The organism is Enterococcus sp. 5B3_DIV0040, assembly GCF_002140755.1.
Classification (GTDB): domain Bacteria; phylum Bacillota; class Bacilli; order Lactobacillales; family Enterococcaceae; genus Enterococcus_D; species Enterococcus_D casseliflavus.
In genome coordinates this window covers 2,190,652-2,248,322 of record NZ_NGLC01000001.1, presented here as the reverse complement: position 1 = coordinate 2,248,322, position 57,671 = coordinate 2,190,652, and the positions used below count along the sequence as shown (strand labels likewise).

Genomic DNA, 57,671 nt, shown 5'->3' with positions numbered 1-57,671 from the left:
AATTGCTGAACAGCCGACCGTTTCATTGCCTACTGGTAATCTGCAATTTGAGCAATTGGTGGCCATTTTTCAAACGTTGCCAGTGGACTTGACCTTTGTAGATAGTGAAGAGCGGGTGCGCTTTTATTCAGAAGGCAAGAGGCGCGTCTTTCCACGAACGAATTCGGTTTTAGGTCGTGAAGTCGTCAACTGCCATCCACCGAAAAGCATGCATCTCGTGCAACAGATTTTGGATGATTTTCGAGCGGGTACCAGGGAGACTGCTGAATTTTGGATCGATATGCGGGGCCGTAAAATCTATATTCGCTACTTTGCATTAAAAAATGAAGCAGGCATCTATTTAGGGTGTCTAGAAGTCACGCAAGACATTACGGAGATCCAAAAAATCGAAGGGCAAAGCCGGTTGCTGGATCAGTGAGCAGTTTGGAGAAAGGCTGATTCGTGTCTATTTGAAACGAAGCAAAAAAAGAAAAATCAATAAAACGCTTGCAACGTTTCTAGAAAAATAGTATAGTAAAGGCAATCAAATGGGTAGTTACTGATAATGCAGGCTATACCTTTTTACGTGTGTATGGATCCTACACATGTATTAAGGTATCGCCTTTTTTCATTTTAAGGAGGTGAGAAGCGTCTTGAAGATCAAAAAAATCTTAAACAACAATGCAGTTTTGGTCGGACAAGATGGCAAAGATTTTATCTGGATCGGTACCGGCCTTGGCTTCAAAATGAAACCAGGACAAACCGCCGATGAATCAAAAATTGAAAAAGTGTTTGTGCTTCATAAGAACAAAGTTTCCGAGCGGTTTTTAAGTTTATTGTCATCCATACCGACAAACTATGTGTCTTTAGCGGATGATATTATCTCACTTGCAAAAGCGGAAATAAAACAGGAGTTAAGCGAGACGCTGTATGTATCACTTACCGATCATCTGTATAACCTGTTCAAACTGCATGAACAAGGAATCACAGTTACGAACCGATTATCATGGGAAATAAAAAAGTTTTATCCGCAGGAATTTGAAGTTGGTAAAAAAGCATTGGAAATGATCGGACAAGAAACAGGGGTCGTCTTTGAGGAAGAGGAAGCAGGAAATATAGCAATGCATTTGATCAATGCACAAGTAACAGATGAGGTTGATCAGCCAAAAGATGTCCAATCGATTGCAAAAAAGATTCGCGATATTATTTCACTTATACGATTTTCAAACAAGATACAAATTGATGAAAACTCTTTGGCATTCGATCGATTTATCACCCATTTGCGCTTTTTTTTTCAACGATTGAAGGCTCGACCAGATGTGGTAAAAGCAAATCCACTATTGGGACACGTGAGCGGACAGTATGCAGACGCTTATAAGACGATGCTTTTGATTGAAAAGTATTTAGGTGTTCCCTTGAACGATGATGAAAAGCTGTATTTAACGTTACACATTCAAAAGTTAATAGAGAACGAATAAAGGTTGTTACTGATAATGCAGGCAAGACTGATAATTATTCCATCAAGGAATAGTTATTTGTCTTGCTTTTTATTTTTACATTGAAAGGATGAGAACGATGGCATATCAAGAATTGGTCGATGAAATTTTAAAAGGAGTCGGCGGAAAAGAAAATATCAATGGGGTGACCCACTGCATCACAAGGCTACGTTTTGATTTGAAACATGAGGAGCAAGCAGACACCGAAACACTGAAAAAGACGAAAGGGATCGTGACAGTCGTTCAAAGCGGCGGTCAATACCAAGTCGTGATCGGCAATCATGTGCCAGAGGTGTACCAAGAATTTGTTCAACATGCAGGATTGGCAGGAAATGATGCGGCACCTTCGGGAGAAAAGAAAGGACCGCTGGATGCTTTTATCGATGTGATCTCCAGTATCTTTACACCTGTATTGGGTCTTCTAGCTGCCACAGGGATGATCAAAGGATTAAATGCGCTATTTGTTTCTTTGGGATGGATTGAGAATACGTCAGGAACCTATGCGATTTTGCAAGCAGCAGGCGATTGTTTCTTCTACTTCTTTCCAATCTTTTTAGGATATACCGCAGCGAAAAAATTTGGTTTAAAGCAATTTGTCGGTATGGCGATCGGTGCTGCCCTTGTTTATCCAGCCTTGTCTGGCTTGACGGCAAATGCCGAACCGTTGTATTCCTTGTTTGCAGGAACCGTTTTTGAATCGCCTGTTTATGTCACTTTTTTAGGAATACCAGTCATTTTAATGAGTTATAGTTCCAGCGTTATTCCAATCGTCATTGCTACCTATTTTGGTGCCAAATTAGAAAAAGGCATTACAAAAATCATTCCTAGTATTGTACGGAGTTTCTTAGTTCCTTTTCTAACCGTCTTGATCATGGTTCCGCTGACTTTCATTGTCATTGGTCCGATCGCGACGTGGATCGGCAATTTGTTGGGTGCGGCTGTGTTGGCGATCTATAACTTCAGCCCAATTATTGCAGGGATTGCAGTTGGTGCTGTTTGGCAAGTGTTGGTCATGTTTGGTCTTCACTGGGGAATCATTCCGATCGCAATCAACAATATTGGTGTTCTTGGTTACGACCCAGTGATGGTCTTAGGACAAGCGACTCCTTTTGCGACCGCAGGAGCTGTGCTGGCAGTTATTATTAAGTCTAGAAATAATTCTATTCGGGCAATCGGGATTCCCGCATTTATTTCCAGTCTGTTTGGGGTATCAGAGCCATCCTTGTACGGTATCACTTTGCCTAGAAAAAAACCATTTATTGCGACCTTGATTTCAGCCTCGATCGGCGGATTGATCATGGGTGCAATGGGAACAAAATCCTTTATTATAGGTGGGATGGGTATCTTCAGTTTACCCAACTACATTGATCCGACAGAAGGCATCGGAAGCGGCTTTTATGGGTATGTATTAGCAATCACTGTAGCATTCGTCTTATCATTTATTTTAACGATTACTTTCCTGTATGATCCGCAAGAGGATCGGCAAGAAGCGATAACTAGTGATAATGAAGCCTCACCTTTGATCCCATCAGAAAGAGAAGCGAAAGAAATCACTTTTTCGTTACCATTAACAGGCATCGTTTTGCCTTTGTCGGCAGTAGAAGATCAAGCATTTGCAAATGGACTATTAGGAAAAGGCTTAGCAGTTTCACCAGATGAAGGACTGGTTCGAGCTCCTTTTGACGGAGTAGTTGAAACACTGTTTCCAACGAAGCATGCGATTGGCTTGAAGTCGGACGATGGCGTGGAAGTGTTGATTCACATCGGCATGGATACAGTGAACTTAGATGGTCGTTTTTTCGAAACAAAAGTCAAGCAAGGGGATCAGGTCAAGCAAGGAGAGGTATTGCTTACATTTGATAAAGAAGAAATTGAAGAGGCAGGATACTCGTTAGTGACGCCGATCGTCGTTACGAATACTTCCGCATACTTAGATGTGATCGCTGATGATAATCGAGGGGCGATAACGATCGTCAAGTAGTCGCAATGACCAAGAAAAGGAAAGAAAAGAAAGAAGGAAAGAATGCTATGCGAGCAATTATGCTGATGTTTGATACTCTGGCTAGAGATTTTTTATCAAACTACGGAAACGATTGGATCAACACACCAAACTTTGAACGGCTAAGAGAAAAAACGGTTACGTTTGACAACTTTTATGGTGGCAGCATGCCTTGTATGCCAGCGAGAAGAGAACTTCATACAGGTCGTTACAATTTTATGCATCGTTCGTGGGGTCAATTAGAACCGTTTGATTCGTCAATTTTTGATACGCTGCAGCAAAATGGTGTCTATTGTCATTTGGTAACCGACCATTCCCATTACTTTGAAGATGGCGGTGCCACTTATCATAACCGTTATTCCACATGGGAAGGATTTAGAGGACAAGAAGGTGACCGATGGGTTCCAAGAAAACAGGCAGAGAATCATCCACCGCTGAATCCGTTAAATAAGAGTGGTATTTCTGTGGAACAGCATTTTGCGAATCGAACACGGCAAGCAGTAGAAGAAGACCTGTCCACGGTTCAAACGATCCAAGCCGGCTTGGATTTTTTGGAACAGTACAAAAATGAAGATCAATGGTTTTTGCAAGTCGAATGTTTTGATCCCCATGAACCATTTTATGTGCCAGAAACCTATCGCAAATTGTACCAGGAGACACCAAATGAATCACCTTACTTTTGGCCAAAATATGGTCGTGTAATAGAAGACGTTGGCGAGCAGGATTTGATTGAGCTGCAAAAAGAATACGCAGCGTTGATCAGTATGTGTGACCATCACTTAGGACGAGTGTTGGACTTTATAGAAAAAAATAATATGTGGGAGGATACCTTGATCATTGTGAATACCGACCATGGCTTTTTGTTAGGGGAACATGACTGGTTAGGAAAAAACGTCGCACCGATGTATGAAGAAATCATCCATCTGCCCTTTTTCATCAGTTACCCACAGGCTGAATCGGGAACCCATACCCAAGTATTGAGTCAAACTATCGACATTCCAGCAACTTTATTGGATTATTTTGAAATTGAGAACACCTTAGATATGGATGGCAAATCTTTGCTGCCTGTGTTGAAAAAACAGCATTCCCAACCGCTTCATAAAGAAATTGTTTTTGGTACAAACGGCGGTCATGTCAATATCTACGATGGTCGTTATGTGTATATGCGTGCATCGGTTCACCCTTCGAATGGACCAATCACCATGCAGACGCTTAGTTATGCTTCATTGCGTGGTTTTTTGAATAAAGAGGTCTTAGACAGCATGGTCTTGAAAGAGGGCAATCGATTTACAAATCATTTTCCTTACACAGAAGTCGAAGTTTCCACCTATATCGATTCTTATTCAGTAGGCCACTTGCTCTTTGATTTAAAGAATGATCCAAAGCAGTTAACACCGCTTCATGACCCACTGATTGAACAAGAAATGATTCAGAAATTGATTAAAGTAATGGATCAGATTGAAGCCCCTGAAAGCGAGTATCAGCGCTTAGGTTTAAGCAATAGTCAGAGGCAGACAATTGCACAAAAGAAATAAAAAAGCGAGGAACAACAAATGAAACACATCTCCGTATTGATCAAGCCAGCATCCTCTCTTTGCAATCTGCGCTGCACCTATTGCTTTTATGCTAACGTCAGTTCCTTGCGCGAAGTGCGTTCCTTTGGCAAAATGAAAGAGGATGTAATGGAAAAGATGATTGCAAACATTTATGCAGACTTAGAAGCTGGCGATCATTTGACGTTGGCATTTCAAGGCGGAGAGCCGACGATGGCGGGGCTGAGTTATTTTAGAAAACTAACGGCTTATGTTGCGGCGCAAAAAAAGCAAGTGACAGTACACTATGCGATCCAGACCAACGGCATGGTGATCAATGACAAGTGGTGTCGTTTTTTGAAAGAGCAGCGCTTTTTAGTCGGGCTGTCGATCGATGGGCATCCGCTTGCGCACGATCGGCATCGATTAGACGCCAAAGGGCGGGGGACCTTTGCTAGGGTTTTACAGACCAAGCGGTTATTGGATGCCTATCAGATCGAGTACAATGTCTTGTGCGTGTTGACAAATCCGTTAGCAAAGGAAGCCCAGCGTGTGTTTGACTTTCTCAAAGAAGAGCAGATTGCATTTGTGCAATTCATTCCTTGTTTGGCTGATTTGGATGCCACATCAACCAACGACTATGCTTTGACACCAAGAAGCTTTGCTGGCTTTTATCAGCAGCTGTTGGCGTTTTGGCTGCAGGAATTGAAGCAAGGGCGCTACCTAAGTATCAAGCTGTTCGATGACTTATTGAATCTATTGGTGCGGCAGCAAGTAACTGCCTGCGGAATTCTAGGCAATTGCCAAGTGCAGTATGTGATCGAAGCCGACGGCAGTGTCTATCCTTGTGACTTCTATGTATTAGATGAGTATCGCATGGGCTATATCCAAGAGCAAACGTTGCGGGAATTGTTTTCTCAAGACTGTTCGCAGCAGTTTTTGTGCCAGAAAAAAGACATGCCTTCGAAGTGTACGCAATGTCCTTTCCAAAAAATGTGCCGAGGAGGCTGTAAGCGAATGAAAGATGCAATGTACGTGGATAGTGAGGGTTTTTGCGGCTATCAGGAGCTGTTAAAAGACTTTACACCTAGAATCAATGAGATACTGGGACTTTTGCAAGGGGTGAGACAATGATCGGACTGATTTATTTTCTCGTGATCGTCTTAGCAAATGCCGTAGGGGCAGTTTCGGGCATGGGGGGCGGCGTGCTGATCAAACCGATTTTCGATTTTATCGGCGCCCATTCTGTTGCTGCGATCTCTTTTTACTCGGCGACAGCGGTCTTCACGATGTCCATCGTTTCGACAGCTAGACAATTAGCCAGTGGACGGAAAATCAATTGGTCGATTGCCTTGTGGGTTTCTGGCGGCGCTGTGTTAGGCGGTGTTTTAGGCAATGTTGCCTTTGAACAGCTATTGCTGGTCTTTCGAGACGACAAGATGGTTCAGCTGATCCAAATCCTTGTGACCGTGCTAACACTATTGTTTGCTTTTTTGTATACAAAATATAACTGGCGTGGGTTTGCGCTGGAAAAAGTCGGCTGGTATGCAGCTTGTGGCTTGATTCTCGGCTTTCTAGCCAGTTTGCTGGGGATCGGCGGCGGACCCATCAATGTTTCTTTATTGATGCTGCTGTTTGCCATGCCGATCAAAGAGGCGACGATTTATTCAATTTGTACGATTTTTTTCTCACAGCTGGCAAAAATTTTGACGATCGCTTTTACGACAGGTTTTGGTGCGTATGATCTGCAAATTTTGTGGTTTGTTATTCCAGCCGCGATCGTGGGAGGACTGTTAGGCGCCAAGGCCAGCAACGTCCTGTCACCGCAGCGAGTGACACTGGTATTTCAAACTGTGATCGTGCTGGTGTTACTGATCAATCTGTACAATGGCTATCAATTATTGTAAAAAGGAGGCAAACAGATGCCCACGATTCCAGCAGGAACTTATCGAATCGGCACGAATACGATGGACGGCTTTGCCGAGGATCTTGAGGGACCGCAAATCAGCCTCGACAGCCCAGCATTTGCCATTGATGCCACGACGGTGACGAACCAAGCTTTCCAAGTTTTTGTGGAAGCAACAGGATATGTCACAGAAGCCGAGCGATTTGGCTGGTCGTTCGTTTTTCACTATTTTTTAAGTGAGCAAACGAAACACCGCAGTCAAAAGGTACCAAATATGGCTTGGTGGTACGCGGTTAGCGGCGCAGATTGGCGTCATCCTGAAGGACCTGATTCAACGATTGCCCAGCGGATGGATCACCCAGTGGTTCAGGTGTCTCGCAACGATGCGATCGCCTATTGCCAATGGGCAAAAAAACGCCTCCCGACAGAAGCAGAGTGGGAGATCGCTGCAAAAGGCGGGACAAGTTTTGAAAAATATCCTTGGGGAAGGGAATTTTTGGCAGAAAATACCTATCATTGCAATATTTGGCAAGGAGAGTTTCCAAAAAGCAACACGCGAGCAGACGGCTTTGCCAATACAGCGCCAGCGAAATGGTATGAGCCCAACGGCTTTGGTCTCTATCAAGTGATCGGCAACGTCTGGGAATGGTGCGTCAATCCTGCCCGCATCCCGCTGACACAGTTTCAACAACAGACGGGACAAACCTTTTGGGCAAGGAATCAAACACAAGATGATCAACTGTATGCGACTCGCGGCGGTTCGTTTTTGTGCCACGAATCCTATTGCAAACGATACCGAATTGCCGCTAGAAATGGTAATTCTGGGATGTCGGCAGCCAATAATCTAGGGTTTCGGTGTGTCAAAGACTTGGATCAGTAAACCGATAAAAGCAAAAGCGGCACCTATTCACGTGGATAGGTGCCGCTTGTTTTATTGCCATTCGGATTGATAATTTCCTTTGAGATCATAAACATAATTGATCTCGGTGCGATTACGAATCCCATTTAAACCAACGGTCCAAGTCCATTCGCCTTGGAAGCCGTTTAAAATGACGATGCTGACGCCAGGAACATAGTGATCCAGCTGAGCTGCTCGTGCCTCAGAATCCTTGATGATCTTGGGAATGACGCCCCAATCGATGGCATCAAAGGCAATGGTATCTTCCATCGAAAGCTCGATCGTATCGTCGTCTTTTTTCCATTTAGTCAACAGATTTTCTGGGTAATACCAATACTCGTCTTGCAGGCCTGTGTTTGGATTGATCACTCGCGCAACTGCATAAATGCCGCTTTTCAGCGGGACATTGCGGATGTGAAAACTATAGCTTACCAGTTGCAGCTCTTTGTCCTTGAATGAGGATTGATTCGGCAGCGCAGCCATAATTTCTTTGGCACTGGCTTCTTCTCGAAAGAGTTGGCGGTCTACAGGTAAAAAGGTGGAAACTACGCCAATACAAAAGAGAATCACTGGCAGCAAGAGCAATGAGAATAACCAATAGAATGGCGATTTTTTCCGTTTCTTGATGCCGATGACCAAACCAATCAAAAAGACCAGCAGGATCCCTGCGACCCAAAAGTAGGGGAACAAACGAATGATCTGATGCCTGGTTTCAACGACTTGGTATTCATTCAGACCAAACCAATTTTCCGCGATGGTGAGGTTATTTAAAACAATGATTCCGCCAATAATACTTAGAATAAATAAGAAAATCAATAGCAAAAGTATCCGGCCGAGTATCCGACGTATCAGCGAGGGTCTAGTAGGTGGGGTCATGAGTCACGTCCTTTTTGTTTTTTCGAAAATAGTAGGTTAAATACAAGAGTAGTACAACTGGTGTTTTTTTTCAATGATTGTAGACAAAAAAACTGCATCCACAGATGCGACCTCAAAAAGTTAGACCAAAAATCTAACTTTTTAGGGTCAGGACACCGCAGATGCAGGTTTTATTTTCAATTAGTCGAGTGTTTGTTGGCGGGCGATAGCTGGAAAGAATTTCAGGCTATACAATGCGCTGATCCCAACTAGAATATAAATGACGCGGGCAATGATCGACGTGCTGCCGCCGGTGATCGCTGCGACAAGGTCAAACTCGAAGGCGCCGACCAGCAGCCAATTGATACCGCCGATGATCAATAAGGTCAGTGCGATCCCATCAAATGTTTTTAACATAGGAAACTCCTCTCTAGTTGTCGTCCCATCAACGTTCATCGTCGGTGATGGTGACATCTTTTTCTTTCTCGCCTTGTTGATTGCGCTCATTATAGATATAGACATGGCGAACGATTTTAATCAGCGGGCGAATGGTCAAAAAGACTCCGCCGATCAAATAAGCAATCGTTCCGTAAATCGCAGGCAAGCTAGTTAATGAAACGATACTTCCGAAAATATAAAACAAGCCCGTCAAAATATCATTCGTAAGTGAGATCAACATGTAGCGATTTTGAAAGTAGATGCGAAAGCGGCTTGCCTTGATGATCACATCTTCTTCTTTTCCCGGATCGAATTGATGTTCACTCCGTTTGATTTTTGGCATAGGTGCCATCACTGCTCCTTTATTTGTGCTAAGGTTTCAAGACAACTTTGATATTCTTGTCTTCTTTTTTGTCAAAAATCTCATACGCTTTGGCAGCATCTGCTAGAGGCATCGTGTGGGTGATGATCTGTGACGGATCAAAGAGTCCGTCCGCAATCATGTCATAAATTTTTGGCATCAAATGGATCACAGGTGCTTGCCCGTGTTTGACATCAATGTTGCGCATAAAGAATTCTTGCAATGGATAAGAAGAAGCAGGTGTCATGTAAACGCCAGTGATTTGGACGGTACCAAATTTTTTGACTGCTTTGGCGGCCATCTGGATCGGTGAGATCGTGCCACTTTGCAAGCTGACTAGGTTTTTGGCTTTTTCTTTGACGGGTTCTAAACCATCCATCCCAACACAGTCGATGATTACATCAGCGCCACCTTTGGTCAGCTCATACAGTTCATCAGCACTAGTAGCCAAATCATCCAATTGGAATGTTTCGACTTGATTGTAGCTGCTGGCTTTTTCTAAGCGATGAGCAACAGGGTCCACGGCAATCACCCGCTTAGCGCCTGCCATCACGGCAAATTTTTGGGCAAACAACCCAACTGGGCCTGAGCCTAAGACGATCACGGTATCATCCTTTTTGACGCCCGCATTTTGGACGCTCCAATACGCTGTAGGTAAGATGTCAGATAAAAACAATACTTTTTCATCAGGGATCGTTGATTCAGGTACGATAAACGAGGTGAAATCTGCGAAAGGAACGCGCAAGAATTCGGCTTGACCGCCCCAGTGGTTGCCGTTCATTTTTCCAAAACCGAATAAGCCGCCATACAATGTATCTTCTGAAGAATTGTCGCATTGACTTTCCATTTCATTTTGACAAAAGTGGCAATGGCCACAACCGATATTGAAAGGGATGACGACGCGGTCGCCTTTTTTTAGTTTCTGTACTTGACTGCCAACTTCTTCGACAATACCCATTGGTTCGTGACCAACAACATAGCCTTCTTCCAAGACCGAGCCGCCATGGTGGTAAAGGTGGAGATCAGAGCCGCAGATTGCGGTTGCGGTGATTCGGATGATCGCATCCGTCGGTTCTAAAATCGTTGGATCTTCTACACGGCGAACGTCCATTTTTTGATTTCCTTGCCAGGTTACTGCTTGCATCATTTTTCCTCCTTGTTTGTTCAGATAAGTTCGGACAATCACTAATTTTTTCAACAACACGTTTTTACTTTTTAGTAACAGTTAATTTAATTCTGCAAGGATTTTAAGGATTTGACAACGAAAACGCTCAAAACGGTTGATTTGTTTTTTCTTCATCAATGGTTTAAAAAAAGAAAAACAGATGATTTGCTAAAAAAGTGAAAGCGTGACACTATTAAAGTGAAGCATGCATGCGTTACGAGTATCTAACGAAACCTGCATCAACTAGTGACAAGAAATGAGGAGGGATGATCATGGATCTAACGATTCGAGGAAAAGCTTCCTGCACCAATTGCAATGAAAACTTTGATGGGAAGCTGGTCGTTCATTTACAAGAAGACAGCGAGGGGCAATTAACCATGGTACCACCGTTGGAAACGAATGAATTGGCAGAAGATGAAATCGCTATTCATTATGCTTACGGGGAAGTGAAGGAAGCCATCGAAGGAACCTTCATATGTCCAAACTGTCAGACTGAAAATGAGGTTCGGATTGAAATTCCGACTGAGCTATTAGATGGCTCAATGAATTAAATGAATAATCAAATTGAAAAAGCTCTCTGTTCCTTGAACAGGGAGCTTTCGTTACCTATTGGCCATTGGTTTGTTTTGTGCCATCAATGATTTCGACATTGAAGTCTCGTAAGATGTCGAGTCCTTGCGACTCGTGGTTTTTACCAGCGACTAATGTTTTATTGATAGTGAAATCAGCGTCAGGAAAGGCGCTTTGGATCTCGATCGTATTGGAAAGGACACAGATGTTGGTTTCAACACCGGTGATTTCGATTTTCTTTTCTTCTTCAGGTTCAAATAGATTTTTCTTAATGTCGATCAAGACTTCAGGTGGAATACTGTAATAGTATTTTTTGACGACTTTTTCATTTTCGAGAGGCTTAAGTTCTGGGATCAGCTGCAGGGCATCGGCTTCTTCATCAGGCGTTCCTTTGACTTCGATTGGAATGTCGCGGGTGTGTAAAATGTACTCCCCATTTGCCCTCGCTTGTTCTAGGCGCTTGGCGATTCGTTTGACGAGAGCGGCGCCATCTGGCACATACGCTTCGTTCTCTTCATCGAGAATTTGGTTTTGCATATCGACAATGACTAGCATGTGGTTACTCCCTTTCTATAAACATCGTTTTTTAAATGGTCTGACATGAGGATGAAAAATAGGTGCTATTTCTATGATGCCCCACTTTTTTTATATTTTCAAAGAAAACGCTCTTCTTGTCGATAAACAGTAAAAACGTTATTTTTTTATTCGAATCACGATGCTTTTTATTTGCTGAAAAGAAGAAGTAGTGATAGCTTTTAAATAGTACATTAAAAATAAATGAAAGTAGGTTAGGTTAAATGAGAAAGTTATTTTATATGGGGACTTTGCTTTTTTCAGTTGGTGTACTGGCGGCAGGATGCGGCAACAGTGAAACCGCTGATTCCTCGGGGAATGAGTCAGCAGATGGCAAAACGACGTTGGACTTTTGGTCCTTCTGGGGGTCTGGTGCAAGACAAGAAGTAATTGAAGAAATTATTGATGATTTTAATGCGTCACAAGATAAAATCGAGGTCAAATACAGCTACCAGCCTTGGGGCGATATTTGGACAAAATCACTGTCGTCGATCACTGCTGGCAATCCGCCTGATGTTATTGTACAAGATATCAATTCTGTTGCTCAGCGGGCAGAAGCGCAGCAAGCAACGAATTTAAGCGAGTATATCGAAGAGGGCTTTTCTGATGAATTTTATCCGCAATTATGGGATACGGTGGAGTACGAAGGGGATGCCTATGCCGTTCCATTCAATACAGATACGCAAGTGATTTTCTACAATAAGACACTCTTTAAAGAGGCTGGTATCAGTGAAGAGCAACTGCCACAAACGTGGGAGGAGTTAGAAACAGTTGCTCGTAAATTAGATGTCAAAAACGGTGATGATTTTGAGCGAATCGGCTTTTACCCGGCTTTTACCCATTGTGGAATTTAGGCGCTGACGTGTGGGCGTTGAATGCCGACGATGGCGTCAGCTGGTTTGACAAGGATGAGAACGTCAAAATCGATACAGACAACAAAGTGGAAGCGTTGGAATGGATCTTAGACTGGCAAGAGTATTATGGTCAAGATACCATCAATCGCTTAGAAGCTGAATTTGGTTCAGGGGTTGCCGATCCATTCATTTCTGGATTAGTGGCGATGCGTGCGCAAAACATCAACTACTACTCAAGTTTGGCGGAAAATGCACCAGATGACTTTGAATTTGGGGTCATTCAAATTCCTGAAAAAGAAAGCGGCTCTGGTCACTGGTCATGGGGCGGCGGGTTCGTCCTAGAAGTGCCATACGGTGCCAAAGATCCTGAAGCGTCCTATGAGTTTATCAAATACTTGTCGACACCAGAAGTTCAAGAGAAATTTGGTGAGAAGAGCTTTGATATCATGGCGAATCGGACAGCCAACGAAAACTTGGTCAACAACGACAATCTAGATGAAAACGGCCAAATGATCTACCAAATGGCGGATGAAAACTTTGCCAATACGGTGATCACGCCTGTGCCGTTGACAGCGCCTGACTTCAGCAGTCTTGTCAATGAACAGATCGACCAAATCATGCTCGGCAGCAAAACACCGGCTGAAGGGTTGGCAGATGCGCAAAAAGCGGTGGAAGATCTTGTTGAGCAAAACAAATAAACTTCAAAACGAGCGTTTTTAAAAAAGAAGGAAAGTCCAGTCGGTTAGCGGACTGGGCTTTGCTTTCTGCTTTGCGAAGCGGACATGTTTTCTTGAACAAACAATGAGTAAAAATAGAATGGAGTGGAAGGAATGCCAAAGAAGCGTTCAAAAAGTAAACGGCAAGAAGCTCTTTGGGGCTACTTCTTCGTAGCACCATTTTTGCTTGGGTTCGTGGTGTTTATGTTAGGGCCCATGCTGTTTTCCTTCGTAGGAAGCTTTACCGATTACAATCTGACGTCGAAAATGAATTTTATCGGCTTTAAGAACTTTACCCGCATGTTTACGCAAGATACCCTGTTTTGGAAATCTCTCTATAACACGGCGTATTTTGTACTCTTCAATGTTCCCTTAACCACGTTGTTCAGTGTCTTCCTAGCCACTTTATTGAATCAAAAAATCCGCGGAATCAGTTTTTTCCGAACCACCTTTTACTTACCAGCGATCCTTTCAGGGGTTGCCGTCTACGTCTTATGGATGCAATTATTATCTCCTTCCGCAGGATTGATCAATACCTTCTTGAGCTGGTTCAATATCAAAGGTCCAGCATGGCTGTTTGATCCCGAATGGACGAAACCAGCGTTGATTTTGATGAAGATTTGGAGTTCGGGGGGCGCGATGCTCTTGTATCTAGCTACCTTGCAAAATATTTCACCGACGCTGTATGAATCGGCTGAGATCGATGGGGCGGGAGTTTGGGCGAAATTCAAAAATATTACGATCCCTTTGATCACGCCAATCATCTTCTATGATGTGATTACTTCAACGATCGGTTCTTTTCAAATTTTCCAAGAAGCATACGTGATGACCAAAAATGGTACCGGCGGTCCTGCAAATTCGCTGCTCTTCTATAATTTGCATATGTGGAACAAAGCCTTCGTCGCCTTTGATATGGGCTATGCGATGGCCATGTCGATGATCTTGTTCTTGATCGTCTTAGTCTTGACCTTTATCAATCTCAAGCTGGCACCACGCTGGGTTCACTATACCGGAGGTGGCAGCTAATGGAAATGACGACAAAAACACGAAGCAAATCAAGCCAACAGCGAGTCAAAAAAATCATCAGCTATGTGGTGATGTCGATCATCGGGATCGTGCTGCTGATTCCGTTGCTGTGGATGGTCTTTACGTCATTGAAACCGATGGAGGAGATCGTGCGCTACCCGCCGACCTTTTTCCCAGAAGAAATCAATCTTGGCAATTATTTGGAGACTATCAACGCCTTTCCATTTTGGCAGTATGCAAAAAATACGTTATTCATTACCGTCTTAGTGGTCTTCGGGAATGTCTTATCAAATTCCTTCATTGCTTATGGGTTTGCAAAATTGGCCTTTCCAGGAAAAAATCTGATCTTTGCCCTCGTCTTGTCTACGATGATGATTCCTGGCTTTGTGACGATGATCCCGCAATATGTTTTGTTTTCCAAAATCGGCTGGGTCGGCACCTATCTGCCGCTGATCGTTCCAGCGTTTTTCGGCAACGCCTTTAACATTTTCTTGATGCGGCAGTTTTACTTGTCCGTCAACAATGAATTGATCGAAGCCGCTAAGATCGATGGCGCCAATCATCTTTATATTTGGAGCCATCTAATGATCCCATTGACGAAACCCGCGCTGATCACGATTGCCATCAACTCCTTCAATGGGGCGTGGAATGATTTCTTAGGACCATTACTGTATATTCAAAACCAAGAAAAGTACACGCTGCAGATTGGCCTGCAAGTTTTCCAAAACCAATCAACGACCCAGTGGAACTACTTGATGGCAGGAGCAACGCTTGTGCTATTGCCGACGATCTTGCTGTTCTTCCTCGCTCAACGTTACTTTATTGAGGGAATGGATCTGACGGGAGGTTCCAAAGGATGAGAACAAAAGTTACCCCGCAACGCTTAAACCAAGCGCTATTGACTGGCATCAACTGGCTTCCGCATTTACTGGTTTTACAAGGCATGTTGCTGTTGTATTCCTTGCCTTTGATCACGAGTACCACCGCTAGTCGAGCATTGATCGAAACGTTGACGGAACTGCGTAACGATGGCTTGGAGGCAAGCAGCAAAGCTCGTTTTCAGCAGGCATTTCATCAGCAGTGGACAACAAGAAAAGGGCAAGACCGTTTGCTCAGTCTATTCTTCCTGCTGCTTTTGGCGGACAGCTTTATCTTTAGCCGTTTGCAGCACCCGCTGTTTCAGATTGCTAGTTACGCGTTAGCGTTCACCTTTGGCTTGTTTTGCTTGGTCTTACTTTATCAAACGAGGCTGCTTCACACCTATCCGCAGCAGCCCAGCTCATTGTTTTATAGTTATTATCAGTTTGCTCGTTCACCCAAACGAGTATTGGCACATCTTTTAGCAACGGTGACGCTTGTCTTGACCTTTTTGCTGTTTGGTCCAGTCTACTTATTGGTCTTAGGAATCAGCACCTTGTATTTGGTCAATGTCTTGCTCTGTGACCAAGCGCTCAAATAGAAAACAAACGGGTATCCCGAAACTTCCTTAGTGAAAAGCTAAGGAGTTTCGGTTTTTTTGTGAAAAGAAGGTTGACAGGGTCAAAAATTATGCCTATGCTGAATGTAAATTTAGTAAACAGTAAACAGATGAGGTGCAGCTATGGCAAGTATGAGAGATATCGCGAAATTAGCCGGGGTGTCGGTAGCAAGTGTTTCTAGAATCCTTAACAATGATGAAACCTTCAGTATCAATGAACACACGCGTCAGCGAGTCATTGAGATCGCCAACCAAATGAATTATTCAAAAGAAAAAAATCAACCCCATTCCCGTGAAGTCGGCGACCAAAACACGATTGCCATCATTACCCGCCACGATCGAGAGTCGGAAAGAAACGATCCGTATTTTATGATGATCCGCAATGGGATCGAAAAAGAAGCGGCGAAGTGGCGCTTAAAAACGATTCGGGCCTTTTCCATGCGGGAGCCTCAAAAAGATTTGGCACAATTGGCGAAGTATGGCGCAGTCATTATTATTGGAGAGATGACTAGCGATGCTTTGGCAGAGATCAGTCAGCAAAATGCCAATATTATCCTGGTGGATAATTATAGTGAAGCACCCGGCTACGATTGCATCCAAACCGATTTTGCCCAAAAGACCCACCAGATCCTCACGATGTTAAAAGAGAAGGGCCATGAGAATATCGCCTTTGTGGGTGGTGTTGCCAGCCGAGTGACGATTTCTGGCGAAGTCGTTTACGATGAACATGAGATTCGAGCAGAAAACTACCGCCAATGGATGCTGCTCAATAAATTGGAAAAGTTCACAACCGTGCTGCAGGGGAAATGGTCACCAGAGACTGGGTTGCATTTTGGTCAACAGATCGCGCAAATGAATCCTCGCCCCACAGCGATCGTCGTTGCCAGCGATCCTATGGCTGTCGGGGTTTACAAGGCACTCGCTGAAGCGGGGCTATCGATTCCTAAAGATGTGTCGGTCGTTAGTTTTGATGATATCGAAATGGCGCAATTTATGACGCCCGCATTGTCCTCCGTTAAGATGAAAGCCGAAGAGATGGGGCAGATGAGTGTCGAATTAGCGAAAAATAAAATCCTTGGGGTGCGGACGATGCCGGTTCGCGTCGTTTGTGGCAGTGAATTGATCATTAGAGAATCGATTGCCAAAAAAGATCAGTGACGTCTGATCTTTTTTTATTTTAGGGGTTGTGTAAACATTAACTAAACAACTATACTGATTGTAGTAAACGTTTACAGTTAAAAATAAAGGAGAAAACGAAATGAAGTTTATTGATAAATTAGCCGAAAAGATGGTGCCTTTTGCTCAGATCATTGCCAACAACAAATACTTGTTAAGTCTTCGTGATGGGTTTATGGTCGCTTTTCCTGCAACAATGTTTGCGTCAATTATGATTATTATTCAAAATCTGCCTGCTACTTTCGGACTCTCGGAAAAACTTCCAGAGGGATTCATCACGTTTCTAAACGACTTTTTTGGTCCTATCGGAAATGCGACCATGAGTATCACCGCTATTTTCGTTGTTTTTGGGATCGGCTATCAATTGGCTGGCAAGTATGGACAAGCCAAATTATTTGCGGGTGCCATCTCACTGTCTTCGTTTTTGATGCTGCTGCCTTTTGGCTCATCCGAAGAGTTAGGTACAGTGATCCCCTTGTCGAAATTAGGGGCTGAGGGAATGTTTGTCGGAATCATCACGGCCATTATCGCTACGCAGATCTATTGCAAAATCAGTGCGGCTGGGCTGACGATCAAAATGCCAGATTCGGTTCCGCCAATGATCGCAGAATCATTTGTCGCCATCATTCCTGGTGCGGCACCGTTGTTCCTTTTCAATTTGATTCGCTACTTGTTCACCTTTACTTCATGGGGCAATGCCGTTGATTTCGTTTATGAGATTTTGCAAAAACCATTAATGGGCTTAGGCGGTACGTTGCCAGCAGTACTGATCGCCGTCTTGTTCACCCAATTCTTCTGGTGGTTTGGGATTCACGGAACACTAGTGGTCAATGCGGTGATCGATCCAATCATGAATGCGTTAGCGATCGAAAACTATGAAGCCTACAAAGCAGGGGCTGAACAACTGCCCCATATCATTAACACTACGTTTATGGGCGTGTTCGTCAATCAAGGAATGCAGCTGGGGATCTCGATTACAATGGCCTTCTTTATCGCTCGTTCGATTCGGATGAAAAAATTAATGAAGACGGTGATCGCTCCATCTGTTTTCAACGTATCTGAACCGATGACCTTTGGTTTGCCGATCGTCTTGAATCCGATCGCTTTTGTCCCATGGATCTTAGCGCCATTAGCCAGTACGACGATCTCTTACTTTGCGATCGCCGCAGGCTTAGTGCCACGACCAATTGGAGCAACGGTGGTTTGGACGACCCCTGTTTTCTTATCTGGTTGGTTAGGCACGGGTTCTGTTGCCGGCGCAATCTTACAGTTAGTGACGGTTGCCGTAATGACCTTGATTTGGGTGCCATTCTTGATCGTAATGGATCGCGGGTACTTGAAAGAAGAAAAAGCAGAAGCGGCATCAAATGAACAAGCGGCATCTGAAACGATCAATCAAAGGGTAGAAGAAAGATAAGCCCAGAAACGGAAAGGAATGCAATACGCGCACCCTTTAGAAAGGAATTTGTGATGAGAACCGATACATTGTCTTGCAGTTATCAAATGAATACGATACCTACGGACTTTTCCCGTGTGTTATTGGCGGAACAAGAGAAATTTTTTCTAGCCAAACAAGCCCAAGAACCGTTCGGGGAAGGCTGCCGTATTGAAACGATGATCCAAACCAAAACCGCCCCGCGGTTGGTACCTGCCGTCATGACGGTCAAAAAAATTGCCGCGGATGAGCTGTGGCTTCGTACGACCCATGAAGAAGGAGTGATCGATCAACGGTACAGTTTTGCTCCAGGACGAAAAGGGAAGCTGCAAGTCACGTATTCGGAACAAAGCCATTTTGAGCAGCAGAAAACAACCTACAGTTTTATGCTGGCGGCGCTGTTTTACAAATTCTTTTTCAATCGCGGCGTCAAAAAACGCTTGCGTTATCTTGAAGCAGCTTGTCAACGAGCAGGGACAAATGAAAAAAATGGGGAAAATTGAGGATAGCAATGATAGAAATTAGGAATGAACAACTCTTTCACTTATACAATGAAAAAATCAGTTATATCATAAATGTGTTACCAAATCAGCAACTGGGTCATGTCTATTTTGGGCCATCTCTAGGCACACTGGCGCCATTTGATCAAGCGTACCTTGAGAAAAAAGAGAATAAATCGGCAGGAACCGTCAAGTTTTTTGAAGCTGACAATCTTTTTACCTTGGCGGACCGTTTTCAAGAATTGCCAACGTATGGGACTTCTGATTTTCGAGAAGGGGCAGTGTCGGTTTTTGAGGAAGAAACCCCTCTTTATGTGGATTTTAAACTTGTAGCTTTTCACTGTTTTGAGGGCAAAGAACGAAAGCTGGCACAACCAGCCAGCTTTGCTTCTGCCGATGAAAGCCAAAGCATCGTCTTTGAATTAGTAGACCAAGAGCGACAGCTGGAAATGGCAATCACCTATACGATCTTCAAAGGATCAGGAACGATCACGCGGCAGCAAACACTGACCAATAGGGGGAGCAAGCCGAGAACCATCCAGCGCTTTTTGAGTGGTGTCTTGGAGCTGAAAAATCGCGATTTTGAACTGCTGCATCTTTCAGGCGCATGGCTGAAAGAACGGCATATCAAGACGGTCCCTTTGACCCAAGGGACGATCAGTGTCGGCTCGTTAAAAGGAGCGTCTGGTCATCAGCACAATCCTTTTGTCGCCTTAAAAGAACAGCAAGCCACCAATGACACTGGTCACGTCTATGGTGCCAACCTGATTTATTCGGGCAACTTTTTGGCGCAAGCGGAAATGGATGAATGGGACAACGTTCGATTGATGTTGGGGATACATCCTGAGCATTTCAGCTGGCAGCTTTCACAAGGAGAAACTTTTGAAGCCCCAGAATGTCTCTTCACCTTCACCGCTGCTGGTCTGAATGGCTTGAGTCAAGAATCCGCCCAATTTATCGAAAAGCATGTAATTGCTCCTTATTGGCAAAAGCGGCAGCGGCCGATCGTCTTTAATAACTGGGAAGCGACTTATTTTGATTTTAATGAAGAAAAGCTGTTGACCTTAGCTCAAGAAAGCAAGGCGTTAGGGATGGAGTGCTTTGTGCTGGATGATGGTTGGTTTGGAAAACGCAACGACGATCGCAGTTCATTAGGCGATTGGGTGGCGGACCCTGCCAAATTTCCAAAAGGAATCGGGTCTTTTGCTGAGAAAATTCATGCCATGCAGCTGCAACTGGGGATTTGGTTTGAACCAGAAATGGTTTCGCCGGATAGTCAGTTGTACCAAGAGCACCCTGAGTGGGTAGTCAAGCATCCTTATGAGCGGATCTCTGTGGGGCGCGGACAATACGTGTTGGATTTTGCCAATCCAGCAGTGGTTGAGGCGATTTTCGAAGCGATGCAAAAAGTGATCCTTGAAACCAAGCTGGATTACATCAAATGGGATATGAACCGCAATATCACTGAAGCTTACTCTCCCTATTTAGCGGAACAGGGAATTTCTCAGACGGAGTTTTATCATCGCTACATTTTAGGTCTTTATCGCTTATATGAAAAAATCTTAGCTGCGTTTCCGATCCTTTTGATCGAAGGCTGTGCTGGCGGCGGGGGCAGATACGATTTAGGGATCTTATTTTACAGTCCGCAGATTTGGCCTAGTGATGATAGTGATGCAGTGGAACGTTTAGCCATCCAAAGCGGAACGTTGTTAGGGTATCCTTTGTCCTCCTTCAGCAATCACGTGTCGGCGGCACCAAACCACCAAGTCGGCCGGGCAACGTCTTTAGCCTTTCGGCAAACCGTCGCAATGTTTGGGCCTTTGGGGTATGAACTCGATCTCTTTCACTTGTCTGAAACCGAAAAGCAGGCGATCAAATCCCAAATCGTCTTTTATAAAAAACAGCGGCAATTGCTGACCTTTGGCACTTTTTACCAGCTGCAGCAGTTGGACCATGCCAATGAAACGACTTGGGCAGTGTATGATCCGCAAAACGAAGAAGCCTTGATTGCTTTCTTTCGCGTGTTGGCACAAGCCAATCCGACGGCGGAAGACTTTTTGCCCGCAGCCTTTCTTAATGCCCAACAGGTGTATCAGGTCAATGGCGAAACTGTCTCTGGTCAGCTGTTAAGGCAATTAGGGTTGCGTAAACCCTATCAGTTTAATGCCGTCAACCATGGAACAGCGCAAGTCACTGGCGATTTTCAATCATTTGTCTACCAGTTACAAGCCAAAAAAGGAGTAGAATGATGAGCAATCAATTGTTTAATCAGCAGTTTATGCATGGCGGGGATTACAACCCCGATCAATGGCTGGCTTATCCAGAAATTTTGCAAAAGGATCTTGCTTATATGCAGCAAGCCCATGTCAACACTGTCACATTAGGAGTGTTTGCTTGGAGTGCCTTAGAGCCGCAAGAAGGCGTTTATCAGTTTGACTGGTTGGATCGTGTGTTTGATCAGATCCATGACATCGGCGGCAAAGTCATTTTGGCCACTCCTAGCGGTGGGCGTCCTCAATGGCTGAGCCAAAAGTATCCCGAAGTCAATCGGACCAACGCCCAAGGGCAAAAACATACCCATGGGTTTCGCCACAATCACTGTTACTCTTCACCGATCTATCGGGAAAAGGTGACGCAAATCAATCAGCAGTTGGCAAAACGTTACGGCAAGCATCCGGCATTAGCCATGTGGCATATCTCCAATGAGTACTCTGGGGAATGCTTTTGCTCCTATTGTCAGGAAAACTGGCGCAGCTGGCTGCAAAAAAAATATGGTGATTTAGCCACGTTGAATCATGCCTGGTGGACTTCTTTTTGGGGCGGTACTTACTCCGATTGGTCGCAGGTTTTACCGCCTTCACCTTTAGGGGAACACAAAGTGCATGGCATGGATCTTGATTGGAAACGATTTGTCACAGATAGGACGATCGATTTTTATTTGCATGAATGTGCGCCGATCCGTCAGCTGACACCGGACATTCCTGTGACGACGAATTTTATGGCGGAAGGACATGCTACCCAAGATTTTATTCCTTTGGAAGGCATTGATTACAGCAAGTTCGCTCGTCATGTGGACATCGTTAGCTGGGATAGTTACCCTGATTGGAACAACAACTTTGAATCCTTGGCAGCGACAGCGATGAAATCCGCCTATGTGCATGACCAGTACTGGTCATTGAAGAAACAGCCCTTTTTAGTGATGGAATGCACGCCGAGTTTTGTTAACTGGCATTCCTTTAATAAAGCGAAAAAGCCTGGTGTCCATCAGTTGAGTGCCATGCAGCAGATCGCTCACGGCTCAGATAGTACCTTGTATTTTCAATGGCGCCAATCCCGCGGCAATTCAGAAAAATTCCATGGAGCAGTCGTGGGACATGATGATTCCACGGAGAATCGGGTCTTCAAAGAAGTTGCGGCTTACGGCAAGCGCTTGGAAAAAATCAAAGAGATTCAAGGAACCACAAGAAAAAAAGCAGTGGCGATCCTTTTTGACTGGGAAAGCAACTGGGCATTGAAGCGAGGCGGCGGGTTTGGTCGACCAACCAGACGGTATCCGCAAACGTTGCAGGAGCATTATCGTTATTTCTGGGAACAAGACATCGCTGTCGATATTTTGACGCCAGAGCAAGATTTTTCTGACTATCAGTTGGTGATTGCTCCAATGCTTTACTTGATGACATCAGAGACGATGGCAAAACTTTGCCAGTACACGGAAGCCGGTGGTACCTTGATTTCCAGTTACTTTAGCGGCATGGTCAATGAAACCGACTTGTTGTATCTGGGGGGCTTGCCACAGCCGTTGCGAGGGTTATTAGGCATCAACGTGCTGGAGCTAGAAACTCTTTTTGACACTGAACACAATCAAGTGGTTTTTCAAGGACAGCCCTTTGAAACACGGGACTATTCTGCAATCATCGAAGCCGAAACAGCGGAGGTACTAGGGGAGTATCAAGCGGATTTTTACCAAGGAACACCTGCGATCACCAAAAATGCCTTTGGTGCAGGCACCGCCTACTATCTGGCGGCTCGCACCAACTATGACTTTTTCGAACAGTTTTATGCCTCTTTGGTCCGTGAGCTGTCCTTGGCAGAGGAAAGGATCGCGCATGCCAACCCTGCAGTTTCGATTCAAGGCAGGATCAGTCCAGAACGAACGTACTTTTTCATCATGAATTTTTCTGAGAAAGAGCAGACACTACACTTGATCAAAGAAGTCGTTGATTTAGAGACCAATCAAGCAGTCCCTCAAACAGCAACCTTGGCGCCGTATGAAGTGCGAGTGGTTTATTTTAACAATTAGCTGACCATTGAAAAAAACGTCCCCTTCGACAAATACAGAAAGGGACGTTTTTTTGATGAATGGTTTATCAGAAATCATTCTGGATCGGATGCTTGGTGCTTTTTCATCCATTGAGGCAATGCGGCACTGATTTGTGTCGGCAACACGACATAGTGCTCTTTTGCCAATGCTTCGCCAATCAGGCTATGGAGATAGACAGCCGCGTGGATCGTTTCCTCTGTTTTTTCAAACTGTGCCAAAAAGCTGGTGATCATGCCTGCCAGCGTATCACCCATGCCGCCAGTCGCCATTGCGGGTGTTCCGAGGGGATTTTGGGCGATGCTGCTGCCGTAAATTTGTGTGCGATGGCTTTTTAAGACTACCAGACTTCCGAGTTTTTGTTGGGCTTGCTGGTTGTTTTCTTCTGTCTGGTCGGCAATTGCCAGTCCGCTGAGCCGTTGCCATTCCATCTGATGCGGCGTGAAGACGACTTGTTCAGGAAAGGGGATGATCAGCGGATATTTGGCAGCCAAATTGATCGCCGAACCATCGATCACCAACCATTGGTGTTCTTTTTGGGCAGAAACGATCCGCTGCAGCAGATCAAAATTGCTTTTTCCTTCGCCTAATCCAGGACCAATCAGTAGGACGTCTGCCGATTCGGTGACCGTATCGATCAGTTCTGTTTGCTGCCAATCGACAAACATCGCTTCAGGCAAGCGGGCGTGCAGGGCGGTTCGGTTGACGCCATCGGAGATCACGGTGGTCAAACCAGTTCCCCCATACACACAGGCTTGCGCAGCCATTAAGATCGCCCCACCGAATTGGCGGTTGCCCCCTACTAAAACGGCTCGGCCAAAAGTGCCTTTGTGGCTTTTTGTCGGGCGCTGTTGGATCACTTTGGATAAAATTGCAGAATCAAGTTGCTCCATGCAATGACTCCTTTCGTTAATCAAAATCGAGTTATATTTATTATACCTGTTTCCTAGAAATTTCATAGAAAAGACCCATGGAAAAAGGCGCAATTTTTTTTCCTTTTTTGGTTTAAGAGTGTTATCATAAATAGCGAGAACAGAAATGGAGGGAACACTATGACAATCGATTGGAAAAAAGAGGTCGAAGCCCGCAAAGACGATTTGCTGAACGACTTGATTGATCTATTGAAAGTGAAAAGTGAAAGAGAAGATGATAAAGCGACTGCGGATGCGCCATTTGGTCCTGGACCTCGTGATGCGTTGCTACACATGCTAGCTTATGGCGAACGTGATGGCTTCACAGTCAAAAACGTCGATAACTACGCTGGTCACATCGAATTTGGTGAAGGAGACGAAACATTAGGGATCTTCGGCCACATGGATGTTGTTCCTGCAGGTGACGGCTGGTCAACCGATCCTTATGATCCAGTCATCAATGACAACAAAATCTATGCTCGTGGTTCTTCTGATGATAAAGGTCCTTCAATGGCTGCCTATTATGGGATGAAGATCATCAAAGAATTAGGCTTGCCATTATCGAAAAAAATCCGTTTTGTCGTTGGTTCTGATGAAGAAAGCGGCTGGGCAGATATGGATTACTACTTTGAGCATGAAGAAAAGCCTGATTTTGGCTTCTCACCAGATGCCAATTTCCCAATCATTAATGGAGAAAAAGGAAATGTGACATTAGGGATCCATTTCCAAGGCAACAATGAAGGAGACTTCACGCTGCAAAGCTTTACTGCTGGCTTGCGAGAAAATATGGTACCAGGAACGGCAACAGCAAGCTTCATTGCTCCATCAACAGAAGAAGCATTAGCAATCGAAAAAGCCTTTTTCGATTACGTTGAAGCCAATCCAGTGACGGGGACGATTGAAACAGAAAATGAACAAGTGACGATCGAATTAGTCGGTAAAGGTGCTCATGGTGCCAGCCCACAATCAGGAATCAATGCGGGGACTTTCTTAGCAGTCTTCTTAGATAACTATGCCTTTGGCGGCGGCGCAAAACAATTCATCCATGCAGCAGCAGCCTATGTCCATGAAGATTTCTACGGTGAAAAATTAGGTGTGGCGTACGAAGACGAAAAAATGGGTAAATTGACTATGAATGCTGGCTTGTTTGCTTTTAAAGCGAACCAAGCAGGAACGCAAGCAGACAACTTTATCGCATTGAACTTCCGTTATCCTAAAGGGGTAACTGCGGAAGGACTTGAAATCGGTGTGGAACGCACCGTCGGTATGGAAGGGGCAACCGTTACCCGCAATGACCGCAACATGGAACCTCACTACGTACCAGCAGATGATCCATTGGTAGAAACTTTATTGGCGGTTTATGAAGAACATACCGGTGAAAAAGGCTTTGAACAAATCATCGGTGGCGGCACATACGGCCGTCTCTTGAAACGCGGCGTTGCTTATGGCGCAATGTTCCCTGGCTATGTTGACACCATGCACCAAGCCAATGAATTCATGAGCTTGGATGACCTCTTCAACGCAGCGGTGATCTATGCAGATGCTATCTATCGTTTGGCGAAATAAAGAGACATTGATTGGGTCTGTTCACTCGCTAAATAAATACAATTGAACGTTTCGTGCGGCATTCTCGTATCTTTTTCATGTGAGAGAATGCCGCACTTTTTTAGTATAGAATAGCGGGCTGAGTAGTAAAAAACACCTCATAGTGATGAGGCGTAGAAGCAATCAGTCTTTACATTTTTTCTTTAGGATTGCGTCAGTGAGGATTTCTGAAAAATCTAAATGCATAGTTCGTCCTTGTTTATCCGCCCATTGAGGAATCGCCAGTTTTTTCTCGACGAAGGTTTGATTCTCTAAATATTCTGAAACATCGACAAGGACCATCGATAGAAATGATTTTTCTTTATCGTAATCGAATTCAAAATCTAAATCGTCTATAAATGGATTGTTCGCTTCCAGTGATAAACAATTAATGGGGGTAGAGAGCGGAATCTCCCGATTATTTTCAATACAATCTGCCAAAACGATTCCGAGCCAATCGGATGCCATGAATAAAGCATCGGCGATGTCTAAGCCTTGAGTGCCGACTTGCTCAGGAAAATCAGGAAAAGAAATAAAATACTTCACTTCGCTTCCGTCTGTATCGGTGTAATAAAACAATGCAGGGTAACTTGCTAACATAGTGTACAACTCCTTTTTCGCGATTCTCTACAGATCTGATTACAATGGTAGCGCTCTTATTTTTTACTAGTACCCAGTAGTCTTAAGCAAGAGTTGTCGCTTTTTCAATTGTACCAGTGTCATAAATACTGAACAATAGGCAATTTTTTTTAAGAGGAGAGTATCAATTCAGAAATTCTGATGATTGAAAGAACATCATCTTTTGTGGTAATTTAAAAATCTTTGTGTCTATTATTAATGAAAATGTTCTATTTTATTATTGACATCAAATCATCTGAATGATTTACTTTTTGTAAGGAGTTGAAAAGTGATGCCTGATTTGGTGAAATTTATTTTGGTTATTCTGGCGATTTGGGTGGTTTATCAAGTATTTACGACGATTTTATTTACCCTTTCCCAAAAAGCAGTTGCCAAACGAATCAAAAGCGGGAAGATGTCTGATCAGCAATTGGCGAATTTGTACCACGCTGTAGCACGAGCAAATCAAGGAAGCAATTTCCAAGCGATTTTCTCTTATGGGCTCTTTTACCGCAGCCATGCAAAGCAAAGTGATGCGGTCTATGAACTGTATCGCGCAGAAATGGCGAAAAGAAATCTGCTGTAACCAACTGTGAAGCAGCTGCTTTCGAGAATATTGCTCGAAGTAGCAAAAAAGCCTAGGTCCTGCACAACAAGTGCAGAACCTAGGCTTTTTTGGTATTTACTGGGCAGCAAGCTGTAACAGATAAACACAGCTCCTTGCTGCAGCTATTTCTTGTCTTTGCTGCTTTTTTGATCCATGCCCGCACCGATCGCTACACCTAGTGCGATGCCTAAACCCATGCCTAATGCTAGATTGTCAAAAAACAGCAGCCCAAATGCAGCACCTAATGCCATTCCGACACCGATACCCAGTCCCATATTGTTAGAAGCGGCTTCCTTTTCTTCAGACGTTTGCGGCGGTTTTTTCGTCATTGTGAAAAACCCCTTTCTTTTTAGTATAGAGGGGTTTCGTTTGGATGACAAATATTCGAACTGCTGCTCAGTGATATGCATCAGGAGAGTGCAGCCGCTAAGTATAGCAAACGGGTTGAACCATTGGCCTATCTTCCGCCGGGCAAATAGTTACGCTCGGGGTTGTAGCGGCGAATGATCTTATTTTCAGCGAGTACGTGCTCATAATAATAAACAGGCGCATCCTTAGTCTCTAGTCGAAAAACAAAGACGAGCGGAACCTTTAAGACGGAATAGCGCGCGGGGATCGCAATATACGATTTTTGATTGCGCTCCATCGTCAGTGCGAATTCATCAAACAAAAGCGCCACTGGTGTGGGAAAGTTTACCAATTCATAATAGTGTTTTTCAAATGCATAGGTTTCTTGTTTTGCATAAGCGATTTTTGCAGCTGGCATACACATTCACCTCACTTGAATTATACGAACGTTTGTTCTGTTTGTAAAGTGATAAATCACCAAACGAGGAAAAAGGAGGCGTTCTCTATGAAAAAGATGTTTTGCTAACAAGAAATTTGCTACACTAGAGAAAAGAAGGAATCAAAAAGGAGCAGATACCATGGATTACGAACGTTTCGCACGATTGCAGGCACGCTTTGCCGATGAAAAACTGCTGACCAAAGAAGGGGTCTATCGGTTGCGTTTGTCAGGGAAGGCGCAGTTCGAACTAGCCTTTATCAAAACCGGACCCTGTGGCGAGTCTGTCTACCAGCCGCTGATCAAGGGCACTTTTGCTGAAAAAGAAGCAATCCCTACCTATTTGCTGGATCTTGCGGCGCAGCCTATGACGCAAATCAGTCAGCGAACCTCCGAAAATGAAGCAGTGTTAGATAAAGCGTTAGTAGAATTAATGGAAAAATGTGAGCAGGCAGTTGCCGTCAACGAAGCCGCACAAGAAGCCACACGTTAATTAGCGCGACAAAGATACAAGAGCCGCCTGAACTTGATTTTTTACACTAAGCAAAAAACGATCCTGACAAGATTCCTTGCCAAAGATCGTTTTTTATTTTCCCGTGGAAATTAGTGTCCTCATTCGCCGAAGTGGTCTGAGAAGCCTTGTTGCTTCATAAAGGCAGCGACATCTGGACGTCGCGGTTCACGGAAAAATTCCGTCATTTTCGTTTGCCAATTGGTTTGCTGTTGATTGCTGCTGCGCTGTGCATAATAGGCTTCTGTCGTTTGGTTGTACTGAGCTGTTTGCTCCTGCGTCAGCGGTTGATACTGATCGACACTTACGATCGCTTCTTGGGGCAAGCGGACTTTCGGCTCATTTCTGTGTTGCGGATAGCCGATCGTTAAACCGAATAACGGAAACGTCAATTTTGGTAAGCCGACAAGTTCTGCGATACGAGGCAAATCATTGCGGATGCCGCCGATGTAACAAATTCCTAAGTCTTGTGCTTCAGCGTAAGCTACCATATTTTGGGCAGCGATGGTCGTATCAACGACAGACACAATAAATGGTTCCATCGTGGTTAAGTGGGTATCAGGCACCCCTGCTTGGGTCAGCAGCTGCTGGTGTTTATGTAAGTCGGCGACAAAAAGATAGAAGACGCCCGTTCGAGTGATGTAATTTGGGGCACCGGCAATTTTTTCGATGGCAGCCAGTTTTTCAGGATCACTGACCTCAATGATCGAATAGGCTTGAACAAAGTTCGAACTGGAACCGCTCTGGGCAACCGTTACTAATTTTTGCTTGAGTTCCTTTGATAGTGGGCGGGGTTGAAAATCTCGGACAGAGCTGTGGCGGGTAAAAGTATCAAAAAGATCCATCGTTTTTCCTCCTGTAACGTACAAATTTCTTTCTTCCTTAGTGTAACAGAAAAAAAGGAATGGGGACAAAAAGAATGTTTTCAAAAAATTTTCAAATTGATGTTTTATAGTTGCCAAGCACAAAAGTTTCCGTTATGATAATGATACATTCTTATTATTATTCCTTAGGGGAGTAACCGGTGGCGCAAGCTGCGATAATATCAACAGTAAGTAAGCTGGCGACAGCTTTCTGGTATTATTTGAAATGGTGAGACCTAAGACAAGCGTATACTTGTCTTAGGTCTCTTTTTTTCTAGCAGAGTGCCTAAGGAAAATAAAATTAAAAGGGGCAAAAAAATTGGCGAAAGAAATGTATCAAAAAGAAATCTCGGAAATTATGGCAGAGGTCCAGAGCAGTCCAGAGGGGTTGACGCAGCAAGAGGCAGCCAAGCGGTTAGAAAATGGCTTGAACCAGCTGAAGGAAGCACCTAAGAAATCTAGCTTTGCCTTATTCTTAGATACCTTCAAAGATGCGATGGTGATCGTCTTGCTGATCGTGGCAATCATCCAAATGGTTATGGGTGCCCACGTTGAGTCGATCGTTATCTTCGCAGTACTCTTGTTGAATTCCGTCGTCAGTGTGATTCAAACGAAAAAAGCCGAAGGGTCGTTAGACGCCTTGAAAAGCCTATCGGCACCAGATGCTAACGTCATTCGGGATGGCAAAGAACAAAGTGTGCTGGCGAAAGAATTGGTTGTCGGTGATATCGTTATTTTAGAAGCTGGGGACTATGTACCAGCAGATGGTCGATTGATCGAAGAGGGTTCTTTGAAGGTCGATGAAGGAATGCTGACCGGGGAATCAACGCCAGCGGAAAAAGAATTAGGTGTGATCGATCGTACCGCACCGATCGGCGACCGTGACAACATGGTCTTCAGTGGAACGATCGTCACTTATGGGCGTGGTCGGTTTATCGTAACTGCGACTGGTAATGTGACGGAAATCGGTCAAGTGGCTGGCTTATTGGAAAGTACAGTTGAACACAAAACACCATTGCAAAGAGGATTAGACAGCTTCAGTAAAAAACTGAGCTTGGCGATCTTAGTCCTTTCATTGATTATTTTAGGGGTTCAAGTCGCACGGTTGTTCTTAGGTGACGGAACAGGTGATATGACACAAGACTTAGTCAACGCCTTTATGTTTGCGGTAGCCGTAGCCGTTGCAGCGATTCCAGAAGCCTTGCAATCGATCGTGACGATCGTTCTTTCGATCGGAACAAAACAAATGGCGAAGCGTCATGCCATCATTCGAAAACTACCAGCGGTTGAAACATTGGGTTCAACGAGTATCGTTTGTACCGATAAGACCGGGACTTTGACCCAAAACAAAATGACCGTTGTTGACTACTATTTACCAAATGGGCAAACGGGCACGTTCTCCGATGAGCCAACTACCTGGACATTGCCTGAAAAACGCTTAGTAGAGATCAGTGTCTTGGCCAATGATGCTGCCATCAGTGAAGATGGGGCGAAGCTAGGAGACCCTACTGAAATTGCTTTTCTGGATTACAGTGAGAAACTAAATCAGCCTTATCGGGCAATTCGTCAACAGTTTCCTCGTTTGCAAGAATTGCCTTTCGATTCTGATCGTAAATTGATGTCAACCTTACATGAGATCGATGGCGAACATTTATTGTTGACCAAAGGTGGGCCAGACATCGTCTTTGGCCGCAGTACCAAAGTCTTGATCGATGATCAAGTCGTGCCTTTAACAGATGAAATCAAGCAGAAATTGCAGCATCAAAACGAAGAATTCTCAAAACGGGCATTACGGGTCTTGGCGTTTGCTTACCGTCCATTGACCGATGCCCAATCACGAGAATTGACACTTGAGGATGAAAATGAGCTGATTTTAGTTGGTTTGATGGCGATGATCGATCCTCCTCGTAAAGAAGTCAAACAAGCCGTAGCGGATGCTAAATCTGCCGGTATCAAAACAGTTATGATCACAGGGGACCACAAAACGACAGCCGTGGCGATCGCACAAGAGATCGGTATTTCAGCCGAGGGCGACTTAGCCTTGACTGGTACGGAATTGGATGCTCTTTCTGAAACCGAACTAGCGGATCAATTAGACAAAATCACAGTCTATGCTCGTGTTTCGCCAGAAAACAAAATCCGTATCGTGCGGGCTTGGCAAGACAAAGGCAAGATCTCTGCCATGACCGGGGATGGGGTCAATGATGCACCCGCCTTGAAACAAGCGGATATCGGGATCGCAATGGGAACTGGAACGGACGTTGCCAAAGACGCAGCGGCGATGGTCTTGACGGATGACAACTTTGCCTCGATCATTCGAGCCGTAGAAGTTGGCCGAAACGTCTTTGACAACATCAAAAAAGCCATTTCCTATTTGTTTGCTGGAAACTTAGGTGCGATCATTGCGATCGTCTTTGCCTTAGTGATGGGTTGGGACAATCCATTTACTGCCTTGCAGCTACTCTTTATCAACCTAGTCAACGACTCATTACCAGCGATTGCTCTAGGAATGGAAAAGGCCGAACCAACGATCATGCAGCGCCAGCCAAGAGATCCAAATGCTGGTATCTTCACTGGAAAAACATTGATCTCAGTAACGTATCGCGGTATTTTGATTGCCGCTGTCGTGATTTTGGCACAATGGTTAGGAATGAACCAATCACCTGAATTAGGTGTAGCGATGGCCTTCTCAACACTTATCTGGAGCCGAACATTGCAAACATTACCAGCACGCTCAAACACTGAGACTGCTTGGCAAGCTGGCCTTTTTGCCAATAAAATGGTATGGCTGGCGATCGTCGTTTGTGGTGGACTATACAGCATTACCTTGATTCCTGGCATCCGTGAAGTCTTTGCGATTCCAGCAACCTTCACTTTAGGACATGTCGGTCTATGTATCGCAATGGCTGCTGTGGCAGTTGTTTTGATGGAAATCACGAAACTGATTATTATTGCCGTTCAAAAACGTCAAGGAAACGCCTAAAGCAAAAAACGTATCGATCAAACGATCGATACGTTTTTTTGTCGTTTATCCTCACTGCTTAGTTGATTTTTTTCAGCTGACTGATTTGGGCAGCGACTTGCTTCAAGAAGGCTTCTTGACCAGCCGGCTGTTCTTGGCTGTAAAGGTAGGCTTCGTATTGCTGCGTCAAGCGGATAAAATCACCATGGAACAGTGGATAGAATGCTTCGAGTCGTTGGGCATAATCGATCAACGGCTCCGCCTCGTTACGGTACAGAACTTTCGTCGTTTGCCGCAAAAACAAAGGATAGGCAGCAACTAGCGGCTGTTTGGTAAAGCGGCAGATCAACCATAAATGAATACGGAAAAACGAATGGCGGAAATAGAAAAGTAGGCCAAGTCCTAGGATAGCTAAGCCTCCAAATAAGCCATTGCGCAGCGTTTGTTTCAACTCCTCAGTCAACCAAACGTCATCGGTAACCGCGGCTGTTGCAGAACTGCTGGTCGTGGTTTCACTACTTTCGGTTTCCGTGCTGCTCGTTGGTGTTGTTTCACTGCTAGCGGTCGGCGTTTCTTCGGAGCTAGTAGATTCTTGCGTCAACACGGGACGATCTGGATTTTGGAAACTAGGGGTCGGTTCAAAAGGCACCCAACCGTAGCCGTCAAAGTAGACCTCCACCCATGAGTGGGCATTCAAGTTGCGAACGGTATAGGTAGTGATACCATTTTCTGTCGCAGGAGATCCAGGAGAAAAGCCTTTTGCCCAGCGAGCAGGGATCTCTAAACTCCGTAGTAGCACGACCATTGCCGTGGAAAAATTGTCGCAGTAGCCGACTTGTGATTCAAATAAAAATTGATCAACATAATCTTGCTGTTCTGCAGGCACGACGGCATCGGTTTTGGAATAGCGGAATACTAGCGGATCTTTCAGATAGCTTTCAACCGCCGTGACTTGATCAAACAGACTGTTGCTGTCAGCGGTGATCTCAGCTGCGAGATCTCGTACCCGCTGCGGCAAAGAATCGGGTAACTGGATATAATCGATCGGAGAATCCGGATAGATCAAAGGCAGATTTTGGAGATTTTCTGCGGCAAAGTCTGGATGGTCCCAATCGAGGGTCAAGGTGGTGTCTGGGAGTGGATCAATGAGATCGACCCGCTGGATGGCATCGCTGATTTGAAACCCGCGAGCACCGTTTTCAAGGGACAATGTGCTGCGTCCATAGGGCAATGGGACATAGTCTCCATGGTTTTGAAATTGGACCCGAACGGATTCGTTCTCAAGATAGGCTTGCTGATAGCTTTGATCCGCGATCGTGACGCCCTCTGCTTCTAAGCGAGCCTCTTCGCGGCTCGTACTAATCCAGCCCTTACCAGAATAAAAATCTTTGCTTTCCACCCGCCAGTAATGCGGGGTTTCTTGTTGCGCTTCAAATAAAATCGTCGCATCATCCAGTAGTGGTCCGCCTAATTGACGGTCGTTTTCACTGAATCCAGTGCGAGAGCCGCTGGGCGTGCCATGTTCTTCAATAAATTGATAAAAACCCAGCTGATTCAGATTTGTCCGTATAGGCGTGGAACGGGCTGCCAACTGTTCCCGCAGGCTCGTTTGCGGCAAGTAGACAGCAGTGACGGCTAATCCACCAATCAATAGCATCACAGCGAACCAGGGAGCGATCGTTTGACTGGATTGAAAGACGCTGCGCTGGATCAGTGAAGAAGCCAAGGCACAAAGAAAAATACCCATCAAATGCCACGTCAGATCAAATTGATTAAAAATCACGACTGTTAGCAAGTAGCCGATCATGGTAGCGTAAATCAAGAAAAAGCGTTGATAAGCGATCGGTAAGATCGCTAAAAACAAAACCCAACTAACGATCAATGTCACCGCCGCCAGTTCGGTGATATAGCCGACTTCACCGCTGAGGATCTCTTGAAAGGCACGGTGCAGGTCTAGCCAAAAACGCAGCAGCCAATCAAAAGAAAAGGCAGTCCCATAAGGAAAGATCCGATACAAGACGATCAGCCAAGCGGCTGCCAGCAAAGGCAAACTGTAACGGACTTTCGGCACCACGGTCAAAATCAAACAGACACTAAAGGCATAAGTTAAAAGGGTGAACTGATTGCCAAGGTCATAAACTGCGATAAACGGCAAGATCACCAGTGATAGACTGAGAAAGGTCAGAAGACCAATCAGCGCTTTCTTAATAAATCTCATCCTACCGCCTCCTCAAGTTTATTCAACTGCCTCATTAAATCAGCGTAGGTAAACACTTGGCAGCTGTTTTTTGCTTCCAACTGACTGAGGTAGTCTTCCAGTTGTGGGGTAAGAACCGGGGTAATGAAGACAAGATGGCTGCCAGTCAAAAGCGGTACCCCTTCAGGAACTTTCTCGAAGGGAAGGATCTGGGCATAGGCAGCGGCATCCGTTTGGTAAGGAGAAGTCAATCCGTCACCAATCAAGAGCGGCTGAAAAAGTCGTTGATTTTGCGAGAAATGGTGGATCGAATAAAACAGTGTCAAAGTCTCTTCAAAAGCAGGATGATCTTCTCCCCAAAAGAGCAGAACGATGTCTTGTTCTTCTTCATGTTCTCGTTCGCGATAGATCAATTCCTGTTGTTTGCTGGATAATTTCCAATCGATATTTTTTAAGGAATCCCCTAACTGGTATTGACGGAACTGTCGAATAGAAAAATTGGGTTCTCCGTGGGTTTGGCTGCGGACTTGCTGTTTAAAAAATGGCAGCAGGGTAACGGCTTCTGGCGCCAATTTAGGCAGGATCAAAATCGATTGTTTCGCAACTGCAGCGTAGCTTTTTTCAAAAAAGCCAAAGAGATCATGGCTGTACAATTGAACGGGCAATTCTTCATAGATGCCTCGCTCCTTTGGGGTCCAAGGCAGCTGCAGCCGAATCAGATTGCCTCGATAAAAGGCGCTGTGATGACTTTCCTTGAAACGATCGTCAAACTGTAAGATGAAATCGACCAGCGGCAGCAGCGTCGGGCGATACTTGAAGACTTGCAGCGGTAAGGTGATCGCTGTGTGTGTTTCAGCTTGGATCGATTCTTCTAAAATGATTTGGACCTTCTTGAGGGAGGGGAGCAAGAATACTGCATCAAGCAACAATAACAAAGTCAGTAAAAACCAAAGGCTCCAGCCAGCATTATTATTGAAGATCACACAGTAAGCCAGCAGCAGAAAATAGGCAGCGCTAAACAACAGGAGGCGCAGCAGGCGTTCAAGCTTCTTTTTCTTCATCGCTATCTCCTCGTTGGGACAGGCACTCGTTGGATCATCTGTTTCATCAAGTCTGAAAGGGTCTCCGTGCTGGCATGAACGCCACCTTTCAGTAATAAACGATGACCGAAGACTGCTGGTAAAATTCGCTGCAAGTCTTGCGGCGTGACAAAGGTCCGACCTTCCGTCAATGCTAACGCTTTGGCCCCTTTTAAGAAGGCGATCCCACCACGAGGGCTGATACCAAGGTCAATGGCATTATGCTGACGGCTCGCTTGAACCAGCTGCAATGCGTAACGGGCGACCTGCTCAGCGACATACACGTCATCGACCATCGCTTTTAAAGCGGTCACTTCATCAGCATGTAAAATGGTTTGGATCTGATCCAAGCTTTGCTGTCGTTTTCCAGTCAAGAGGGCGAGCTCATCTTGAAAATCTGGGTAACCGATATGCAGGCGGAACAAAAAACGATCCAATTGGGCTTCAGGCAAAGGATACGTTCCTTCATACTCGATTGGATTTTGCGTGGCTAAAACAAAAAAGTGGGGACTCAATGGGTACGTTTGATTGTCGATGGTGACATGATTTTCTGACATGGCTTCTAAGAGTGAGGCTTGCGTCCTTGGTGTGGTTCGGTTGATCTCATCTGCCAAGAGGACGGAGGTGAAGATCGGGCCAGGACGAAACTCGAACTGGTGGCTTTGGGAATTAAAAATCGACACACCTAACACATCGTTAGGTAAAAGGTCTGGGGTAAACTGTACCCGTTTGTAGTCACTTTGAATGGCTTTGGCTAACGATTTGACCAACATCGTTTTCCCAACACCAGGGATATCTTCGAATAAAACGTGTCCGCCAGCAAGCAGCGCAGCCACGGTAAATTGGATCACATCTCGTTTGCCTAAAATCACTTTTTCCACTTCTGCGATCAAGGCATCTATTTTTTGTAATTCAGCGGTCATCTGATAACCTCCCTACGTTCGTTTCTTCCATTGTAACGGTTTTCTAGGACTGTCGCAATTTTCGTGTAACAATTAAAGAAAATTTCAAGAATATTCAAAAAAAGAAAAATCCTTTCTGCGGATTTGCGAAAGAAAAACAAAAAACTCCCGAAGCGTTTCCTCGGAAGTTTGCGTTTGATAGAAAAGAAGCGACTAGAAGGTGTGATGCAAGAGGTCAGTGGCGATCTGGTCCGCCTGCCGTAAATTCCAAGCATCGGTTCCTGGCTGAGCAGTGGCAGCCGTCAGCCAGTGGATGCCTTCTGTGGGAATCCCAAAACAATAGAGGGTAGGGTAAGGACGGTCATCTGGTCCAAGGATCTGATTGGTCTCAGGATCGATGGCGATCGCACCCGTCTCAAAAGGCACCTCATTGGGGATCGCCAACTGGTGCGGGTGAATGATCCGATCGTTTAGCAGTTGCCGCAACAAGGAATTGTTGGTTCGACGAATCGCTGTCGATGGAATGCGAGCCTCAATTAATTGCGTCGCGTGATAGTGTGTGTCGTCAAATCGCTTTGAATACGTACAGTAAGCCTCCTCGATCTCAACAGTCATGTCAGGACCTAGTAAGGTCACCACTCCCGCTTCCATCAATGCCACCAGTTCCTGCAGTCGCTGAACTGGCGGTCCGATCGATAAAAAGCTGTTCAAGGGAACGAAAGACTGCCAAAAGAGTGTTTTCAGGTCTTGTGCTGGCATTAGCTGATGATCGAGAACAAACCGAATCGGGTCCCGCAGATCTTTGAAGACTTCCAAGGCACTGCTGATAGGTCCTGTTAGATTGCCTTTTTCGGCATCTTGGATTTGGGTACGTAATAGTGCAATGAAAAAGTCTTGCAACGACTGTTGCTTTTTCTGAGCAAAGGGGTCGGCTAGTTGTTGCCATGACCACCACTCCGTCGTAGGAAGCTGCCATTTTTTCAGCAAGTCTTCAGATCCTTCAGAGGCAACAAAGGCGGCGGTAAAAGCGGCAAGCTGATCTTTGTCCAGCAGCTGTTTTTCTAAAAGCAGCGTCTGATAATAGACGAGTTCTGCCTCTTTTTTTAAATAGAAGAGCAGGGTCTTGCCAGCAACCGTTTTGGCTGCTTGCCAAGTAGCTAGGCGTTCAGGGGTCAAAAAAACGGGCTTTCGCTGCTGCGTCGGTGTTTTTTGATTGCGGCCACGAGGATGATACGGGACACCCCGACGAGAACCTGCGATGATTTGCGGTTCTTCACCAGAAGGTTGATAGACGAGGGATCCATTGACTTTGACGAAGGTTCCGCCCCGACCGCTGGTCAAGCGGGTGACGTAATCGTAAAAGGCAAGTCCTAGTCCCCGTAAAATCACAGGTTCGCCAGCTTTCACCGCCGTTAGATCCGTATCTGCCGCATTGGCTGGCGGTGTATAAAACCAGCCATTATTTTCTGCGGCCGCCGCCAAGCGTTGTTCTGCTGCTGACAGTTGGGCTTGTGAATGGCCTGTAGCTAAGACGACGGCATCAACAAGAAATGTGTGGTGAGCCGTCGTCAACTGGTAGCGATTTTTGGAAAGAGGGGTCAAGGAGCTGACACTGTCTGACAGATGGTTGACGGTAATGGATTCAGGCAGCTCTTTTAATAGCTGCTGATAAAACCACTGCTGATAGAGGCCATATAACGCCCGCGAGCAATGCCCGTTAGGATCAAGTGAATCAAGTGCTGTGCATTCCGCAACGAGCTCAGGGGCATGCGTGGCTGCGAAATGTTTCCCTTCTGTCACTGCCCATTCGTATAAGGTAGGTCCTTTGACCACGGGACCGCCGGTGCTTAATGTGTCATCCGTGAAAAGGGTGACTTGACTGGTTACAGAATTCAATAGCAGATCCGCCGATTGGTCCGTGCGCCAAACTGCCCCAGGAAGAAAGGGATCAAACAGCAGTAAGTCGATGGCTTGTTTGTTTTGTTTGCTATGAGCGATCAGTCGTTCTGAAAGTGAAAGTCCACGAGGACCAGCACCAATGATAGCTATTTTCATATCACACCGCCTCAATTATTCTATGGTCTTTGTGTCATCAACGGGCTAAGTCAAAAGGTGTCTTGCGGAAAATCAGCCAGTGCATGCCTAGCACCATGGCTTCCTCGATGGCATCGATATAATGAAAAGCAGGCTGATTGGGTTGTTGCTGCAGCAATGGATTTTTTTGGATCGCGTCTAAGAGATCGGTTTTTACTGCATCACTGCTGGCTAAAATAATACAGTGGGGGGCAAAAGCTGCATTGTAAAATGGCAGTAAGCTTGTCAGGCGCTGAACCAAAGCCGTGCGGTCTTGCGGTGCCCCTTGATCCAAGTAGCCGGGCAAAAATTTTGCCTCTCCCGCTAGGGTGTCTTTTCCTTCTAAAAGCGCACCATTGACCAGGAGCGTGATACCAGGCATGCTTTTTTCGGGATTGTACATGCCGACGATGGTTTGCTGCAAAGAGATCTGTTGGGCGATGCAATAGCCGATCGTTAAAATATGGGCATCGTTTTGACAGTAGAAGGGCAGTGCAGTGACCTCTGCCACGAGAGCTGCCAGCTGCCAGCCATTGAATTTTTCATACCAGCTGGAAGTCACGGTTCCTCCACTGATTTTTCCTGGTAAAAAGAGGGCGATCTGTTCCACAGAGGGAAATAATGCTAGCTCGTTCGTTACACATTCTTGAAAGCGATGAGGGGCAACATCAGGAAACGGCTGGTCGTGTTTTGCCAAAACCTTTCCCTTGCGGTCGATTAGCATGGACCAAAGAGCCAAGGAACCATCGTGATCAATAAAGCTAAGCAAAAGAGAATGACCTCGGTCTTGGTTGAGCTGATAGGTCACAGCAGGCCGCCCTAGCTCTTTTTGCTCCAGCGGACCTTTAGTGATTTCTTCCTCTGCCAACAATTCTTTTAATAATGAGTTAGTGGTGACCATGCTGATGCCGGTTTTCTTTACTAAATCGGAGGCGAATAATGCCCCGTTTTGAAATAAGGTTTTTAAAACCAGCTGTTTGTTTTGCTGGCGAATGGAATGGGTGGTAGAAGCCATAGGTGTTCTCCTTAATGAAGTGATTTAATTAAGTATACCGACGGGATGGAACGATGTAAAGTTTTTAAAAGACTGACTTGACGAAAAACTTGAAAATAAGTATACTTAATTAACAATGTTAATTAAGTGATTCGCCATAAAGAGGACACGAGGTAGAGGGGAAGAGAAACGTATGATCAAATTAGTCATCACAGATTTAGACGGCACATTTTTGAACAGCCAAGGCAGTTTTGATCGGCCTTATTATGAACAAGTCAGCCAACAAATGAAAGAAGCGGGTGTTGCTTTTGCTGCGTGTACCGGCAAACAGTGTGAACGAGTGGAAGAACTGTTTGGTGAAGCAGCAGCGGATGTTTGGATTCTTGGGGATAGCGCGACCCGCATCAAACATCAAGGCGAATACATCTTTGAATCACTGCTGCCAAACGAATTAGGGCGGCGGATCATTGCGAAGCTCGCTGCGATTGCGCAAGATCATGTGATCATCGCCTGTACACCGACTGCGGCGTACATTGCCGAAACGACCAATGAAGCAGATGCCCAGAAAGTTCGGGGCTCTTATCGGGTGGTCAAAACGGTGACGGATTATCAAACCATCACCGAAGATTTTGTGAAGCTCACTATTTTTGATCCCAAACTACGTTGCTTTGAGCATGTCCAACAGTTAGGTGAGTTTACAAACGACGCCTACATCGTGGCTTCGGAAGCCGCTTGGATCGATATCACCAATCAAGGCGTCCACAAAGGAACGACTGTGGCACACTTGCAAGAATTGCTGCACGTCACACCAGAAGAGACTATGGTCTTCGGCGATGGCTTGAACGATTTGGAGTTGATGGCAGCTGGCACGTTTAGTTTCGCCATGAGCAATGCCTTTGAGGAAGTCAAGGCAGCGGCAGCGTTTGTGACCAAGTCAAACGATGAAAATGGCGTGCTGAAAACCATCGAACGTCTGTTACCGCTACAAATGAACCAATAAAAAAACCGCTCCTTAGCAGGGATAGCACGTACTTTCATTTGACTGAAAGTAGAGTGCTGCCTGTTGCTAAGGAGCGGTTTTTTCGTTATGCATGTGGTTGACTGACGCTATAAGGATAGGCATCGGCTGACCACTCTTTGCTGCGAGGGACGATACCTAGCTGGAAGTTCAATGTACCACCGGCAGTCAATTCTTGGTGGGTGAAAAACAATCGCTCGAAGGGTTCTTCGTTCAATGTGATTTTATCCACGAAGAGCTGTTGCGGCGCATTGGGCGTGCTCTTGATCACTAAGTCTTTGCCTGAAGCAAGATGTAGTGTTGCTTGATCAAATAATGGCATGCCGATGACATATTCCCCCGTCCCTGGTGTGACTGGATAAAAGCCCAAGGAGTTGAAAATGTACCAACCAGCCATGCTACCGTTGTCTTCATCGCCAGGAAAGCCTTTGGGCGAGTCATTGAAGCATTGTGTCAATAGCTGCTTGATCAAGGGCTGTGCCATTTCTGGTTTGCCCAAATAGCTGAATAGATACGGATAGTGGAAGCTTGGTTGATTGGAGATCGCCAGCTGACCAAAATCGAGTGCAGCCATCTCGCTCATTTCATGGATCTCAAAGCCGTAGCCTTCTGTCGTATAGCGAGGTTCTTGATTGCACAAGTCGATCAGTTTTGCTTCAAAGGCCGCTTTGCCGCCATGTTCGGCGATCAAACCAGCGAAATCATGGTAAACAGCAAAACTGCTTTGCCACGCACTGCCTTCTGCATAATCTAAGCCCCAGCGTATGTCACTGAATTCTGGACGAAAGGCACCATCGGGATCTTTTGCCCGCATAAAGCCAGTTTCCTGATCGAAAATGTTGCGGTAGTTTTGCGATTGCTGCTGATAATAGTCTGCTTGCTCGTCACCCAGCTGTTGTGCGACTTGTGAGATACAAAAATCACTGTAACAATAATCAAGGGTGTGATTGACCGATTCATGATGCGTCAATGGCACATACCCGTAAGTCAAATAGTCCGTCGTGCCGCGCCGACCATAATTGGGATTTTCACTTTGGACGGTGGCGCCTTTTTTCATCGCTGCTAAAAATTCGGGCATCAAATCAGGACGAATGCCTTTTACTGCGGCATCAGCGATCACGGCATCGATCAGCGTCCCAGGCATCAATCCACGCTCATCTGGCGATAGCCATTTTGGTAAAAAGCCGCTTTCGCGATAACTGTTCAAAAAGCCTTCCAGCATGTCTTCCAATTGTTCGACAGCCAAGAGTGAAAAGAGCGGGTAGACAGTTTTATACGTATCCCAAAAGCCGTTGTTTGTATACAGTGGTCCTGGTTTGATTGCTTTTGCCAAGGTATCCCAATGCATTTTGCGGCCCTCTTGATCGATTTCGAAGAAGGTTTGAGGAAACAAGAATAAGCGATAAAAATTATGATAAAAAGTAGAAACTTGTGTTTGATCGTGATGCTTAATCTCGATTTTTTGCAAAAAATGATTCCATTGCTGTTGGACAGAAGCCAGATAATCGGCAGGAGCCCATTGCTGTTCCCGTTGCAAGTTCAAACAAGCTTGTTCGCGACTGAGAAACGAGGTCGCAAAACGGATCGTCTGTGTTTGGCAATCATTAAAGCGGAGAACGACGAAGGCTTCTTTGCCTGTCAAGGCACCTTCGATCGCCGTGATGGGTGTTTCAAAACGATAGACGAAATGGAAGGTGAAGCGTTCATCTTCGCACCCTGAAAATACGATCAGTTGACCAGCCACTGTTTGTTCATCCAACTGTTCTAAGACATAGTCACCCGGCAGTGACAAGCCAAGACCTGGCTGATCCCCGCAGTTTTCAATAGTCAGCACACCGCCATACATACTGGGGATCAAAGTCGTTGTTGTTAAATACCGCTGCGTCTTGATTTTAAGAAAGGCTGGATTAAAGGTGCTTTCTTCGGGACGATACGAGCTTTGCGCATGGAAAAGGGTATTTTCAGAAAGCGTGCCGTTTATCGGCAGCATCGTCAGATGGCTGAAATCTCCCATCCATGGGCTAGGCTGATGGGTGATGCGAAAGCCCTGAAAGGTTCGATCTTCTGGATGAAACCACCAACTGCCGCGTTGATCGCTGGTTTGCGGGGCAAAGTAGTTCATGCCAAAAGGAACCCCTGTATAAGGCAGGCAGTTGCCGTGGGAAAAACTATATTGGTTGTCTGTTCCGTGTCGTGTGTCGATCATTGATACGTTCACTTGGTTCACTCCTTTAATTGGGTTGATTCTCTTTTGATCAAATAAACCGCCACTAGATGGGTGGTCGTCTCCGTTGGTACTGGGGTTGCTGCCTTCGCAGCGTTGATTTTCTCAATCACTTGGTTTCCTGCCAAGCGCCCCATCTCGGCAAAATTCTGCCCGATAGTCGTTAGTGCTGGATCAACGAGGGCTGCGGCTTGGATATTATCGAAACCAACTAGGGAAATGTTGGCAGGGACGTGCAAATCTGCTTGGCGCAAAGCACGCATCAATTCAATGGCGATCAAGTCATTTTCACAGACGGCTGCCGTGACCTGATGTTCTTCCAAGTAGGCAAGCGCATTTGCGATGCTGGCAGCCGTGTCGTCGAGCTTGGTGCGAAAGGTTCTTTGGGCTTTTTTCAGCGCATCGATGTAACCTAGATAACGCTGACGGACGGATTGCGGATGATGGGTATCACCAAAAATATAAGCGATCCGTTGATGCCCCAACGCAAGTAAATGCTCCGTGGCTAGCTGTCCACCTTGAAAGTTATCTGGCATCACCGATGGAAAATCAAACTCATGCAGCTTTTTATCTAAGGTCACGATAGGAAAGTGCTTTTCAGCACATTCGAACAGCAAGTCATAGTAAGAAAACGTATTGCTGGCGTAATAGATCAGGCCGTCGAATTCTTGCATCAGCTCAGCTGCCGTCGTTTTTTCCAAATAATCCACTGGTGTCATCAAAAGTTCAAAGCCGTGTTCTTGCATCACGGGGTAAATGCCTTCGGTAAAGTTTCCTAAAGAGAGATCATTGGCAAAGGGCAAGACAAACAAAATTCGTCCAGTCGCTTTTTTTTCCTTCAATTCTCGGACAAAGCTGCCGCTGCCTTGCACGCGATAGATCAGCTGATTTTGTTCCAGTTCCGTCAAGGCTCTTTTAGAGGTGATCCGACTGACTTGGTATTGTTCAGATAGTTCTTTTTCAGTAGGGACACGACTGCCAGGCGCTAATCGCCCTTCAACGATGGCTTCGTGAAGCTCCGCGTAAATTTTTTTATATAATGGTTGTTTCATAAGAAAACCCCTTTTGATATATCATATTTGTTAGCATACCATAAACCAATAAAAATGAAAACCCTTTAATTATTTTGAGAAAGCGCTAGACATTCAGATAATTCATGATATACTAGGTTCGTAAATTGATATATCAAATCAGGGAAGGTGATGGAATGGTTTATAAAGAAATACCAACTTCAGTAGCAACATTTATGGAAACGATTACGGATCTATGCGGAGAAACGCATGCCGATTGGGCGAAAAATTTTAACGCAGCTTTCGCCAATACACTATTAACGACGGTCAAGCGTCATGAGGATGGCACGACCTTTTTACTGACGGGGGATATTCCAGCGATGTGGCTGCGAGATTCCACTGCACAAGTTCGTCCGTATTTGGTGATCGCCAAAGAAGATGAAGACTTAGCAAGCATGATCAGCGGGTTAGTTAAAAAGCAATTCTACTATATTACGATCGATCCTTACGCAAATGCCTTTAACGAATCAGCCAATGGCGCTGGCCACCAAACAGACGATACAGAAATGAACGATTGGATCTGGGAACGTAAATATGAGATCGACTCTTTGTGTTATCCGATCCAACTGGCCTATCTGCTCTATAAAAACACAGGCAGAACCGATCAGTTCAATGATGATTTTGTAACAGGCATCAAAAAAGCCTTGGAGGTGTTTGTGACAGAACAAAACCATGAGGAGTCTCCATATCGCTTTGAACGGGATACCTGGCGAAAAGAAGATACCTTGACTCATGACGGCAAAGGCGCACCAGTGAAACCCGTCGGCTTGACTTGGTCAGGCTTTCGACCAAGTGATGATGCCTGCAAATACGGCTATTTGATTCCCTCCAATATGTTTGCGGTGGTGGTCTTAGGCTATATCCAAGAAATCTTTACGACGGTTTTAGAAGACGCAGCGATTGTGGCACAAGCGAAAAAACTACAAGCAGACATTGAAGCAGGGATTAAAGCATACGGGTTGACCACGAACCAAGCTGGCGAAGAAGTCTACGCCTATGAAGTGGATGGATTCGGCAATGGCACCCTGATGGATGACAGCAATGTGCCGAATTTGATCGCCGCCCCTTACTTGGGGTATGGCAGCATGGAAGATCCCCTTTATCTTCAAACCCGTAAAACGTTGTTGAGCAGTGAAAATCCGTATTTCTATGAAGGGAAATACGCCAAAGGCATTGGTAGCTCTCATACGCCAGAAAATTATGTGTGGCCGATCGCCATGGCAATGGAAGGGATGACCACCACTGACAAAGAAGAAAAGAAACGAATTTTGGATCAGTTAGTGGCGACAGATGCGGGTACAAATTTGATGCATGAAGGGTTCGATGTCGATGATCCTTCGCAATACACGAGAGAATGGTTCTCGTGGGCGAACATGATGTTTTGTGAATTGGTTATGGATTATTTCGATATCCGAGTGGAAAAATAAGCAGCACGACTCACCACCATTCGAGTGACACAAAAAGCAGTCCAACGACGCAAACAGCGAGGAGTAAAAATCAATGAAGAAACAAGTTTATATCATCTCACACAGCCACTGGGATCGGGAATGGTACATGCCTTACGAACAGCATCACATGCGGCTAGTGGAATTGATGGATGATCTTTTAGAATTAATTGAAAATGACCCTGAGTTCCACAGCTTCCATCTAGATGGACAGACGATCATCTTGGATGACTATTTAGAAGTGCGGCCTGAAAAACGCGAGGCGGTCAAAGCGGCCATCCAACAAGGGAAATTACAGATCGGTCCGTTTTATATTTTGCAAGATGACTTTTTGATCAGTGCCGAATCAAACACCCGTAATATGCTGATTGGAATGGCAGAAAGCAAAAAGTGGGGCACCCCCGTTATGTTGGGGTATTTCCCAGATACCTTCGGCAATATGGGACAAACTCCGCAAATGATGCTGCAAGCCAATCTTGAAAGTGCTGCATTTGGGCGTGGCGTCAAACCGATCGGCTTTGACAACGAAGTTTTACCCGATGATCAATTTACTTCCCAATATTCTGAAATGCATTGGGAAGGTCCAGATGGCAGTCAAATCTTTGGTCTACTCTTTGCCAACTGGTACTCCAATGGCAATGAGATTCCAGTGGATAAAGCAGAAGCCAAAGCTTTTTGGACACAAAAACTGCAAGATGTAGAAAAATTTGGTGCCACCAATCATTACTTAATGATGAATGGGGTCGATCATCAACCCGTCCAAAAAGACATTTCGGCAGCGATTCGTACAGCCAACGAGCTATTCCCAGAGTATGAATTCAAACACGCCAGCTTTACCGAATACCTTGAAGCGGTGCAAGCAGATCTGCCAGATGACCTAGGAACTGTCACAGGTGAATTGACCAGTCAAGAAACCGATGGTTGGTATACTCTAGCCAATACCGCCTCTTCCCGAGTTTATCTAAAACAATGGAATACAAAGGTTTCCCGCCAATTAGAAAATGTTGCGGAGCCATTAGCAACTATGGCTTATGAAGCAAGCGGCAGCTATCCTCACGATATGTTGGATCATGCGTGGAAAACCCTGATGCAAAATCATCCTCACGACAGTATCTGCGGCTGTTCAGTGGACGAAGTACACCGAGAAATGATGCCGCGGTTTGAAAAAGCCAATGAAATCGGCAAGTTCGTGGCAGATGAAGCGTTACGCAATTTAGTAGCAGCCATCGACACGAGCCAGTTTCCTGAGGAGAGTCGCCCCTTCGTGGTCTTCAACACCACTGGCAGCACCCGTTCTGGTTTAGTGGAAGTCGTGATCGAACTTGAGCGTAAAACATTCCGTGAAGGATTGCCAAGCAAGCTTTACCACGAATTGTTGGCGAAGCCAAAAGGTTCTTATTCGGTGATCGATGAAGAGGGGAACCCTGTTGCTGCGATCATTAGTGAAGAAGAGGTTCTTTTTGACTATGAATTGCCTAAAGATGCTTTTCGGATTCCTTTCATGAAACGCTTTGTCAAGGTCCAAGTTGAAGCAAATCAGTTGCCAGAATTTTCATGGCAGACCTTTGCCCTAGTAGAAAAAGCCGCTACGCCAGTAGAGAGCGCCCCGATCGTTTCAGAAGGAGGGCGCAAACTTGCCAACGTACATTTGGAAGCCGTCATTACTGAAAACGGCAGCTTGACGATTACAGACAAAGTAACCCAAAAAACGTATCGCAATTTACTGGTTTTCGAGGATGTGGGGGATATCGCCAATGAGTACATCTTCAAACAACCAGAAGGGGATCAAGCAATCTTATCGACACAATTTCCGCATCACGTGACGATCGAACAAAACGATCCACTGGTGGGGATCGTGCGACTGACGCAAGAATTGCAGATTCCCGTTTCAGCAGATGACCGTTTGTTAGAAGAACAAAAAGCTGTCGTCGATTTCCGTTTCCGTAAGGCACAGCGGAGTCAAGAATTGGTTGCTTTCAAGATCGAGACGGAGATCCGTTTAGAACGAACCAGCAACCGCCTGGCATTTAAAACCACCGTCAACAACCAAAGCAAAGATCACCGACTGCGAGTGTTATTCCCAACAGGGATCATCACGAATTTCCATGAAGCTGACAGCATTTATGAAGTCGTAAAACGGCCGAATCAGGTTTCCAGTCATTGGGAAAACCCAACAAATCCGCAGCATCAGCACGCCTTTGTCAACTTGCATGATGAAACTAGCGGCATGACGGTTTCTAATTTTGGTTTGAACGAATATGAAATCGTGAAGGATCAGATCTGCTTGACCTTGTTGCGCTGTACGGGAGAGCTAGGCGATTGGGGCTACTTCCCAACACCAGAAGCGCAATGCTTAGGCAGCCACACCTTTGAATACGGCGTAGCCTGTCATGGAGCTCCTGAAGAACGTTATGAAACGTATCGCCAAGCACAAGCTGCCCAAGTTCCTTGGACGGCAAGTCAGACCGACAAGCATCAAGGCAAGCTAGCCAGCAGCAACCAATACATGGAAGCTCATGGATCGACGGTAGCTATCACCGCCTTAAAACGCAATTGCCAAGACCAGCAGATCGTTTTGCGGGGCTATAATTTGGCGGATCAAGCCACTGCCTTTCACGTGCAAAAAGAGCAGGCGACGCTCTGTCTGTTGAACCTTTTAGAGGAAGAGCAAGCATCGACCATCAATGAGCAATTACACCCATATGAAATTCGTACCATTGGAGTAAAGGAGTGAGAAATGATGGTTTATGGAGGAATTGAAGCCGGCGGCACAAAAATGATTTGTGCCGTTGCCGATGACCAGTTGACGATTATCGCCCAAGAGTCGATCCCAACGACAACACCAGAGGAAACGTTAGCGGCGATCTTTGCCTTTTTCGATCCCTACGATCTCGTGTCATTAGGGGTCGGTTCCTTTGGTCCGATCGGGATCGATCCAACCCAAGCGACCTATGGCCACATACTAGCGACGCCGAAACAGGGCTGGCAGCAGTTCGATTTTCTCGGTGCATTGAAGAAGCGCTACCCAGAGACAGCATTTGCTTGGACAACAGATGTCAATGCTGCCGCTTATGGGGAATTACGCCAAGGAGCTGCGCAAGGCAAAGACAGCTGTGTCTATTTGACAGTAGGAACCGGCATTGGCGCAGGAGTCGTTCGTGAAGGAAAGATTTTCGAGGGGATCGGTCATCCAGAAATCGGTCATACCTATGTCAAACGCCACATTGAAGATACGTATGCTGGTACATGCCCGTATCACGGCGACTGTCTGGAAGGATTAGCCGCAGGGCCTTCTTTAGAAGGACGTACGGGGATTAAAGGACAAGACTTGCCGCAAGCGCACGAGATTTGGGGGTTGCAGGCCTTTTATCTAGGGCAAGCGCTGGTCAATATCACGTTGACCTTAGCACCTGAGAAAATCATTTTAGGCGGTGGGGTCATGAATCAGCCGCATCTACTCGCTCAAATCCAACAAGCCTTCCAAAAACAAATGGCAGGCTATATGGAGACACCACCAGTGGAAGACTACATCGTCACTTGGGGCTTGCCGAACAAAAGCGGGATTATCGGCTGTCTCTTGTTAGGCAAAGAGCAGGTGACTGCCCATGACTAACCTGCATTTTCCTAAAGATTTTTGGTGGGGAGCCGCCGCCAGCGGTCCGCAAACTGAAGGACGAACGGCCGATGATGGCAAAGGCGATTCGATTTGGGACTATTGGTACGCAACGGAGCCAGAACGTTTTTATCAAAAACGGGGACCAAAAGATACCGTCCAGCTGCTGCAGCGTTACCCAGAAGATGTGGCGTTGATGAAAGAGATCGGCTTTAATTCTTTTCGAACCTCGATCCAGTGGAGTCGCTTGCTGCCAGAAGGAAGAGGGGCGGTCAATCAACAAGCGGTGGCGTTTTATCGCGAGTACTTCGCCACTTTGATCGAAAATGGCATCGAACCCTTCATCAATTTGTATCATTTTGATATGCCGATGGCACTGCAAAAAGAAGGCGGCTGGCTCAATCGCGAGACTGTCACAGCATTTGCAGATTATGCTGCTTTGTGTTTTGAGTTGTTCGGTGATCAAGTCCGTCATTGGTTCACGCAAAATGAACCGATCGTGCCAGTGGAGATGGGGTATTTGTATCAACAGCATTACCCAGCAGAAATCAACTTGGCACATGCGGTGCAAGTCGGCTACCATGAAGCACTCGCCAGCGCCTTAGCGATCCAACGCTTCCGTCAATCTCAGCAATCAGGCGAAATCGGCATCATCTTGAATTTGACACCGACTTATCCGAAAGATCCGAACGATGAAAAAGATGTCCAAGCGGCGCAACTGGCAGATGCCTTTTTTAACCGATCCTTCTTAGATCCAGCGGTCAAAGGCACCTTTCCTGTAGAATTGATCGCTGTCTTAAACGAGTTGGCGATCATGCCAGAAACCAGAGCGGAAGATTTGCAGATCATTAAAGAAAACACGGTAGATCTCTTAGGGGTCAACTATTATCAGCCACGGCGGGTGCAGCAAAAGCGTTCTGCCAAAACAGCGGACACACCAATGCCAGAAGATTACTTCGATGTGTATGATTGGCCAGAAAAGAAAATCAATCCCCATCGAGGCTGGGAGATCTATGAACGAGGCATCTATGATACCTTGATCAACCTACGAGACAACTACGGCAATATCCCCTGTTATATTTCAGAAAACGGCATGGGGGTCGAAGATGAAACACGCTTTATCGATGCCAGCGGTCAGATCCAAGATGAGTACCGCATCACCTTTATCAAAGATCATTTGCGGTATGTTCACCAAGCCATCCAAGAAGGCAGCCAGTGCCGCGGGTATCACATGTGGACCTGCATGGACAATTGGTCTTGGCTGAATGAATTCAAAAATCGTTACGGGTTTATTGCTGTCGATTTGGCTACCCAAAAACGGACCATCAAAAAGTCTGGTGAGTGGTTCCACGAAGTGATTCTACAAAACGGCTTTGTCGACTGATCATTCATAAAAAACAAATCAATGAAGCGTCCTATCTTGCAAAAGGTAGGACGTTTTTCAGGTTTTTAGAGAATAAAAACAAAATATAAACAAAGACCTTTAATTTGTTTCATTTTATCTTTAGTTTGTTCCTTATTTTTTAGGGATGAAAGCGTTATTCTAGTAGCATGAAGGAGATGATGAGATGTGAAGAAAAAGGGGTTTTGGAGGAATGTCTGGCAATACAAAGCATTGATATTGATGGCTTTGCCAGGTGTTGTCTGGTTTATCTTTTTTTTCTATATACCTGTATTCGCAAATGTGGTGGCGTTCAAAGATTTCCACATTTCACCAGACGGCTTTTTTGCCAGTTTGAAACAAAGCCCATGGGTCGGCTTTGATAACTTTAAATTTTTATTTGCATCCAATGATGCTTGGCTGATCACTAGAAATACCCTACTCTACAATATCGTATTTTTAGCATTCAACCTATTCTTTGCGATTGCCTTTGCCATTATTATGAGTGAGCTGCGCAATAAGCGCTTGGTAAAAGTGTATCACACGATGTCCCTGTTGCCGTACTTCCTTTCTTGGGTGGTTATTTCGTACTTTGTCTATGCCTTTTTGAGTCCAGACAAAGGGATCATCAACCAATGGATCACGGGTATGGGCGGTGAAGGAATCAACTGGTATGCTGATCCGAAATGGTGGCCGTTTATTTTCGTCTTTATGAATGTCTGGAAGAGCTTAGGCTACAACAGCATCATCTATTATGCGTCAGTGGTCGGGATTGATCAGACGTATTACGAAGCCGCGATGGTCGATGGCGCCAGCAAATGGCAGCAGATCAAAAATGTGACGTTGCCACAGCTGATTCCAATGATTTCTGTTTTGTTGATTTTGAACATCGGTGGGATCTTCCGTGCCGACTTCGGACTTTTCTATCAAGTCCCACGAAACTCTGGGGCGTTGTACCAAGTCACCTCCGTTTTAGATACGTACATTTATAATGGACTGACTGCCACAGGCGACTTCGGGATGACCGCAGCTGCCGGCCTTTATCAATCAGTGGTTGGGGCATTACTATTACTAACAGCGAATTTGGTTGTTCGTAAACTAGAACCAGATTCAGCATTATTCTAAGGAGGATGGATAAATGAAGAAAAAAGTAACGAAAGTCGAGATCCGCTCCTTTAACCCAACGGTCAACCTGATTTTTAATATCGTGATCGGTCTGTTCGCGATTTCCTGTGTCTTGCCGTTTCTCTTTGTGATCGCGATCTCATTGACCAGTGAAACCTCTTTGGCAGAAAACGGCTATCGCTTTTGGCCACAAGAATTTTCGTTCGCAGCGTATACCTACCTGTTTAGCGGACAAATGAGCAGCAAAATTTTCCAAGCATTTGGCGTATCTATTTTTATCACTGTTTTTGGTACCTTCGTCAATGCAACGATGACTTCGCTCTATGCCTATGTCATCTCTCGCTCAAATTTTCCATTCCGTCGTTTCTTTACGATCTTCGCTTTGATCACCATGTTGTTTGCGCCAGGGATGGTTGCCAATTACTTGGTGATGGTCAACTTGATCCAATTGAAAGACACGATTTGGGCGTTGATTTTACCCCTTGCCTTAGGGCCTTTTAATATCCTTGTTATGCGGACCTTCTTTAAAAAGACGGTACCAGATAGTATTATAGAATCTGCGCGCATCGACGGTGCCAGCGAAATGAAGATTTTTCTGTCCATCGTGTTGCCGTTAGCGGTTCCAGGGATCGCAACGATCAGTCTATTTGCCGCTCTTGGGTATTGGAACGACTGGTTCAATGCATTGCTGTATATTCAAAAAGACTCTTTAGTGCCGTTACAAGCACTTTTGATGCGGATTCAAAGCAACTTGGATTATCTAGCCAAAAGCTCCGGCATGGCTGCCCAGATCCAAGGTGGTTTGGCCGCTTTGCCAAGCGAAACTGCTCGCATGGCAATCGTTGTTGTTGCAACCTTACCGATTGCGATCACCTATCCATTCTTCCAACGGTATTTTGTCGGTGGTCTGACAATTGGTGGCGTCAAAGAATAATCAAATAAGTATAGGGAGGAAACAAAAATGAATTTGTGGAAAAAAACAGCTTTTGCTGGGATGGCCGCAGCGGCAACTTTGGGAATGGCTGCCTGTGGGTCGAACGGCGCAACATCCGATTCAGAAAACAATGCAGACGGCGTAACGACTTTATTGATGTATCAAGTCGGGGACAAGCCAGAAAACTTTGATCAATTAATGGAGATCGCCAATAAACGCATTGAAGAAAAAACCAACGCTCGCATCGATCTGCAGTATATCGGCTGGGGTGATTGGGATCAAAAAATGAGTACCATCATTTCATCGGGTGAAAACTACGATATTTCCTTTGCCTCAAACTATGTTGCGAATGCGCAAAAAGGCGCGTATGCAGATTTGACGGAGTTAGCACCAAAATATGCCAAAGAAGCGTATGATCAATTAGACGAATCTTATATCAAAGGCAATACGATCGACGGAAAATTATATGCCTTTCCAGTCAATGGCAATATTTATGCCCAACAAGTCTTGACCTTCAATAAAGAGTATTTAGATAAATATGATTTGGATATTAGCGGGATCGAATCTTATGCAGATGCCGAAGACGTGTTGAAGAAGTTTAAAGAAGAAGAACCAAACATCGCACCGTTTGCGATCGGACAAACCTTTAATGTTTCTGGAAACTATGATTATGTGATCGGGAAAGATTACCCATTTGCTGTTAAATTGGACGGCGATACAACGAAGATCATCAATCAATACGAAGATGATGAACAAATGGAAAACTTGAAATTGATGCACAAATGGTACAACGAAGGCTTGATCCCAACTGATGCAGCCACTAATACGACTGGTTACCCATTAGAAGGCAACACATGGTTCATGCGTGAAGAAACCCAAGGACCAATGGATTACGGCGATACGATCTTAAGCAATGCCGCAGGTCATGAATTGGTTTCACGTCCAATCACGAAACAATTAAAATCAACAGGCCAAGCGCAAATGGCAAACTTTGTCGTAGCGAATGTTTCGAAAAACAAAGAAAAAGCAGTGGAAGTGTTGGGCTTGTTGAACAGCGATCCTGAATTGTTGAATGGATTGGTTTGGGGTGTTGAAGGCGAAGCATGGGAAAAAATCGAGGGCGAAGACAACAAAATCCGTCTCCTTGATGGCTACTTGCCAAATACCCGGATGGCTGCTTGGAACACTGGGAACAACATGATCCTTTATACACAAGAATCCATCACAGACGATATGATCAAAGAGCGTGATGAAAATATTGCTAACGCTGAAGCATCACCAATCTTAGGGTTCAACTTCAAGACTGATAATGTGAAAACAGAAATCACGAATATCGCCAATGTCATGAACCGTTACAAAGCAAGTTTAGCAACGGGAACGATCGATCCAGAAGAAAATGTTCCGAAACTAAACGAAGAATTAAAAACCGCTGGCTGGGAGAAGGTCCGCGATGAAATGCAAAAACAATTTGATGAGTATCGTGCAAGCCAAGAATAAGCAACAGGCGCCGCTCACCAATCAATAGATCAAGTAAGCCGGAGGCTAAACGCATCAGGACCAATGGTTCCCACGTCTAGCTTCTGGCTGCTTTTTCTTTAAAGTAAATAGCGAAATCTTTGATGGAAAAATAACGTTACTTTTGTTTTTTAACCTTCAAGCAGCAAGCATGGAGCATCTAAAACGTACATAGCATTAAAAGATTCTCAGGTAGCTTGAGTAGGAAGCTAAAATCATGCTACATTTTCGATAGGGAACAAATAAGGGAGGAATTTTAAATGGAAGAAACAGCAAATAGTGGGTTGGTCAAGGGCTTTCGCTTGATTTGGGCGATCGTGAAGTTGAATTTGTTTTTCGTCGTATTGACATTGGCAGGTGGCGGAATCTTAGGGATCGGTCCAGCGTTTCATACCATTAGTACCTTGATCCATGAAGAAGGACTAAATTATGAGCAGCAAAGCTTTCGCAGCGCATGGCGCATTTGGCGCAGCGTCTTTGTCAAAGCCAATAAACAGTTTTATCTTTTCTTCCTACTGACAGGTTTCTTAGTGTATAACTTGTATTTAGCTACCCAGATCCAAGGCTTGATTTGGCTGATGATCTCTTTTGTTTTAGTTGTCGTCAGCGGATTGAGTATCTTACTGTACTTACTAAGTGTGGTTTTTGACACATCCTATGAGATTTCCTTGTGGAATAACCTGAAATTGTCCTTTGTGTGTCTGTTTCTTCATATGGCAACCTTTCTAAAATTGTTAGTGGGGATTGCCAGTATTTTCGCTTTTACTTGGATGATGAAAGGGCTCTTGCTCTTTGGAACCTTCAGTCTATTGATTTTGTGGTGCCACGTGGCGATCAGTCAGGAAAAAACCGTCATTGATCGGGACTTGGCACATGACTAAGCAGCGCTTTCGTTTGTTTAAACATGACTTTTTGATCAATCAGTTGATGCAGTTGTATAGCGTCCTTTTGGTGATCATCTCGATTATTATCATGCTGGTTCTGACGGCATATACTGGGGCAGACCGCTTCAATAGCAGCGAACGCCTCGTGGAAGCTACCAGTATGCAGCTGGATGCATACGTGCAGGATCAAAACGCGGTCGTTTCAACGGTATTAGGCGAATTTACCAGTTCGGATACTGCTTTTGAATCGCTGCGCAATTATTTACAGCTTTCATTGCCAGACTATTTTTCTTATAGTAATGATATTTTTCGCCAGACGGGTCAAAGTGTGTATTTGCCAAACATCCTCTATCGCTTGATCCGTAATCATCCTAGTATCGAAGAGATCATTATTCAACTGGATGAAAGCAATGAGACACTAGTGGCAACCCCAGATACACCTTATGGAGAAAAACGCAGCGGCAAGCAGATCGATTTGAAAAATCGTCTGTTTTTTGTTCGTTCGATCGCCCAACCAAGTAATTATGCGCAACCGTTAGGGCAAGTCTACGTGATTTTTCACTCAGACGATGTCTTAGCCAATCGACAAGAAGACAACCAAGCGCATGGTATCAACAGTTTTTTGTATACCTCCAATGGTCAGCGGCTATACAAGGATGCCGCGAACCTTAGCAAGCAGACCTTAGCGAAAATTGATCAGGCGGTGGCTCATGGAACTATTCACGACACTCTGTCGAAAGACTTTTATATCAAAAAACAAACGACCGTCAGCGGAGAGTTGTCACTGATCTTGTTGTCAAAAGGCGTGATCTGGCGGGATATTTTTTCCAGTGCCATTTGGATTTTTAGCTTTGGGATTGGGATTCTCTTATTGGTCCTATGGGTGCTCCATCGGACCTTCAAGCGCTATACCTCGCAAGTACAGCAGATCGTCTATGCGACGAAAGAAGTCAGTCAAGGAAATTTTGATAAGCGGATCGATACCGCCAATGTCCAACAAGAGCTGAAAGAAATCGCAGAAGCCATCAATCAAATGACTTACAGTATCAACGAGTATATCAAAGATATCTACACGCTAGAGATCAAACAACGGGATGCCGATATGCGGGCGCTGCAAGCACAGATCAATCCGCATTTTCTGTATAACACGTTAGAATACATTCGAATGTATGCCTTGAGTCGCAACCAAGAAGAGCTGGCGGATGTCGTCTATGCCTTTTCGGCACTGCTACGGAACAATACGACGCAAGAAAAGACGAAGACCTTAAAAGAAGAAATCGATTTTTGTGAAAAATATGTCTACTTGTTTCAGATGCGCTACCCAGATAAGATCGCCTATCATGTAACCATCGATTCGGCATTAGAACAGTTGGAATTGCCGAAGTTCACGCTGCAGCCGCTTGTCGAAAACTATTTTGTTCACGGCATCGATTATCAGCGCAATGATAATGCCATCAGTATCAAGGCTTATAAAGAAGTCGATCAGATCGTGATTGAGGTCAAAGACAACGGCAAAGGCGCAGATTCACAGCAGTTGGCGATGATCCAAGAAGAACTGCAAAATCAGGAGATCGGAGCCCAAACCTCAATCGGGATCAAAAATGTTCATGAACGGTTGCGGGGTATGTTCAACAGCGCCTATCAAATGGACGTTGCATCTCAGGCAGGTGCTGGGTTTACGGTCAAGATCCGCTTAGATGAGAAACGTTTGCAAAGGGGGCATGAGACAGATGTATAAAGCAATGTTCGTTGATGATGAATACATGATCTTGCAGGGGCTGCAAATGATCTTGCCTTGGCAAGAACTGGGCTTTGAAGTGGTGCATACAGCGAAAAGTGCTAGTGAAGCCCTCGAGTACTTGCAAGAGCATTCCGTTGATTTGCTGATCACGGATATTCGGATGCCAGAAATGAATGGCATCGATATGATCCGCCAAGCACAAGCGTTTGGGAATCGATTTTTCTCGATCATTCTATCAGGCTATCAGGAGTTTGCCTTTGTCAAACAAGGCATGGCGTTAGGTGTGCGTAATTATCTCGTCAAACCTGTTAACAAAGAAGAACTACGCAGCAGTGTACAAGCAATTGCAGCTGAGTTAGAGGAGCAGCAAAAACTGTTGGCAGAAAAAGAACTGTATCAAGAATCAAGCCTGCTGCTTTGGTTGAATGATGAATTGAACGAAAGCGAGTACCTCCATTTGCTGGCGCAACAGCGGGTGCCACTAGCAGCACCCTTTACCGTTTTGCAGTTCAATGGGACTGCTGAGATCTTACAAAAAATCACGACGTTTTTTCAGCAACACGATCAGCCATTGATCTTACCAGGGCGATTAGATGAAAACCAAGTGATCATTACTGCTGCTGGACCAAGGCAGCAAATCAACGCTGACCTAAAAGCACTGGCACAGCAGCTCAATAGTACAGACTGGCAGTTGATCATGAGCGAAACCATCAACGAGTGGGAGAATTTGTATAAAGCCTATGAAAAAATCAAACAGGTTCAGTCACTGCAAGCCTTCTACCCAGATCTGTTCTTACAAGAACAGACGATCCACGTGGATATTTTAGAGCGAAACGAAGAACTCCCGTTTCTGTCTTTTAACAAAGCACTGACCATTGGGGATGTCAAAACGATCCAACATGAGCTGGATAAAATGTTCGCTATTTTGGAACAAACCCAAGCAGACCCTGAGCATGTTCGCTATGTTTCGTTCTTGTTGTTCAACGATATTTATCGGCAGTTACCAGTACTTTCTCATGAAAACCATGAACAAATTTTGGCACGGATTCGTGAGTCTAATACACTGGCAGATTTGCGGCAGCTCTTTGATGATGTGCTGGAGCTGGCGAAATCGCAGCCGCCGCAAAAACGCTATTCAGAGATCGTTCAAAAGACGATCCAGTTGATCGAAGAAGGCTATACCCATGATTTGACGGTCAAATCAGCGGCTGAAGAACTGCATGTCAGTGTCGTTTATTTGGGGCAGCTCTTTAAGAAAGAAACGGAAATGAGTTTTAATCAGTACGTCAATCTGGTGCGGATCAAGCAAGCCCAGCAGCTGCTGCTTCATTCGAAAGCCACGATCAGTGAGATCGGCGATCG

The 57,671-nt window shown here is 45.1% G+C and carries 48 protein-coding genes and 1 pseudogene (2 of these 49 only partly in view); 32 read left to right on the top strand and 17 right to left on the bottom strand.

What is annotated here, in order from left to right; genetic code table 11:
- The 7 genes from A5883_RS10550 to A5883_RS10520 all read left to right on the top strand — a co-directional run.
- Positions 1-418, top strand: the end of a protein-coding gene (locus A5883_RS10550) for a DUF438 domain-containing protein (protein WP_086338502.1). It extends 896 nt beyond the left edge of the window; 418 of the gene's 1,314 nt are visible here — the last part of the coding sequence; its start codon lies beyond the left edge, outside the window; it ends in the stop codon at positions 416-418.
- A 214-nt stretch (positions 419-632) separates the two neighbouring features.
- Positions 633-1,457, top strand: coding sequence for a PRD domain-containing protein (locus A5883_RS10545; protein ID WP_156235531.1), 825 nt, complete (start codon positions 633-635; stop codon positions 1,455-1,457).
- A 97-nt stretch (positions 1,458-1,554) separates the two neighbouring features.
- Complete coding sequence (locus A5883_RS10540) at positions 1,555-3,456, top strand: beta-glucoside-specific PTS transporter subunit IIABC (protein ID WP_164890364.1); 1,902 nt, start codon at positions 1,555-1,557, stop codon at positions 3,454-3,456.
- Positions 3,457-3,503: 47 nt separating this feature from the next.
- Positions 3,504-5,009: a sulfatase-like hydrolase/transferase gene (locus A5883_RS10535; RefSeq protein WP_086338500.1), complete on the top strand. Its 1,506-nt coding sequence runs from the start codon at positions 3,504-3,506 to the stop codon at positions 5,007-5,009.
- A gap of 18 nt (positions 5,010-5,027) precedes the next feature.
- Positions 5,028-6,140, top strand: a complete 1,113-nt coding sequence (locus A5883_RS10530) for a radical SAM/SPASM domain-containing protein (RefSeq protein WP_086338499.1) — start codon at positions 5,028-5,030, stop codon at positions 6,138-6,140.
- Complete coding sequence (locus tag A5883_RS10525) at positions 6,137-6,913, top strand: sulfite exporter TauE/SafE family protein (RefSeq protein ID WP_074534991.1); 777 nt, start codon at positions 6,137-6,139, stop codon at positions 6,911-6,913. Before A5883_RS10530 ends, A5883_RS10525 begins: the two co-directional genes overlap by 4 nt.
- A 15-nt stretch (positions 6,914-6,928) precedes the next feature.
- Entirely contained in the window at positions 6,929-7,792 is an 864-nt protein-coding gene (locus A5883_RS10520; protein ID WP_086338498.1) for a formylglycine-generating enzyme family protein, read from the top strand.
- 51 nt (positions 7,793-7,843) lie between these two features.
- On the opposite strand, the gene A5883_RS10515 is transcribed toward A5883_RS10520, so the two are convergent.
- The 4 genes from A5883_RS10515 to A5883_RS10500 form a co-directional block, all read right to left on the bottom strand.
- Positions 7,844-8,686, bottom strand: a complete 843-nt coding sequence (locus A5883_RS10515) for a hypothetical protein (RefSeq protein ID WP_086338497.1) — start codon at positions 8,684-8,686, stop codon at positions 7,844-7,846.
- Positions 8,687-8,866: 180 nt separating this feature from the next.
- A complete protein-coding gene (locus tag A5883_RS10510) occupies positions 8,867-9,082 on the bottom strand; it encodes a DUF378 domain-containing protein (protein WP_008379021.1) in 216 nt (71 codons plus the stop codon).
- Positions 9,083-9,110: 28 nt separating this feature from the next.
- A complete protein-coding gene (locus tag A5883_RS10505) occupies positions 9,111-9,455 on the bottom strand; it encodes a YrhK family protein (RefSeq protein ID WP_086338496.1) in 345 nt (114 codons plus the stop codon).
- A gap of 19 nt (positions 9,456-9,474) precedes the next feature.
- On the bottom strand, positions 9,475-10,608 hold the full coding sequence (locus A5883_RS10500; protein ID WP_074534994.1) for an alcohol dehydrogenase catalytic domain-containing protein: 1,134 nt from the start codon (positions 10,606-10,608) through the stop codon (positions 9,475-9,477).
- 287 nt (positions 10,609-10,895) lie between these two features.
- Here A5883_RS10500 and A5883_RS10495 point away from each other — a divergent pair, with 287 nt between their 5' ends.
- Positions 10,896-11,180, top strand: coding sequence for a hypothetical protein (locus A5883_RS10495; protein WP_005225480.1), 285 nt, complete (start codon positions 10,896-10,898; stop codon positions 11,178-11,180).
- A gap of 55 nt (positions 11,181-11,235) precedes the next feature.
- Here A5883_RS10495 and A5883_RS10490 read toward each other — a convergent pair whose 3' ends face one another.
- Positions 11,236-11,754 (bottom strand): isochorismatase family cysteine hydrolase, encoded by a 519-nt coding sequence (locus A5883_RS10490; RefSeq protein ID WP_086338495.1) that lies wholly within the window; start codon positions 11,752-11,754, stop codon positions 11,236-11,238.
- A 242-nt stretch (positions 11,755-11,996) separates the two neighbouring features.
- On the opposite strand from A5883_RS10490, the pseudogene A5883_RS10485 reads away from it, so the two are divergent.
- From A5883_RS10485 to A5883_RS10445, 9 genes and pseudogenes are all read left to right on the top strand, one after another.
- Positions 11,997-13,324 (top strand): annotated as a pseudogene (locus A5883_RS10485) (ABC transporter substrate-binding protein).
- Between the two features lie 132 nt (positions 13,325-13,456).
- Positions 13,457-14,368 carry a carbohydrate ABC transporter permease gene (locus A5883_RS10480; protein ID WP_005234717.1) on the top strand — a complete coding sequence of 304 codons (912 nt, stop codon included), beginning with the start codon at positions 13,457-13,459 and terminating at the stop codon, positions 14,366-14,368.
- Positions 14,368-15,228: a carbohydrate ABC transporter permease gene (locus A5883_RS10475; protein WP_005225484.1), complete on the top strand. Its 861-nt coding sequence runs from the start codon at positions 14,368-14,370 to the stop codon at positions 15,226-15,228. Before A5883_RS10480 ends, A5883_RS10475 begins: the two co-directional genes overlap by 1 nt.
- Complete coding sequence (locus tag A5883_RS10470; protein WP_086338494.1) at positions 15,225-15,827, top strand: hypothetical protein; 603 nt, start codon at positions 15,225-15,227, stop codon at positions 15,825-15,827. The genes A5883_RS10475 and A5883_RS10470 overlap by 4 nt, the downstream gene beginning before the upstream one ends.
- Positions 15,828-15,968: 141 nt before the next feature.
- Positions 15,969-17,003, top strand: a complete 1,035-nt coding sequence (locus A5883_RS10465; protein WP_086338493.1) for a LacI family DNA-binding transcriptional regulator — start codon at positions 15,969-15,971, stop codon at positions 17,001-17,003.
- A gap of 100 nt (positions 17,004-17,103) precedes the next feature.
- Positions 17,104-18,438 carry a PTS sugar transporter subunit IIC gene (locus A5883_RS10460; RefSeq protein WP_086338492.1) on the top strand — a complete coding sequence of 445 codons (1,335 nt, stop codon included), beginning with the start codon at positions 17,104-17,106 and terminating at the stop codon, positions 18,436-18,438.
- 53 nt (positions 18,439-18,491) lie between these two features.
- Entirely contained in the window at positions 18,492-18,959 is a 468-nt protein-coding gene (locus A5883_RS10455) for a hypothetical protein (protein ID WP_086338491.1), read from the top strand.
- Between the two features lie 8 nt (positions 18,960-18,967).
- Positions 18,968-21,205: an alpha-galactosidase gene (locus A5883_RS10450; RefSeq protein ID WP_086338490.1), complete on the top strand. Its 2,238-nt coding sequence runs from the start codon at positions 18,968-18,970 to the stop codon at positions 21,203-21,205.
- On the top strand, positions 21,202-23,256 hold the full coding sequence (locus A5883_RS10445; RefSeq protein WP_086338489.1) for a beta-galactosidase: 2,055 nt from the start codon (positions 21,202-21,204) through the stop codon (positions 23,254-23,256). Before A5883_RS10450 ends, A5883_RS10445 begins: the two co-directional genes overlap by 4 nt.
- 74 nt (positions 23,257-23,330) lie before the next feature.
- Here the strand turns inward: A5883_RS10445 and A5883_RS10440 are convergent, their stop codons facing one another.
- Complete coding sequence (locus A5883_RS10440) at positions 23,331-24,167, bottom strand: NAD(P)H-hydrate dehydratase (RefSeq protein ID WP_086292014.1); 837 nt, start codon at positions 24,165-24,167, stop codon at positions 23,331-23,333.
- Positions 24,168-24,326: 159 nt separating this feature from the next.
- On the opposite strand from A5883_RS10440, the gene pepV reads away from it, so the two are divergent.
- On the top strand, positions 24,327-25,751 hold the full coding sequence (gene pepV / locus A5883_RS10435) for a dipeptidase PepV (protein WP_005225493.1): 1,425 nt from the start codon (positions 24,327-24,329) through the stop codon (positions 25,749-25,751).
- 162 nt (positions 25,752-25,913) lie between these two features.
- On the opposite strand, the gene A5883_RS10430 is transcribed toward pepV, so the two are convergent.
- Entirely contained in the window at positions 25,914-26,369 is a 456-nt protein-coding gene (locus tag A5883_RS10430; protein WP_016608275.1) for a type II toxin-antitoxin system HicB family antitoxin, read from the bottom strand.
- A 310-nt stretch (positions 26,370-26,679) separates the two neighbouring features.
- On the opposite strand from A5883_RS10430, the gene A5883_RS10425 reads away from it, so the two are divergent.
- A complete protein-coding gene (locus tag A5883_RS10425) occupies positions 26,680-26,973 on the top strand; it encodes a hypothetical protein (RefSeq protein ID WP_005234725.1) in 294 nt (97 codons plus the stop codon).
- Between the two features lie 143 nt (positions 26,974-27,116).
- On the opposite strand, the gene A5883_RS10420 is transcribed toward A5883_RS10425, so the two are convergent.
- Positions 27,117-27,323, bottom strand: a complete 207-nt coding sequence (locus tag A5883_RS10420; RefSeq protein ID WP_034857684.1) for a hypothetical protein — start codon at positions 27,321-27,323, stop codon at positions 27,117-27,119.
- 128 nt (positions 27,324-27,451) lie between these two features.
- A complete protein-coding gene (locus A5883_RS10415) occupies positions 27,452-27,760 on the bottom strand; it encodes a DUF5960 family protein (protein WP_008378984.1) in 309 nt (102 codons plus the stop codon).
- 160 nt (positions 27,761-27,920) lie between these two features.
- Between A5883_RS10415 and A5883_RS10410 the strand changes: the two genes are divergently transcribed.
- A complete protein-coding gene (locus A5883_RS10410; RefSeq protein WP_074932192.1) occupies positions 27,921-28,271 on the top strand; it encodes a hypothetical protein in 351 nt (116 codons plus the stop codon).
- A gap of 119 nt (positions 28,272-28,390) precedes the next feature.
- Here A5883_RS10410 and A5883_RS10405 read toward each other — a convergent pair whose 3' ends face one another.
- A complete protein-coding gene (locus A5883_RS10405) occupies positions 28,391-29,134 on the bottom strand; it encodes an NADPH-dependent oxidoreductase (protein ID WP_034872315.1) in 744 nt (247 codons plus the stop codon).
- A 349-nt stretch (positions 29,135-29,483) separates the two neighbouring features.
- On the opposite strand from A5883_RS10405, the gene A5883_RS10400 reads away from it, so the two are divergent.
- Positions 29,484-32,135 (top strand): cation-translocating P-type ATPase, encoded by a 2,652-nt coding sequence (locus A5883_RS10400; RefSeq protein ID WP_016608271.1) that lies wholly within the window; start codon positions 29,484-29,486, stop codon positions 32,133-32,135.
- 58 nt (positions 32,136-32,193) lie between these two features.
- Here the strand turns inward: A5883_RS10400 and A5883_RS10395 are convergent, their stop codons facing one another.
- The 5 genes from A5883_RS10395 to A5883_RS10375 form a co-directional block, all read right to left on the bottom strand.
- Positions 32,194-34,332 (bottom strand): transglutaminase-like domain-containing protein, encoded by a 2,139-nt coding sequence (locus A5883_RS10395; RefSeq protein ID WP_086338488.1) that lies wholly within the window; start codon positions 34,330-34,332, stop codon positions 32,194-32,196.
- Positions 34,329-35,372: a DUF58 domain-containing protein gene (locus tag A5883_RS10390; RefSeq protein ID WP_086338487.1), complete on the bottom strand. Its 1,044-nt coding sequence runs from the start codon at positions 35,370-35,372 to the stop codon at positions 34,329-34,331. The genes A5883_RS10395 and A5883_RS10390 overlap by 4 nt, the downstream gene beginning before the upstream one ends.
- A gap of 2 nt (positions 35,373-35,374) precedes the next feature.
- Positions 35,375-36,313 (bottom strand): AAA family ATPase, encoded by a 939-nt coding sequence (locus tag A5883_RS10385; RefSeq protein ID WP_086338486.1) that lies wholly within the window; start codon positions 36,311-36,313, stop codon positions 35,375-35,377.
- A 192-nt stretch (positions 36,314-36,505) separates the two neighbouring features.
- Positions 36,506-38,347, bottom strand: a complete 1,842-nt coding sequence (locus A5883_RS10380; protein ID WP_016608267.1) for an FAD/NAD(P)-binding protein — start codon at positions 38,345-38,347, stop codon at positions 36,506-36,508.
- A 37-nt stretch (positions 38,348-38,384) separates the two neighbouring features.
- A complete protein-coding gene (locus A5883_RS10375) occupies positions 38,385-39,380 on the bottom strand; it encodes an ROK family protein (RefSeq protein ID WP_086338485.1) in 996 nt (331 codons plus the stop codon).
- A gap of 172 nt (positions 39,381-39,552) precedes the next feature.
- On the opposite strand from A5883_RS10375, the gene A5883_RS10370 reads away from it, so the two are divergent.
- Complete coding sequence (locus tag A5883_RS10370; RefSeq protein WP_015509304.1) at positions 39,553-40,359, top strand: Cof-type HAD-IIB family hydrolase; 807 nt, start codon at positions 39,553-39,555, stop codon at positions 40,357-40,359.
- An 85-nt stretch (positions 40,360-40,444) separates the two neighbouring features.
- Here A5883_RS10370 and A5883_RS10365 read toward each other — a convergent pair whose 3' ends face one another.
- Both A5883_RS10365 and A5883_RS10360 read right to left on the bottom strand, forming a co-directional pair.
- On the bottom strand, positions 40,445-42,595 hold the full coding sequence (locus A5883_RS10365; protein WP_034857678.1) for a GH92 family glycosyl hydrolase: 2,151 nt from the start codon (positions 42,593-42,595) through the stop codon (positions 40,445-40,447).
- A gap of 5 nt (positions 42,596-42,600) precedes the next feature.
- Positions 42,601-43,653 (bottom strand): GntR family transcriptional regulator, encoded by a 1,053-nt coding sequence (locus tag A5883_RS10360; protein ID WP_016608263.1) that lies wholly within the window; start codon positions 43,651-43,653, stop codon positions 42,601-42,603.
- Positions 43,654-43,808: 155 nt separating this feature from the next.
- On the opposite strand from A5883_RS10360, the gene A5883_RS10355 reads away from it, so the two are divergent.
- The 10 genes from A5883_RS10355 to A5883_RS10310 form a co-directional block, all read left to right on the top strand.
- On the top strand, positions 43,809-45,098 hold the full coding sequence (locus tag A5883_RS10355) for a glycoside hydrolase family 125 protein (protein ID WP_015509307.1): 1,290 nt from the start codon (positions 43,809-43,811) through the stop codon (positions 45,096-45,098).
- Positions 45,099-45,171: 73 nt separating this feature from the next.
- On the top strand, positions 45,172-47,850 hold the full coding sequence (locus tag A5883_RS10350) for an alpha-mannosidase (RefSeq protein ID WP_016608262.1): 2,679 nt from the start codon (positions 45,172-45,174) through the stop codon (positions 47,848-47,850).
- 3 nt (positions 47,851-47,853) lie between these two features.
- Entirely contained in the window at positions 47,854-48,729 is an 876-nt protein-coding gene (locus A5883_RS10345; RefSeq protein ID WP_016608261.1) for an ROK family protein, read from the top strand.
- Positions 48,722-50,113, top strand: coding sequence for a glycoside hydrolase family 1 protein (locus A5883_RS10340; RefSeq protein ID WP_016608260.1), 1,392 nt, complete (start codon positions 48,722-48,724; stop codon positions 50,111-50,113). The genes A5883_RS10345 and A5883_RS10340 overlap by 8 nt, the downstream gene beginning before the upstream one ends.
- 240 nt (positions 50,114-50,353) lie before the next feature.
- Positions 50,354-51,235, top strand: a complete 882-nt coding sequence (locus A5883_RS10335) for an ABC transporter permease (RefSeq protein WP_086294872.1) — start codon at positions 50,354-50,356, stop codon at positions 51,233-51,235.
- A gap of 13 nt (positions 51,236-51,248) precedes the next feature.
- On the top strand, positions 51,249-52,169 hold the full coding sequence (locus tag A5883_RS10330) for a carbohydrate ABC transporter permease (protein ID WP_005225516.1): 921 nt from the start codon (positions 51,249-51,251) through the stop codon (positions 52,167-52,169).
- A gap of 27 nt (positions 52,170-52,196) precedes the next feature.
- On the top strand, positions 52,197-53,666 hold the full coding sequence (locus A5883_RS10325; RefSeq protein WP_005225517.1) for an ABC transporter substrate-binding protein: 1,470 nt from the start codon (positions 52,197-52,199) through the stop codon (positions 53,664-53,666).
- A 278-nt stretch (positions 53,667-53,944) separates the two neighbouring features.
- The gene (locus tag A5883_RS10320) at positions 53,945-54,565 is read left to right on the top strand and encodes a DUF624 domain-containing protein (protein ID WP_016608259.1); all 621 of its coding nucleotides are present in this window, start codon (positions 53,945-53,947) and stop codon (positions 54,563-54,565) included.
- The gene (locus A5883_RS10315; protein ID WP_005231214.1) at positions 54,558-56,306 is read left to right on the top strand and encodes a sensor histidine kinase; all 1,749 of its coding nucleotides are present in this window, start codon (positions 54,558-54,560) and stop codon (positions 56,304-56,306) included. The genes A5883_RS10320 and A5883_RS10315 overlap by 8 nt, the downstream gene beginning before the upstream one ends.
- A protein-coding gene (locus A5883_RS10310) for a response regulator transcription factor (RefSeq protein ID WP_005225520.1) crosses the window boundary here: on the top strand, positions 56,299-57,671 show its 5' portion. It continues 112 nt past the right edge of the window; only the first 1,373 of its 1,485 coding nucleotides appear in the window; its start codon is at positions 56,299-56,301; the stop codon falls past the right edge of the window. Before A5883_RS10315 ends, A5883_RS10310 begins: the two co-directional genes overlap by 8 nt.

Coding starts and splice junctions, on each gene's coding strand:
- A5883_RS10535 (WP_086338500.1), top strand. CDS start 3,504: ATGCGAGCAATTATGCTGATGTTTGATACTCTGGCTAGAGATTTTTTA.
- A5883_RS10490 (WP_086338495.1), bottom strand. CDS start 11,754: ATGCTAGTCATTGTCGATATGCAAAACCAAATTCTCGATGAAGAGAAC.
- A5883_RS10400 (WP_016608271.1), top strand. CDS start 29,484: ATGTATCAAAAAGAAATCTCGGAAATTATGGCAGAGGTCCAGAGCAGT.
- A5883_RS10495 (WP_005225480.1), top strand. CDS start 10,896: ATGATCATGGATCTAACGATTCGAGGAAAAGCTTCCTGCACCAATTGC.
- A5883_RS10445 (WP_086338489.1), top strand. CDS start 21,202: ATGATGAGCAATCAATTGTTTAATCAGCAGTTTATGCATGGCGGGGAT.
- A5883_RS10440 (WP_086292014.1), bottom strand. CDS start 24,167: ATGGAGCAACTTGATTCTGCAATTTTATCCAAAGTGATCCAACAGCGC.
- A5883_RS10420 (WP_034857684.1), bottom strand. CDS start 27,323: ATGACGAAAAAACCGCCGCAAACGTCTGAAGAAAAGGAAGCCGCTTCT.
- A5883_RS10515 (WP_086338497.1), bottom strand. CDS start 8,686: ATGACCCCACCTACTAGACCCTCGCTGATACGTCGGATACTCGGCCGG.
- A5883_RS10500 (WP_074534994.1), bottom strand. CDS start 10,608: ATGCAAGCAGTAACCTGGCAAGGAAATCAAAAAATGGACGTTCGCCGT.
- A5883_RS10335 (WP_086294872.1), top strand. CDS start 50,354: ATGGCTTTGCCAGGTGTTGTCTGGTTTATCTTTTTTTTCTATATACCT.
- A5883_RS10510 (WP_008379021.1), bottom strand. CDS start 9,082: ATGTTAAAAACATTTGATGGGATCGCACTGACCTTATTGATCATCGGC.
- A5883_RS10465 (WP_086338493.1), top strand. CDS start 15,969: ATGGCAAGTATGAGAGATATCGCGAAATTAGCCGGGGTGTCGGTAGCA.
- A5883_RS10355 (WP_015509307.1), top strand. CDS start 43,809: ATGGTTTATAAAGAAATACCAACTTCAGTAGCAACATTTATGGAAACG.
- A5883_RS10360 (WP_016608263.1), bottom strand. CDS start 43,653: ATGAAACAACCATTATATAAAAAAATTTACGCGGAGCTTCACGAAGCC.
- A5883_RS10415 (WP_008378984.1), bottom strand. CDS start 27,760: ATGCCAGCTGCAAAAATCGCTTATGCAAAACAAGAAACCTATGCATTT.
- A5883_RS10475 (WP_005225484.1), top strand. CDS start 14,368: ATGGAAATGACGACAAAAACACGAAGCAAATCAAGCCAACAGCGAGTC.
- A5883_RS10390 (WP_086338487.1), bottom strand. CDS start 35,372: ATGAAGAAAAAGAAGCTTGAACGCCTGCTGCGCCTCCTGTTGTTTAGC.
- A5883_RS10455 (WP_086338491.1), top strand. CDS start 18,492: ATGAGAACCGATACATTGTCTTGCAGTTATCAAATGAATACGATACCT.
- A5883_RS10460 (WP_086338492.1), top strand. CDS start 17,104: ATGAAGTTTATTGATAAATTAGCCGAAAAGATGGTGCCTTTTGCTCAG.
- A5883_RS10350 (WP_016608262.1), top strand. CDS start 45,172: ATGAAGAAACAAGTTTATATCATCTCACACAGCCACTGGGATCGGGAA.
- A5883_RS10430 (WP_016608275.1), bottom strand. CDS start 26,369: ATGTTAGCAAGTTACCCTGCATTGTTTTATTACACCGATACAGACGGA.
- A5883_RS10385 (WP_086338486.1), bottom strand. CDS start 36,313: ATGACCGCTGAATTACAAAAAATAGATGCCTTGATCGCAGAAGTGGAA.
- A5883_RS10530 (WP_086338499.1), top strand. CDS start 5,028: ATGAAACACATCTCCGTATTGATCAAGCCAGCATCCTCTCTTTGCAAT.
- A5883_RS10525 (WP_074534991.1), top strand. CDS start 6,137: ATGATCGGACTGATTTATTTTCTCGTGATCGTCTTAGCAAATGCCGTA.
- A5883_RS10450 (WP_086338490.1), top strand. CDS start 18,968: ATGATAGAAATTAGGAATGAACAACTCTTTCACTTATACAATGAAAAA.
- A5883_RS10345 (WP_016608261.1), top strand. CDS start 47,854: ATGATGGTTTATGGAGGAATTGAAGCCGGCGGCACAAAAATGATTTGT.
- A5883_RS10410 (WP_074932192.1), top strand. CDS start 27,921: ATGGATTACGAACGTTTCGCACGATTGCAGGCACGCTTTGCCGATGAA.
- A5883_RS10425 (WP_005234725.1), top strand. CDS start 26,680: ATGCCTGATTTGGTGAAATTTATTTTGGTTATTCTGGCGATTTGGGTG.
- A5883_RS10325 (WP_005225517.1), top strand. CDS start 52,197: ATGAATTTGTGGAAAAAAACAGCTTTTGCTGGGATGGCCGCAGCGGCA.
- pepV (WP_005225493.1), top strand. CDS start 24,327: ATGACAATCGATTGGAAAAAAGAGGTCGAAGCCCGCAAAGACGATTTG.
- A5883_RS10380 (WP_016608267.1), bottom strand. CDS start 38,347: ATGAAAATAGCTATCATTGGTGCTGGTCCTCGTGGACTTTCACTTTCA.
- A5883_RS10520 (WP_086338498.1), top strand. CDS start 6,929: ATGCCCACGATTCCAGCAGGAACTTATCGAATCGGCACGAATACGATG.
- A5883_RS10540 (WP_164890364.1), top strand. CDS start 1,555: ATGGCATATCAAGAATTGGTCGATGAAATTTTAAAAGGAGTCGGCGGA.
- A5883_RS10395 (WP_086338488.1), bottom strand. CDS start 34,332: ATGAGATTTATTAAGAAAGCGCTGATTGGTCTTCTGACCTTTCTCAGT.
- A5883_RS10480 (WP_005234717.1), top strand. CDS start 13,457: ATGCCAAAGAAGCGTTCAAAAAGTAAACGGCAAGAAGCTCTTTGGGGC.
- A5883_RS10405 (WP_034872315.1), bottom strand. CDS start 29,134: ATGGATCTTTTTGATACTTTTACCCGCCACAGCTCTGTCCGAGATTTT.
- A5883_RS10370 (WP_015509304.1), top strand. CDS start 39,553: ATGATCAAATTAGTCATCACAGATTTAGACGGCACATTTTTGAACAGC.
- A5883_RS10470 (WP_086338494.1), top strand. CDS start 15,225: ATGAGAACAAAAGTTACCCCGCAACGCTTAAACCAAGCGCTATTGACT.
- A5883_RS10375 (WP_086338485.1), bottom strand. CDS start 39,380: ATGGCTTCTACCACCCATTCCATTCGCCAGCAAAACAAACAGCTGGTT.
- A5883_RS10320 (WP_016608259.1), top strand. CDS start 53,945: ATGGAAGAAACAGCAAATAGTGGGTTGGTCAAGGGCTTTCGCTTGATT.
- A5883_RS10340 (WP_016608260.1), top strand. CDS start 48,722: ATGACTAACCTGCATTTTCCTAAAGATTTTTGGTGGGGAGCCGCCGCC.
- A5883_RS10315 (WP_005231214.1), top strand. CDS start 54,558: ATGACTAAGCAGCGCTTTCGTTTGTTTAAACATGACTTTTTGATCAAT.
- A5883_RS10330 (WP_005225516.1), top strand. CDS start 51,249: ATGAAGAAAAAAGTAACGAAAGTCGAGATCCGCTCCTTTAACCCAACG.
- A5883_RS10505 (WP_086338496.1), bottom strand. CDS start 9,455: ATGGCACCTATGCCAAAAATCAAACGGAGTGAACATCAATTCGATCCG.